General features: G+C 67.2%; 37 protein-coding genes and 2 pseudogenes. 15 read left to right on the top strand and 24 right to left on the bottom strand.

Going from position 1 to position 43,933, the window contains the following annotated elements:
• The first annotated feature begins 393 nt into the window (after positions 1-393).
• The 3 genes from EC839_RS22770 to prpF all read left to right on the top strand — a co-directional run bounded on the left by EC839_RS22770 (position 394) and on the right by prpF (position 6,678).
• The gene (locus EC839_RS22770) at positions 394-4,512 is read left to right on the top strand and encodes a CheR family methyltransferase (RefSeq protein ID WP_007163109.1); all 4,119 of its coding nucleotides are present in this window, start codon (positions 394-396) and stop codon (positions 4,510-4,512) included.
• Positions 4,513-4,621: 109 nt separating this feature from the next.
• Complete coding sequence (gene yghX, locus EC839_RS22765) at positions 4,622-5,512, top strand: YghX family hydrolase (protein ID WP_007163110.1); 891 nt, start codon at positions 4,622-4,624, stop codon at positions 5,510-5,512.
• Positions 5,513-5,532: 20 nt separating this feature from the next.
• The gene (prpF, locus tag EC839_RS22760; protein WP_007163111.1) at positions 5,533-6,678 is read left to right on the top strand and encodes a 2-methylaconitate cis-trans isomerase PrpF; all 1,146 of its coding nucleotides are present in this window, start codon (positions 5,533-5,535) and stop codon (positions 6,676-6,678) included.
• An 805-nt stretch (positions 6,679-7,483) separates the two neighbouring features.
• Here the strand turns inward: prpF and EC839_RS24685 are convergent.
• Positions 7,484-10,825 carry a PAS domain S-box protein gene (locus EC839_RS24685; protein ID WP_007160681.1) on the bottom strand — a complete coding sequence of 1,114 codons (3,342 nt, stop codon included), beginning with the start codon at positions 10,823-10,825 and terminating at the stop codon, positions 7,484-7,486.
• Between the two features lie 244 nt (positions 10,826-11,069).
• Here EC839_RS24685 and EC839_RS22750 point away from each other — a divergent pair, with 244 nt between their 5' ends.
• A complete protein-coding gene (locus tag EC839_RS22750; RefSeq protein WP_007160682.1) occupies positions 11,070-11,453 on the top strand; it encodes a response regulator in 384 nt (127 codons plus the stop codon).
• Here the strand turns inward: EC839_RS22750 and EC839_RS22745 are convergent.
• The 5 genes and pseudogenes from EC839_RS22745 to EC839_RS22725 form a co-directional block, all read right to left on the bottom strand.
• A complete protein-coding gene (locus tag EC839_RS22745) occupies positions 11,450-11,842 on the bottom strand; it encodes a response regulator (RefSeq protein ID WP_007160683.1) in 393 nt (130 codons plus the stop codon). The two genes, EC839_RS22750 and EC839_RS22745, sit on opposite strands and share 4 nt — an antisense overlap.
• Positions 11,843-11,925: 83 nt before the next feature.
• Positions 11,926-12,933, bottom strand: coding sequence for an NAD(P)-dependent alcohol dehydrogenase (locus EC839_RS22740; protein WP_007160684.1), 1,008 nt, complete (start codon positions 12,931-12,933; stop codon positions 11,926-11,928).
• A gap of 106 nt (positions 12,934-13,039) precedes the next feature.
• Positions 13,040-13,423: pseudogene (locus EC839_RS22735) on the bottom strand (DUF4398 domain-containing protein); the annotation flags it as partial.
• A 29-nt stretch (positions 13,424-13,452) separates the two neighbouring features.
• Positions 13,453-13,884 (bottom strand): DUF4398 domain-containing protein, encoded by a 432-nt coding sequence (locus EC839_RS22730; RefSeq protein ID WP_007160686.1) that lies wholly within the window; start codon positions 13,882-13,884, stop codon positions 13,453-13,455.
• Positions 13,885-13,990: 106 nt separating this feature from the next.
• Positions 13,991-15,160, bottom strand: coding sequence for an HPP family protein (locus EC839_RS22725; protein WP_007160687.1), 1,170 nt, complete (start codon positions 15,158-15,160; stop codon positions 13,991-13,993).
• Positions 15,161-15,416: 256 nt separating this feature from the next.
• Between EC839_RS22725 and nhaA the strand changes: the two genes are divergently transcribed.
• Both nhaA and crcB read left to right on the top strand, forming a co-directional pair.
• Positions 15,417-16,586 (top strand): Na+/H+ antiporter NhaA, encoded by a 1,170-nt coding sequence (nhaA, locus tag EC839_RS22720; protein ID WP_007160688.1) that lies wholly within the window; start codon positions 15,417-15,419, stop codon positions 16,584-16,586.
• Between the two features lie 12 nt (positions 16,587-16,598).
• The gene (crcB, locus tag EC839_RS22715; protein ID WP_007160689.1) at positions 16,599-16,976 is read left to right on the top strand and encodes a fluoride efflux transporter CrcB; all 378 of its coding nucleotides are present in this window, start codon (positions 16,599-16,601) and stop codon (positions 16,974-16,976) included.
• Positions 16,977-16,995: 19 nt separating this feature from the next.
• Here the strand turns inward: crcB and EC839_RS22710 are convergent, their stop codons facing one another.
• Both EC839_RS22710 and EC839_RS22705 read right to left on the bottom strand, forming a co-directional pair.
• Positions 16,996-18,039: an acyltransferase gene (locus tag EC839_RS22710; protein WP_007160690.1), complete on the bottom strand. Its 1,044-nt coding sequence runs from the start codon at positions 18,037-18,039 to the stop codon at positions 16,996-16,998.
• A gap of 351 nt (positions 18,040-18,390) precedes the next feature.
• On the bottom strand, positions 18,391-18,912 hold the full coding sequence (locus tag EC839_RS22705; RefSeq protein WP_007160691.1) for a hypothetical protein: 522 nt from the start codon (positions 18,910-18,912) through the stop codon (positions 18,391-18,393).
• 232 nt (positions 18,913-19,144) lie between these two features.
• On the opposite strand from EC839_RS22705, the gene EC839_RS22700 reads away from it, so the two are divergent.
• Positions 19,145-20,581 (top strand): dihydrolipoyl dehydrogenase, encoded by a 1,437-nt coding sequence (locus tag EC839_RS22700; RefSeq protein WP_007160692.1) that lies wholly within the window; start codon positions 19,145-19,147, stop codon positions 20,579-20,581.
• A 235-nt stretch (positions 20,582-20,816) separates the two neighbouring features.
• On the opposite strand, the gene EC839_RS25130 is transcribed toward EC839_RS22700, so the two are convergent.
• The 3 genes and pseudogenes from EC839_RS25130 to EC839_RS22690 form a co-directional block, all read right to left on the bottom strand.
• Entirely contained in the window at positions 20,817-21,545 is a 729-nt protein-coding gene (locus tag EC839_RS25130) for a methyl-accepting chemotaxis protein (RefSeq protein ID WP_372237694.1), read from the bottom strand.
• Positions 21,546-21,671: 126 nt separating this feature from the next.
• Positions 21,672-22,679: pseudogene (locus tag EC839_RS25125) on the bottom strand (cache domain-containing protein); the annotation flags it as partial.
• 235 nt (positions 22,680-22,914) lie between these two features.
• Complete coding sequence (locus tag EC839_RS22690) at positions 22,915-24,327, bottom strand: sugar porter family MFS transporter (protein ID WP_007160694.1); 1,413 nt, start codon at positions 24,325-24,327, stop codon at positions 22,915-22,917.
• 373 nt (positions 24,328-24,700) lie between these two features.
• Here EC839_RS22690 and pip point away from each other — a divergent pair, with 373 nt between their 5' ends.
• Positions 24,701-25,681 carry a prolyl aminopeptidase gene (gene pip, locus EC839_RS22685; protein ID WP_007160695.1) on the top strand — a complete coding sequence of 327 codons (981 nt, stop codon included), beginning with the start codon at positions 24,701-24,703 and terminating at the stop codon, positions 25,679-25,681.
• A gap of 4 nt (positions 25,682-25,685) precedes the next feature.
• Here pip and EC839_RS22680 read toward each other — a convergent pair whose 3' ends face one another.
• On the bottom strand, positions 25,686-26,579 hold the full coding sequence (locus EC839_RS22680) for a LysR family transcriptional regulator (protein WP_007160696.1): 894 nt from the start codon (positions 26,577-26,579) through the stop codon (positions 25,686-25,688).
• Positions 26,580-26,675: 96 nt separating this feature from the next.
• On the opposite strand from EC839_RS22680, the gene EC839_RS22675 reads away from it, so the two are divergent.
• The 4 genes from EC839_RS22675 (at position 26,676) to EC839_RS22660 (ending at position 30,044) form a co-directional block, all read left to right on the top strand.
• Positions 26,676-27,845 (top strand): MFS transporter, encoded by a 1,170-nt coding sequence (locus tag EC839_RS22675; protein ID WP_007160697.1) that lies wholly within the window; start codon positions 26,676-26,678, stop codon positions 27,843-27,845.
• Between the two features lie 108 nt (positions 27,846-27,953).
• On the top strand, positions 27,954-28,454 hold the full coding sequence (locus EC839_RS22670) for a GNAT family N-acetyltransferase (RefSeq protein WP_007160698.1): 501 nt from the start codon (positions 27,954-27,956) through the stop codon (positions 28,452-28,454).
• 102 nt (positions 28,455-28,556) lie between these two features.
• Positions 28,557-28,808 (top strand): hypothetical protein, encoded by a 252-nt coding sequence (locus tag EC839_RS22665; RefSeq protein ID WP_007160699.1) that lies wholly within the window; start codon positions 28,557-28,559, stop codon positions 28,806-28,808.
• Between the two features lie 75 nt (positions 28,809-28,883).
• Entirely contained in the window at positions 28,884-30,044 is a 1,161-nt protein-coding gene (locus EC839_RS22660; RefSeq protein ID WP_007160700.1) for a sensor histidine kinase, read from the top strand.
• Between the two features lie 168 nt (positions 30,045-30,212).
• On the opposite strand, the gene EC839_RS22655 is transcribed toward EC839_RS22660, so the two are convergent.
• From EC839_RS22655 to EC839_RS22625, 7 genes are all read right to left on the bottom strand, one after another.
• Entirely contained in the window at positions 30,213-31,028 is an 816-nt protein-coding gene (locus EC839_RS22655) for an SDR family oxidoreductase (protein ID WP_007160701.1), read from the bottom strand.
• A 69-nt stretch (positions 31,029-31,097) separates the two neighbouring features.
• Positions 31,098-31,580 (bottom strand): hypothetical protein, encoded by a 483-nt coding sequence (locus EC839_RS22650; protein ID WP_007160702.1) that lies wholly within the window; start codon positions 31,578-31,580, stop codon positions 31,098-31,100.
• Between the two features lie 113 nt (positions 31,581-31,693).
• The gene (locus tag EC839_RS22645; RefSeq protein WP_007160703.1) at positions 31,694-32,815 is read right to left on the bottom strand and encodes a PPE repeat-containing protein; all 1,122 of its coding nucleotides are present in this window, start codon (positions 32,813-32,815) and stop codon (positions 31,694-31,696) included.
• A 258-nt stretch (positions 32,816-33,073) separates the two neighbouring features.
• Positions 33,074-34,510 (bottom strand): NAD(P)(+) transhydrogenase (Re/Si-specific) subunit beta, encoded by a 1,437-nt coding sequence (locus EC839_RS22640; protein WP_007160704.1) that lies wholly within the window; start codon positions 34,508-34,510, stop codon positions 33,074-33,076.
• Position 34,511: 1 nt separating this feature from the next.
• Positions 34,512-34,826, bottom strand: a complete 315-nt coding sequence (locus EC839_RS22635; protein WP_007160705.1) for an NAD(P) transhydrogenase subunit alpha — start codon at positions 34,824-34,826, stop codon at positions 34,512-34,514.
• Between the two features lie 35 nt (positions 34,827-34,861).
• Complete coding sequence (locus EC839_RS22630) at positions 34,862-35,980, bottom strand: Re/Si-specific NAD(P)(+) transhydrogenase subunit alpha (RefSeq protein WP_007160706.1); 1,119 nt, start codon at positions 35,978-35,980, stop codon at positions 34,862-34,864.
• A gap of 124 nt (positions 35,981-36,104) precedes the next feature.
• Positions 36,105-36,977, bottom strand: a complete 873-nt coding sequence (locus EC839_RS22625) for an alpha/beta fold hydrolase (RefSeq protein ID WP_007160707.1) — start codon at positions 36,975-36,977, stop codon at positions 36,105-36,107.
• Positions 36,978-37,050: 73 nt separating this feature from the next.
• Between EC839_RS22625 and EC839_RS22620 the strand changes: the two genes are divergently transcribed.
• Positions 37,051-37,614, top strand: coding sequence for a TetR/AcrR family transcriptional regulator (locus tag EC839_RS22620; protein WP_007160708.1), 564 nt, complete (start codon positions 37,051-37,053; stop codon positions 37,612-37,614).
• Between the two features lie 60 nt (positions 37,615-37,674).
• Entirely contained in the window at positions 37,675-37,812 is a 138-nt protein-coding gene (locus tag EC839_RS24270) for a hypothetical protein (RefSeq protein ID WP_007160709.1), read from the top strand.
• Between the two features lie 221 nt (positions 37,813-38,033).
• On the opposite strand, the gene EC839_RS22615 is transcribed toward EC839_RS24270, so the two are convergent.
• From EC839_RS22615 to EC839_RS22595, 5 genes are all read right to left on the bottom strand, one after another.
• The gene (locus tag EC839_RS22615; RefSeq protein ID WP_007160710.1) at positions 38,034-38,810 is read right to left on the bottom strand and encodes an SDR family oxidoreductase; all 777 of its coding nucleotides are present in this window, start codon (positions 38,808-38,810) and stop codon (positions 38,034-38,036) included.
• Entirely contained in the window at positions 38,807-39,667 is an 861-nt protein-coding gene (locus tag EC839_RS22610; RefSeq protein WP_007160711.1) for an amidohydrolase, read from the bottom strand. The genes EC839_RS22615 and EC839_RS22610 overlap by 4 nt, the downstream gene beginning before the upstream one ends.
• On the bottom strand, positions 39,664-40,956 hold the full coding sequence (locus tag EC839_RS22605; protein WP_132833166.1) for an L-fuconate dehydratase: 1,293 nt from the start codon (positions 40,954-40,956) through the stop codon (positions 39,664-39,666). The genes EC839_RS22610 and EC839_RS22605 overlap by 4 nt, the downstream gene beginning before the upstream one ends.
• A 102-nt stretch (positions 40,957-41,058) precedes the next feature.
• Complete coding sequence (locus EC839_RS22600; RefSeq protein ID WP_007160713.1) at positions 41,059-41,907, bottom strand: ureidoglycolate lyase; 849 nt, start codon at positions 41,905-41,907, stop codon at positions 41,059-41,061.
• Positions 41,908-41,950: 43 nt separating this feature from the next.
• Positions 41,951-42,691, bottom strand: a complete 741-nt coding sequence (locus EC839_RS22595) for an SDR family oxidoreductase (protein ID WP_007160714.1) — start codon at positions 42,689-42,691, stop codon at positions 41,951-41,953.
• 152 nt (positions 42,692-42,843) lie between these two features.
• On the opposite strand from EC839_RS22595, the gene EC839_RS22590 reads away from it, so the two are divergent.
• On the top strand, positions 42,844-43,608 hold the full coding sequence (locus tag EC839_RS22590) for a FadR/GntR family transcriptional regulator (protein ID WP_007160715.1): 765 nt from the start codon (positions 42,844-42,846) through the stop codon (positions 43,606-43,608).
• Positions 43,609-43,933 lie beyond the last annotated feature (325 nt).

The following is a 43,933-nucleotide window of genomic DNA, read 5'->3' as shown; positions in this document are numbered from 1 at the left end:
AGGCTTAAGGGTGGACGCGGCTTGCCATCCTCCCCCGATGATCAGTCGGGGACTATGACCTCCTGAGGAGGCTGTAGTCGAGATACAAGGGTGGATGACGGCGCAGCCTCATCCACGCGTATTTTCCGGTGTAGCCAATGGCCGAGCGTGGGACACCCTCACCCCGACCCTTTCCCGCGTTTCGCTCGCACTTGCCCGACGCTCGTCAGTCCCATTCAGGCGGTACACCTCGATCTACGCCTTCTTGCGGCAGGATGAGGGCCGCCCCTTTGGCGTGCGCTCGTTATACTCGGCCGGCGGCAGGCCTTTTCCGGGTGAAAGGGAGGAGGGGCTGGCTGGATCGGTGCAGGTGCGGCGATCACGATTTCTTGCGGATTTTCTGACGGCGGATAGATGAGCAACCAGGCAGATGTGGCCAAACCCAACAGTTCCAAGCACCTGACCCCCAGTGATCTGCCGTTTCCGGTGGTAGGGATCGGGGCTTCCGCCGGGGGGATCCAGGCCCTGCTGCGCTTCTTCGAAGCCCTGCCGGCCGACTGCGGCATGGCCTTCGTGGTAGTGATGCACCTGTCGCGGGAACACCAGAGCAACCTTGACCAGATTCTGCAGCGCGCCACCCGCCTGCCGGTGCAGCAAGTCACCCAGCCGGTGCCCATCCAGGCCAAGCAGGTCTATGTGATTCCGCCAGGCCATGACCTGACCATGAACGATGGCTATCTGCGCCTCAGCCCATCGGAACGCCCCCAGGGCGATCATGTGGCGGTGGATCTGTTCTTTCGCACCCTGGCCGATGTGCACCGGACCCATGCCGTGGCCATCGTCCTCTCGGGCAATGGCGCCGATGGTGCCGTGGGCCTGGGGCGGATCAAGGAGCAGGGCGGGGTGACCCTGGCCCAGGCGCCGGAAGATGCCGAATTCGATTCCATGCCCAGCAGCGCCATCGCCGCGGGCGCCGTGGATTTCATCCTGCCCGTGGTGGAGATGCCGCAGAAGCTGCTGGAACTGGCCACCACCATCAGCAGCCTGAGCCAGAGCGAATTGCGCCAGCTGGACTATGAGTCCCGGGTGCCCGGGCCGTCCAGCAAGGCCATGCAGCTGGCGCTGCGCGACATCCTCACCCTGCTGCGCACCCGCACCGGACACAATTTCAAGCAGTACAAGACCGCCACGGTGCTGCGCCGGGTGGAGCGGCGCATGCAGGTCAACGCCATCGCCGACATGCCGGCCTATGCCGGCTTTCTCCATGAGCATCCGGAAGAGACGCCGGCGCTGCTCAAGGACATGCTCATCGGCGTGACCAACTTCTTTCGCGATCGCGAGGCCTTCGAGGCCCTGGAACGCGATGTCATTCCGGAGTTGTTCGAGCACCTGCCGGTCAACGAAGACGACCAGGAACTGCGCGTCTGGAGCGCCGCCTGTTCCAGTGGCGAGGAAGCCTATTCGCTGGCCATGCTGCTGATCGAACAGGCCGAGTTGCGCCAGTCCGGCGCCCGGCTGCAGGTGTTCGCCACCGATCTCGACGAGCACGCCCTGGCGGTGGCCCGGCATGGCGTCTATCCGGGCTCCATCGTCACCGACGTCGCCCCCGCGCGCCTGCGCCAGCACCTGCTCAAGGAGCAGAATCAGTACCGGGTGAAAAAGGAGCTGCGCGAAAAGGTGCTGTTCGCCCAGCACAACCTGCTCAGCGATCCGCCGTTTTCCCGCCTGGATCTCATCAGCTGCCGCAACCTGCTGATCTATCTGGATCGCGAGGTGCAGGCCGAGATCCTGCACACCTTCCATTTCGCCCTCAAGCCGGGTGGCTACCTGTTCCTCGGCAGCTCCGAGTCGGCCGACGTGCAGAGCAGCCTGTTCGCCACGGTGGACAAGAAGAACCGCATCTACCGCGCCAAGCACACCACCAGCGTGGTGCGGCCCACGCCGCTGCTCAACCTCAATCCGGGCATGCACAGCGTGCGCCTGCCGCCGCATCAGGTCGGCCGGCGCAAGAAGGTCTCCTTCGCCGAGGTGCATCAGCGGGTGCTGGAGCAGTACGCGCCGCCGAGCATCATCGTCGACCGCGAATCCAATATCGTGCACATGTCCGAGCGGGCCGGGCGCTTTCTGCGCTACGTCGGCGGCGAGCCCAGCTACAGCCTGCCAGCGCTGGTGCTGGAGGAACTGCGCCTGGAGCTGCGTACGGCGCTGTTCCAGGCGTTGCAGAGCAACAAGAGCGTTGAGGCGCGTCGCGTGCATATCCAGCGCGACGACCGCAGCTACTACATCAACATGGTGGTGCGCCCCTTCCGCGACAGCGACACCAGTACCGACTACATGCTGGTGCTCTTCGACGAAGTCGAAGACGTCATGAGCACCGACGCCGGCGGCGATCACACCGAGGCCAAGGACAGCGTGCTCACCCAGCTGGAGGCCGAGCTGCAGCGCACCAAGGAGCAGCTGCAGCTGACCATCGAGCAGTCCGAGACCTCCACCGAGGAGCTCAAGGCGTCCAACGAGGAGCTGCAGGCGATCAACGAGGAATTGCGGTCGGCCACCGAGGAACTGGAGACCAGCAAGGAAGAACTGCAATCGATCAACGAGGAACTGATCACCGTCAACTACGAGCTCAAGTCCAAGATCGAGGAAACCGGCAAGATCAACGACGATCTGCAGAACCTCATCACCTCCACCGACATCGCCACGGTGTTCGTCGATCGCGGCATGCGCATCAAGAGATTCACCCCGCGCGCAGTGAGCATCTTCAACATGATCGTCAGCGATACCGGGCGTTCGCTGCTCGACATCACCCATCGGCTGGACTACCCCGAGCTGGCCGTCGACGCCAACCAGGTATTCGAATCGCTCCGGCTGATCGAGCGCGAGGTGCGCAGCCAGGACGAGCGCTGGTACCTGGCGCGACTGCTGCCCTATCGCACCGCCGAGGATCGCATCGAGGGTGCGGTGCTGACCTTCATCGACATCACCGACCGGCGCCTGGCCCAGGATCGCGCCCGCGCCGGCGAGGAAAACATGCGCCTGGTGGCGCAGAACATCCAGGACTACGCCATCGTCACCCTGGATGCCGCCGGCATCATCAACAGCTGGAACGGCGGGGCCACCCGGCTGTTCGGCTACAGCGAGCGCGAGGCCCTGGGCCAGCCAATGGGCCTGATCTTCACCCCGGAAGACGTCGCCGCCCAGGTACCGGACGCCGAGATGCGCCAGGCCCGGGAAGCGGGCGTCGCCCACGACGAACGCTGGCTGAGACGCAAGGACGGCAGCCGGTTGTACTGCACCGGGGTGCTCAGCCGTATGAGCAACGCCTCTGGCGGTGAGGGCTATGCCAAGATCGCCCGGGATGCCACCGCCGATCACGTACGCGCCAGTGAAACGGCCAACCATCTGGCCCAGAGTCAGGCGTTGGGCAAGCTCAAGGACGAGTTCTTCGCGGTGATGTCCCATGAACTCAAGCACCCGCTCAATCTCATCCAGCTCAACAGCGAGCTGCTGACCCGTTCGCCGGTGCTGCGCGAGGTACCCCTGGCGCGCCGTGCCACCGAGGCCATTCAGCGCGCGGTGCGCAGCCAGGCGCAGATCATCGACGACCTGCTCGACCTGTCGCGCATCCGTACTGGCAAGCTCAAGCTGGAGCGCCGGAGTCTGGACCTGGCCCAGCAGCTGCGCGAGATCGCCGACGTGATTTGTCCGCTGGCAGGCGAGGTGGAGGTGAGTTGCACCCGGCTGCCGGAGACGCCGTTGCATGTCCAGGCGGATGCCACCCGCATTGGCCAGATCGTCTGGAATCTGCTCAACAACGCCATCAAGTTCACCCCGGCCGGCGGCCAGGTGGAGATCAGCCTGGGGGTGGACGGCGACGAGGCGCGGCTGGATGTCACCGATACCGGGCAGGGCATAGCAGCGGATTTCCTGCCGCGGGTGTTCGACATGTTCGGCCAGGCGGAAATGAAATACACCGCTCGCGCCCAGCATGGCCTGGGCATCGGCCTGGCACTGGTCAAGCAGCTGGTGGAGGCCCATGGCGGGCGCATCGAAGCCCATTCCGAGGGCCTTGGCCTGGGCGCGCGCTTCAGCGTCTGGCTGCCGCTGTGCCAGGACGACGAACGCCAGCTGGACGAGGCGCAGGCGGAAGGCCATTCCGTTGTCGGGCTGCGGGTGCTGCTGGTGGACGATTCCCCCGATATCGTCGAGACCCTGCAACTGCTGCTCGAAGAGGAGGGCATCCTGGTCACCGCCGCGACCGACTCCCAGAGCGGCCTGGCGCTGGCCCAGGCGCAGGATTTCGACGTCATCCTCTCCGACATCGGCATGCCGGAAATGGACGGCCACAAATTCCTGCGTCAGATACGGGCGGGCGATCGCAATGTCGGCACGCCGGCGGTGGCGCTGTCCGGCTACGGCACCCCGCTGGACATCGACAAGGCGCGGGCGGCAGGTTTCGCCCGGCATCTGAACAAGCCGGTCAGTTTCGAGGCGCTGATCGCCATCCTGCAGGAGCTGCAGGCGTCCGGTTGAGGGCGCGCGGACGGTAGCTTAGTCAGACGATTCGCGGCACACTCGGGAGCCATCGGGGCGCCCGCCCAACCGGGCCGGCGGCCCCGTTTCCCGCCAGAGGAGCGCCGCGATGACTCGTCTCACCGCCAAGGATTTCTCGCCCGAACTGCTCGAGCTCTACGACTTCTATGTGCACGGTCGCATCAGCCGCCGCGACTTCCTCGACCGCGCCGGCGCCTGCGCCGCGGTGCTGGGGCTGTCGGCCACCGGGGTGCTGGCGGCCCTGACCCCCAACTATGCCCTGGCCACCCAGGTCGAGTTCACCGATCCGGACATCGTCGCCGAATACGTCTACTACCCCTCGCCCAAGGGCCATGGCCGCGTCCGTGGCTATCTGGTGCGCCCGGCCAAGGCCAGCGGCAAGGTGCCGGCGGTGGTGGTGGTCCACGAGAATCGCGGCCTCAATCCCTATATCGAAGACGTCGCCCGGCGCCTGGCCAAGGCCGGCTACCTGGCCCTGGCGCCGGATGGCCTGACCGCCATGGGCGGCTATCCCGGCAACGACGACAAGGGTCGCGAACTGCAGCAGCAGGTCGATCCGGAAAAGCTGATGAACGATTTCTTCGCCGCCGTGGAAACCCTGATGGGCCACGAATTCAGCACCGGCAAGGTCGGCATCACCGGCTTCTGCTATGGCGGCGGGGTGGCCAACGCGGCCGCCGTGGCCTACCCGGAACTGGCTGCCGCCGTGCCCTTCTATGGACGTCAGCCGCGCGCCGAGGAGGTGGCTGCGATCAAGGCGCCGCTGCTGATCCACTACGCCGAGAACGATCCGCGCATCAACGAGGGCGCCGCCGCCTACGAAGCGGCGCTCCAGGCGGCCGGCAAGACCTATGAGGTGCATCGCTATGCCGGCACCAACCATGGCTTCCACAACGATTCCACCCCGCGCTACGACGAAGCCGCCGCGCGCCTGGCCTGGGACCGCACCCTGGGCTGGTTCGGCCGCTATCTCGCCTAGGCACCTGACGGAGACCTCTAATGCCGCAACTGCGTATCCCCGCCGTCTACATGCGTGGCGGTTCCAGCAAGGGCGTGTTCTTTCATGCCCGCGACCTGCCGCCGGCCGGTCCGGCGCGCGATGCGCTGCTGCTGCGGGTGATCGGCAGCCCCGATCCCTACGGCAAGCAGATCGACGGCCTGGGCGGGGCCACCTCCAGCACCAGCAAGGTGGTGGTGATCGCGCCGTCCTGCCGCCCGGACTGTGACGTCGACTATCTGTTCGGCGCCCCGGCCATCGAGGTACCGGTGATCGACTGGTCGGGCAACTGCGGAAATCTCAGCGCTGCCGTCGGCCCCTTCGCCATCAGCGAGGGCCTGGTCCAGGCGCCGCGCGACGGTCTGGCCAGGGTGCGCATCTGGCAGGCCAATCTGGGCAAGCGCATCCTCGCCCACGTTCCCGTGGCCAATGGCGAGGTGCAGGAGGAGGGCGATTTTCGCTTCGACGGCGTGGCCTTTCCGGCCGCCGAGGTGGTGCTCGACTTTCTCGATCCGGCGGGCAGCGACGGCAGTGTGCTGCCCACCGGGCGGGCGGTCGACGAACTGGACGTCCCGGGACTGGGCCGGCTGCCGGTGACCCTGCTCAATGCCGGCAATCCCACCGTCTTCGTGCGCGCCGAGACCCTGGGCCTGAGCGGCACCGAAACCCAGGCGCAGGTCAACGGCGATGGGCCGCTGCTGGCGCGCCTGGAGGCCCTGCGCGCGGCGGGCGCGGTGGCCATGGGGCTGGCCGCGACCGTCGCCCAGGCCACGGCGGAGCGGCCACATACGCCCAAGCTGTGCCTGATCGCTCCACCCCAGACCTACCGGGTGGCGGGTGGCAAGCAGGTCCAGGCCGAGGAGCTCGACGTCATCGCGCGGATGATCTCCATGGGCAAGCTGCACCACGCTATCCCCGGTACCGGCGCGGTCGCCGTGGCGGTGGCCGCGGCGCTGCCGGGGACCCTGGTCCATACCCTGACCGGCGACCTGGACGGCCGCCAGGTCCGCATAGGCCATACCGCCGGCACTGTGGCGGTTGGCGCCCGGGCGCGCGAGGTCGGCGGCGTCTGGCAGGTGGAAAAGGCCAGCATGAGCCGCAGCGCCCGGCGCCTGATGGAAGGCTGGGTACGGGTACCGGCAGAGTAGGTTGGGTTGAGCGCAGCGAAGCCCAACGGAGGGATACCTCCGCGCTGGAGCGCCCTCACCCCAGCCCTCTCCCAGAGGGAGAGGGGGCGGTCAAGCCTGGCGCGACCGCTTCCCGTAGGAGCGGCCCATGGCCGCGATCCAGCCGATGTCCTGGCGTAGCGTGGAAAACCGCGCAGCGTTTCCACTGGGCAAGCCCCGGCTCCATTCGTGGATAAGGCTGCGCCGTTATCCACCCTACGGCCGAGATCGACCGCGTAGGTTGGGTTGAGCGCAGCGAAGCCCAACGGAGGGATACCTCTGCGCTGGAGCGCCCTCACCCCAACCCTCTCCCAGGGGGAGAGGGGGTGGTCGAGCCTGGCGCGACCGCTTCCCGTAGGAGCGGCCATAGTCGCGATCCAGCCGATGTCCTGGCGTAGCGTGGAAAACCGCGCAGCGTTTTCTACTGGGCGAACCTTCCCGCCATCCGTGGATAAGGCTGCGCCGTTATCCACCCTACGGCCGAGATCGACCGCGTAGGTTGGGTTGAGCGCAGCGAAGCCCAACGGAGGGGATACCTCTGCGCTGGAGCGCCCTCACCCCAGCCCTCTCCCAGGGGGAGAGGGGGTGGTCAAGCCTGGCGCGACCGCTTCCCGTAGGAGCGGCCCATGGCCGCGATCCAGCCGATGTCCTGGCGCAGCGTTTTCCACTGGAACCTTCAGATCGAGCGTGGATAAGGTTAAAGCCGCTATCAACCCACGCCTCCCAACCGCCCCCTCTCCCTCCGGGAGAGGGCTGGGGTGAGGGGGGATCCACTCGGACGCTGACCTCAGGTCCCTTCGATCAAATCGCGGATGCGCACCGCCAGGGCGTCCATGGCGAAGGGCTTGGTCATCACATGCATGCCGGGCTCCAGGTGGCCATTGCCGACCACGGCGTTCTCGGCGTAGCCGGTGATGAACAGCACCTTGAGGCCCGGGCGGCGCTGGCGGGCGGCGTCGGCCATCTGGCGGCCGTTCATGCCGCCGGGCAGGCCGACGTCGCTGATCAGCAGGTCGATGCGCACGTCGGATTCCAGCAGGCGCAAGCCGGAGCTGGCATCCGCCGCTTCCAGGGCGGCGTAGCCCAGTTCCTCCAGCACCTCCACCACCAGCATCCGTACCGTGGGTTCGTCATCCACCACCAGCACCGTCTCGCCGTGACCCTGGCGCGGCAGGCTCGGCTGGCTGGCGGCGAGGTCGACGCCGGTGGCCGCTTCGCGATGGCGTGGCAGGAAGAGGGTGACGCTGGTGCCCTGATCGACCTGGGAATGGATGCGCGCCTGGCCGCCGGACTGGCGCACGAAACCGTAGATCATCGACAGGCCCAGCCCTGTGCCCACCCCGATCGGCTTGGTGGTGAAGAAGGGATCGAAGGCCTTGGCGATCACCTCGGGCGGCATGCCGCAGCCGTTGTCGGTCACCGAGAGGGCGATGTATTCGCCCGCTTCCAGGTCGCGGACCCGGGCCATGCGCGCATCCAGCGCCCGGTTGGCGGTCTCGATGAAGATGCGACCGCCCTCGGGCATGGCGTCGCGGGCATTGATGCAGAGGTTGAGCAGGGCGTTTTCCAGTTGCGGCGGATCGACCAGGGTCGACCACAGCTCGCTGCTGGCCACCACCTCGATCTGGATGGCCGGACCCACCGTGCGACGGATCAGGTCTTCCATGCCGGCCACCAGGCGATTGACGTCGGTGGGCTTGGGATCCAGCGTCTGCCGGCGGGAAAAGGCCAGCAGCCGGTGGGTCAGGGCGGCGGCGCGGATGGCGGCGCCCTGGGCGGCGGTGGTGTAGCGCTCGAGATTGTTCAGCCGGCCCTGGCCGATGCGCACCGTGAGCAGATCCAGACTGCCGACGATGCCGGCGAGCAGGTTGTTGAAATCATGGGCCAAGCCGCCGGTGAGCTGGCCGACCGCTTCCATCTTCTGCGACTGGCGCAACTGCTCTTCCAGCAGCGCCTGGGTCTCCGCGGCGTCCCTTTCCCGGGTGATGTCGCGCCCGGCGCCGGTGAGGCGATCCTGTTCGGTGTCCATCGACAGCGTCCAGGACAGCCAGCGCCAGCTGCCGTCCGCCGCCAGGACGCGATTTTCCACCCGCGCCGGCAGGCCGCTGCGGCGCAGTTCGTCCAGTGCCACCAGCACACCTGGCAGATCGTCGGGATGGATGAGTTCCCGGTAGGGGCGGCTGAGCAACTCGGCTTCGGAATAGCCCAGGCCGCGCGACCAGGACGGACTCACCCGCAGGAGCTGCCCGTTAAAATCGGCGGTCAGCAGCAGATCCTCGCTGAGCGCCCAGAGCCGGTCACGCTCGGCGGTGCGCGCCTGGACCTCCTGGCTGAGGCTGAGATTCTGCGCCTGGATCAGCGTCTGGGCGTCGCGCTGGGCGGTGACGTCCTGGGCGAAGACATAGAAGCCGTCCACCGCCCCGCGCGCATCGCGCCGCGGACGATAGTGGATGTCGGCGATGCGTCGGCGGCCGTCCGGCCAGGCCCAGGGCAGGTCCAGCCGCGCCGGGGTGCCGTCCAGGGCGGCCTGGATGGCCGGACGCCGGGCCGCGAACAGCTCCGGCGCGAAGACCTCGGCCATGCTGCGACCCAGGATGCTTTCCGGGGCGTCCTTGAACCACTTGGGCGCCTCGATGTTGGCGAAGCGATAGATCAGCTCGCGATCGACGAAGGCGATCAGGCAGGGCAGGGTGTCGGCCACCAGCCGCAGATTGAGTTCGCTGTCGCGCAGGGCCCGCTCCGCGGTCAGCCGCGCCGTCGCCGAGCGGGTGCGACCGGCGACCTCGCGGATGAATTGCAATTCGGCCGGCGTCCAGCACCGCGCTTGGCTGGCGCTGACGTAGAGCAAGGCGACGAAGTGACCGTGTTCGAACAGCGGGACGCTGACGAAGGCGCGGGTGTCCAGCCGTTGCAGAGCGGCGAGGTTCTGGCAGGTGCGATCATCCTCGCGCACATCCTCGACGACCACGGTCTCGCCGCGCCTGAAGTCTTCGATATAGCGGCCGTAGTCGCGGAAATTCAGGGTGCCCCTCAGGCTGCCGGCGCCCGGGAGGGTCCAGTCGCGCTCCACGGTGATGGTCTCGGCCTCGGCGTCCACCAGACCATAGCCCACCCGCTGGGCATCCAGGAGGGTGCCCAGGGTGGCGCAGGCGAGTTCGGTGACAGCCTCGATGTCGTTCAGCTGGCTGAAGCCTTCACCCAGCTCTGCCAGGGCGCGGCGATAGCGCTCTTCTTCGCGAGTGGCCTGGGCGGCCTGCTCGCGTTCGGTGACATCCAGGAACAGCACCAGGAAGCTCTCCGCGCCGGCCTTGTGCGCATGACCTTCGTACCAGCGCCCGTTGGCCTGGAATTGCCGCACGTAGCTGAACGACTGGCCGGTATCCACCACCCGGGTGAAATCCTCCACCCAGAGGTCTTCGAGTTCGGGAAACAGGGTGCGGGCGGTCTGGCCGATCGCCTGCTCCGCGCTCAGGCCGAAGTGCGTGCACGAGGCTCGGTTGACCTGGTCATAGCGCCAGTCGCAGCCGCGGCCTTGCTCATCGCGCAGAATGGTGCCGAGGATGAAGCCCTCGTCCAGTTGCTCGAACAGACCGCGCCAATAGCGCTCGCTTTCCGCCAGTTTCTGCTGCACCTCGCCCACGTGGCGCTGGCTATCACGCAGGGCCTGGCCGGCCAGATGCTGGGGCGTACGGTCGCGCAGGATCTTGACGAAGCCGGTATGGCGGCCGGCGTCGTCGTGCAGCGGATGCATCTCGCCGCTGGCCCAGAAGCGGGTGCCGTCGCGTCGCAGGTGCCAGCGTTCGTCTTCGGCGCGACCGTCCTGCAGCGCCAGCCGCATTTCCAGCGCGGCCCGGCCGATCTGGTTGTCTTCGGGGGTGAAGAAGCGCTCGACCGGCGCGCCGCGAATCTCTGCGGCGGTCCAGCCCAGCAGGCGTTCGGCGCCGCTGTTCCAGTCGGTGATCACCCCGTCCGGATCGAGCACGATCATGGCGAAATCGATGGCACCATCAAAGATCGCCAGACGCCGCTGGGCGTCCTGGGGCGGCAGCGCGGTGCACTGGTCGAGCGCGGCGCGGAGGCGACGGACTTCGGCCTGGAGTTCAGCGTGGGAGAGAGCGGATTCAGCCATGGGGTCGTTCGAACGCGTGAGCAGCGGAAGCGGACGGCGGTGACGTCCGGCGAGAGCCTTAGAGTAAGAGAGTCGGGCGATGGCTAGCGATCTGCCAGCACCTTTTTCCGACAGACAGGGAATTAAGTAGCCGTTACGGCATCAGACAAGTGCCGGCACCCGGCTGCCAGCCGCCCATCCGAGCCTTGTGATCCAATTCGAGAAATTTCGGTCTATTTAGTCGTACTAATGAAGTAGCGTTGCCATGACCGATGTAGTTTCTTCCGCTGCTGTTACCACCGTGCTGGTCGTCGAAGACGATCCGGTGCTGAGATCGCTGGCGACGGAGGTGTTCGAGATGGAAGGTTATGCCGTCCAGTCCTTCGATACCGCCGACGCCGCCTGGGGTTGGCTCGAGTCCGATCCCTTACCGCCCGATCTCCTGTTCACCGACGTGCGCATGCCGGGTCGGCTGGACGGACTCGCCCTGGCCAAACAGGTGCGTCAGCGCTTTCCACAATTGCCGATCCTGGTGTCCTCCGGCTATACCGGCCAGCAGTACGCCGAGCGCGAGGAGCGGGCGCTGTTCCTGCCCAAGCCCTGGACCATCGACCAGTTGCTCAAGGCCTGCGGCCAGCTGGGTGTCTAGCCCGCCGCCTGGCGCGCCCGTGCCAGGCGTACCGCCGAATCCACCTCGTCCAGCGTCCAGGGCTTCTGCAGGAAGATCACCTGCTCGGGCAGCGCCGTGGTGATCTCGTAGCCGTAGCCCGAGGTGATCACCATGGGCAGCGCGGGCCAGCGCTGCAGCAGCATCTCCGCCAGTTCGCCGCCACGCAGCTGGCCGGGCATCAGGTGGTCGGTGATCACCAGCCCAGGGCTTTGCTGCTGCTGGAGCAGATGCACCAGAGCATCGTCGGCGTTGTCGAAGCGAACACAGGTCCAGCCCAGTCGCTCTTCGAGGTGATTGCTCAGCAGTTCGGCGAGCAGCCCGTTGTCTTCGATGACGACGAGATAGGGGAGGGGATCAGGCGAGGTCATCGGGACTTCCGGAACGCGATGAGACGATTCCGGAAGTCTAGCAGAGGCCTGCTGGGCTCAGTCTGGCTTTCGTCTGACTATTATCAGAACTCCAGGACGATCTTGCCGAAATGGCTGCCGTCCTTCTGGAAGGCGAAGGCCGTGGCGATCTCGTTCAGCGGGTAGCTGCGATCGATGACCGGCTTAATCCCGGTGCTTTCCAGGGCGCGAATCATCTCCTGCTGATGGCGACGACTGCCGACGATCAAACCCTGCAGTCGCTGGTGACGGCGCATCAGGTTGGCGGTGGGGACCTGGCCCTCGACGCCGGTGAGCACCCCGATCAGCGCCAGGTGCCCATGGATGCGCGCGGCCTGGATGGATTGCGCCAGGGTCGCCGGACCGCCCACCTCCACCACGATGTCGACGCCACGGCCGCCGGTGATGGCCTGTACCTTGGCGCCCCATTCCGGCTCTTCACGGTAGTTGATCAGGTGATCGGCGCCCAGGGCATAGGCGCGCTGCAGCTTTTCGTCCGAGGACGAGGTGGCGATCACCGTAGCGCCCATGGCCTTGGCCATCTGCAGGGCGAAGATGGAGACGCCGCCGGTCCCCATGACCAGCACGCTGTCACCGGCCTTGAGGCCACCGTCCACCACCAGGGCGCGCCAGGCGGTCAGCCCGGCGGTGGTCAGGGTCGCCGCCTCGGCATGGCTGTAGCCCTTGGGCGCGCGGGTGAAGGCGGTAGCCGGGCGTACTACCACCTCGCAGGCGAAGCCGTCGACGCCATCGCCGGGCGTGGTGGAAAAGTCATCGATGGGCGGCTCGCCGTCCAGCCAGTGGGGAAAGAAGGTCGAGACCACGTGATCGCCCACGGCGAATTCGCTGACCCCCGCGCCCACCGCCTCGACCACCCCGGCGCCATCGGACATGGGAATGCGCCCATCGGCGGTCGGCATCTTGCCCAGCACCACGCCCAGGTCATGGAAATTCAGCGAGCTGGCCTTGATCCGCACCCGGATCTCGCCAGCCCCCGGCTGCCCGGGATCGGGCAGTTCGCAGGGCTCCAGCTGGTCCAGACCACCGGGTTTGCGTAGGCGTATGGCGTGCATGAGAAATCCTCCGGACTGTGGCGAGCAGGACGCTCGCGGGTCAGTAGAGGACCACGGCAGGGGGCGCAGGATTCCCGCCAGGGGACCTGCGCCCTGGACCTTACTTGATCGCCTTCTGCAGTTGCTGCAGCTGCTGGGTGCGGGTGTTGAGGCGGGCCTCGCCGCGTTCGGCGTCGACCTTCTTTAGCTCGGCTTCGGCCATGCGCAGCTTGATGGTCTGCATGGCGGTCTGGATGCGTTGCTGGGTCAGGTAGGCCAGCTGGTCGACGGTGCGCTCGTTCTCACCGTCCTTGTAGGCCTTGTCGGCCTTGGCCAGCCAGGTGCCGGCGTCCTTGGTTTCCAGCGCCGCCAGCTGGGTGGCCTGGGGCTGGGATTCGAGGGCGGCGTAGTCGTTGCGCGCCTTTTCCAGGTTGGGGTTGGGCGGGGTGGCGCAGGCGGCCAGGGTGAGGGTCAGCGCCGACATCAGCGGGAGCAGAAAACGTTTACGCATGGTTTCGTCCTTCAAGAGAGCGGGCAGCCTTACTGCTGCACCTTTTTCTGTAGATTCTGTTGCAGCTGGAGGTTGATCTGACCTTCCTCACGGATCTGCTGGATGCTGTTCTGGGCATCCTGCAGCGCCGCCTGGGCCTTGGCGGCCTGGGTCTTGCGGGTCGCCAGACGGGCATCCCACTCGGCCTGCTCGGCCAGGCGCTTGGCCTCGTCGTATTTCTCGTTGGACAGGGCCGCCTGGGCCTGGGTCCACTTGTCCTGGGCCGACTTGGTCTCGATGGGGGCGAACCGGTTGCCGCCGCCGCTCACGGCTTCGTTGACGGCGGACTGGGTCACGGCCATCTGCGCGGTCGGCGGGTTGCCGGCGCAGCCCGCGAGCAGCAGACCGCCGCCCAAGACCAGGCTGGCGAGCAGCGCACGAGGCGCGGAGAACGAAGAGGCACGAGCGGGACCGGTTTTCATCCGAACATTCCTGGCAGGTCGCCCGGAATGGGCGACAGTGCCTTTGAGACGACGAAAACGCGGCGAGGTTCGCTGCAGAACCCCAGCCGAGGGCGGCTCGCTGCGGTCAGGCCCGTACCGCCTGGTACAGCGCGCGGATCAGATCCGACTGGGTGATGATGCCCACCAGGCGGCGCGAGCCGTCGATGATGGGGATGTGGCGGTGGCCGTTCTCGGAAAACACCGGCACCAGATCGATCAGCAGGCGGTCGGCGCTGGCCACCCGCACGGTGCGGGTCATGATGTGGCCGACGCTGTTTTCCTCCTGGCGCGTGCGCGGTCGGACCAGCGATCTCAGGCGCCAGCCGAGGCCTTCGTGGACGTCCAGATCGATCTGCCGCATGAAGTCGGCGACGGTGACGATACCCAGCAGATGGCCCTGGCGATCCACCACCGGCAGCGCCTTGATGCGCCGGGCGCGCATCAGCGCCCAGGCTTGCTGCAGCGGCATCTCGGCGCGGGCCGTCACCGGTTCGTGACTCATGACGTCGGCGCAGCGCAACTCGCCCATCTTGCGCTGGTAAGCGCGCGCCTCCACCTGTTCGAGCAATTCGGCGAGGTCGTCGCGGCTGATGTCCAGCACCTGGTTGTAGCGCGCCAGCACGGCGTCCAGGTCGGCGCGCTGCAGACGCGTCTCGCTGCTCGGCTCGGCCGGGCGCGGCACATGGGGCCAGGGGCGGCGGGTCAGGTTGTTGTAGAGCAGGCCGGCACTCACCAGCAACAGCGAATCCAGCGCCACCGGACTCCAGGCATAGCTGAAGTCCTGCGCGCCGATCAGCACCATCAGCAGCGCCGAGGCGCCACCCGGTGGGTGCAGGCAGCGCAGGGTGAACATGACGGCGATGGCCAGGGCGACCGCCATGGCGGCGGCCAGGTTGGCTTCGGGAATCCACAGGGCGCAGGCGATGCCGATCAGCGCCGACAGGGTATTGCCGCCCACCACCGACCAGGGCTGCGCCAAGGGGCTGGCGGGCAGGGCGAACACCAGCACGGCGCTGGCGCCCAGCGGTGCCACCAGGGCCAGCGCCAGGGCGCCGTGCTGGTGAACCGGCTGGCCTTCCAGCCACCAGGCGGCGAGCAGGGCCGCGAGCAGGATGCCGAGGCCGGCACCGACGCTGGCACGCAGGCGCTCCCGCCCGTCGATGGCCAGAGGCGCGGGCCAGAAGGCGCGCAGGCCCTGGACCAGGCGGGCGGAGCGGGAAGGCGAGGGCGACGGCGTAAGGGGTTCCTGGGACATGGGAAAGCAGCGGCTGGGCAGAACGAGGGCGCTGATGGTCCCCCGAGTGACGGCGCCTGGCAAGGCCGGAAAAGGCCCTGCACCTGTGGGCTGGCGGCCAGCCCAGAGCCTAGAGCGGGCGCGGCCGGCTGAGGATTTTCTGCTGCGACGGACCGAGCGGCCGTAGTAACATCGGGGGCTGGGTGTCGCCGCATTCACGCGGTAGGACAGGTTGAACTGAGCGCAGGTCGGGCCGCCGCGCGGAGTGCTGCTGCCCATGCCAACCCCAGTTTCCCCGGCCAAGGCCCTGGCCTATCTCAATCGCTTCGTCGCGGCCGAAGCGGCCAGCGGTGTCGTGCTGATGATCGCCGCGGCCATCGCCATCATCGTCGCCAACTCGCCGCTGGCCGAGGGCTACTTCGCCAGTCTGCACTGGTATGTGGGTGGTCTGTCCCTCGGTCACTGGATCAACGACGGCCTGATGGCCGTCTTCTTCCTGCTGGTGGGGCTGGAGATCAAGCGCGAGATGGCGGTCGGCCAACTCGCCAGCTGGGGCGATCGTGCCCTGCCGGGCCTTGCGGCCCTGGGCGGCATGCTGGTGCCGGCGCTGCTCTATGTCCTGGTCAATCGCCACGATTCCCAGACCCTCTCGGGCTGGGCGATTCCCGCGGCCACCGACATCGCCTTCGCCCTCGGCGTGCTGTCGCTGCTGGGTTCGCGGGTGCCGCCGTCGCTCAAGGTGTTTCTCTCGGCGCTGGCGATCCTCGATGACCTGGGCGCCGTGCTGATCATCGCGCTGTTCTATACCAGCGAGCTCTCCACCACCATGCTGCTGGCCGCGGCCGGCCTGGTGGCGGTGCTGTTCGTGCTCAATCGCCTCAAGGTCACCGCCCTGCTGCCCTATCTGCTGGTGGGGGCGCTGCTGTGGTTCTGCATGCTGCGTTCGGGCATCCATGCGACCCTGGCCGGGGTGATCCTGGCGCTGTTCATTCCCTTGGGCGATACCGAGGCCGACGACGCCTCGCCACTGCTCAAGCTGGAGTCCGCGCTGCATCCCTGGGTGGCCTTCCTGATCGTGCCCGTGTTCGGCTTCGCCAATGCGGGGGTCTCCTTGGCCGGCATGACGCCCGGCAATCTGCTGGATCCGGTCCCCCTGGGCGTGGCCCTGGGGCTGTTTCTCGGTAAGCAGCTGGGCATCTCGCTGATGGCGGTGCTGGCCATCCGCAGCGGTCTGGCGCGGCTGCCCGAGGGCGCCAGCTGGCTGCAGCTCTATGGCGTGGCGCTGCTCTGTGGCATTGGCTTTACCATGAGTCTGTTCATCGGCGCCCTGGCCTTTCCGGGTGCGCCCTTCCTGGTCGACGAGGTCAAGATCGGCGTGCTGCTGGGGTCGTTGCTGTCAGCCCTAGCCGGCGTTGCCGTCCTGCTCCTGGCCGCCCGTCGTCGTTAACGAGGACCTGTGATGCCCTATGCGCTGTTTGCGGTGATGTTTGGTGGTGCCGTGGGCAGCGCCTGCCGCTGGTGGGTCGGCCTGCGCCTCAATGCGCTGTTTCCACTGCTGCCCATGGGCACGCTGCTGGTCAACCTGGTCGGCGGCTTCGTGATCGGCCTCGCCCTGGGCTTCTTCTCCCGCTATCCAGGGGTGGACCCCCAGTGGAAGCTGCTGCTGGTGACCGGCTTCTGCGGCGGCTTCACCACCTTCTCGACCTTTTCCGCCGAGGTGGTGAACCTGCTGCAGAGCGGTCGCCTGGGCTGGGCGGCGCTTACCGTCACCGTCCATGTACTGGGCTCGCTGCTGCTGACCCTGGCCGGTTTCGCCCTGGCCGGTCGCCTCGGCTGAGACGACCGGCTGCCCCGGTTCAGGCCGGTGCGGTCGGTGCCTGGCGCCGCGGCTTGAGTCTCAGCGCCGGCGCCTCGATCAGGTGCCAGGAGAGCACCGCGAAGCCCAGGGTCAGGACATAGCTAACCAACAGGAAGCCGGGCAGCGAGAAGCTGTCGGGAAACCAGTGCATGAGCAGTTGCTGGACCGGGAAGTTGAACAGGTAGAGGCCGTAGGAATAGTCGCCGAAGCGGCCGAACCCGTGTAGCACCGGTACCTGCACCTGGGCCAGGTAGATGATCACATAGGCCAGCGAAACCAGGTGGATCACCGGCAGGACATGCCAGACGATGGCCGCCAGCGATAGCAGGCAGAGCGCCAGGGCGATATCCAGGCGCCAGGGTATGCGCGGTCCCGCGAGCTGCAGCAGGGCGCCGGCGAAAAAGAACATGCCCAGGCTGAACACCTTGTGCAGCACGAAGCTGGCGATGCCCATCTGCGGCAGCAGCAGGAAGTTGCCCAGTACCAGCACCACCAGGGTGGCCATGACCACCGAGCGGGTCAGCAGCCCCAGCACCCCGATGATCAGCAGCGACAGGTACATGAACACCTCGTAGGGCAGGGTCCAGTAGCTGCCGTTCACCGTGTCAGGAAAGGGATTGCCGTTGAAGACGCCGGGCAGCTCGAAGCGCGTCATCAAGAGGATATTCTTGAAGAAGCCCAGGGTCTGGCGATCGCTGAAGTAGGCGCTCGTTTCCCGGCTGGTGGCCAGCCAGCCCACCACCAGCACCGAGAACAGCACCGAGACGATCAGCGCGGGAAAGATCCGCAGGGCGCGCTTGAGCAGAAAGTCCAGGGGATTGCGACTGCGCTGGAAGGACGCCGTGATCAGGAAGCCGCTGATCACGAAGAACACATAGACGGCGATGTTGGCCGCGTCGGTGAAGCCGGTGAAGTTGAGGATCGGCTCGGCGCCGATATGTCCCGAGAGCCAGAAGCCGTGGCCGATCACCACGGTGGAAGCCGCGGCGAATCTCAGGAAATCGAAGTTGTTGCGTCCCTGGGGGACGTGGGCGGTAGTCATGTCTGCTCCTCGCAGCCGTGGCCCATGCCGCGGCCACCGCCCGGGAGCGGATTCCCGCTGGGCGGCGACGCGAACGGCATCGGCAGAGACGCCCGTCATAAGACGCGCGCAGGCAAAGGCCGCTGCCGGCTGGGCCGGCAACGAAAGGGCGACAGCCGACGCGATCAGCAAGATCGGCCGGCCGGCGAGGGCAGGGGCGCTATGGGGGGCTGAGCGGGACGAACGCGGGCGTCATGCGCCAGGACTCCGGGAAAGCGATACCGCGAAGGGCGACGGAGGCAACGAGGCGCGCGCAGGCGAATGGGGTCTGGGGCCTCCCGGCCGCCCCTTTCGCTGTGCGCGCTCCGTGCATCAGGCGCTGGCCTGCAGCGGCTGGTCGTGCGCTTCTTGCGGCTGCTCCAGAGGGAAGGGTTCCTGGGCGAAATAGAGGGTGGCGCTCTGGCGGGCGTGATCGCCGAATTCGTGCGGATGCCGCATGACGATCCGTTCGAAGGCGCCCGGCTCCAGGCCGTCTTCATAGAAGCCGTTGTGGCACTGCAGGATGCCCGAGGCGCAGACGCTGCGCTCGACGGCGGCGATCAAACCACCGGCCCTGAGGCTCTTGACGATGTTGTGCGGCAATCGCTGCCGGCGACGCAGACTGGCGGCGGTATCGCTGAGGGTATCGAGGATCTCGGTCTCGGCGGGTGTGAGCTTGCGTACGTCCAGCTTGGACTTCTGCACCAGGTAGCGACGGGAGAGCAGGCGGGCCTGATCGTTGAGGGCCTTGAGCACCGCGCCGCTGAGTTCACCCCGGGTGAACAGGCCGGTTTCCAGAGCGATCAGGTAGGACCAATCGTTGATGAGCGGAATCTTGCTGATGTCACGTTCCATGTGAATGCCTGCGTCCATTTAAGTTGGCTAATTGAGGATAGGACACCCCAATGGTTCCAGTTCGCCAGTATAAGGTGACGAGTGGCATGGAATTTGACGGTCCTGACAAGAATTGTCGGTTTTTTGTCGAAGTGGGTCACGCCTTGGGGATGCAACCTCAACGCTGCGCTTGGGGTCCCTTGCTAGAGCCCTGGCGCGAGTCGGGTAACCCTTCGCAACGTCAGGTGATGAGATGAGTGACCCTGCAGCCGCTACGACCCCCGCCGATCTCGACTGCGATGTCGCCGTGATCGGGGCCGGAACCGCGGGCCTTGCCGCCGAACGCGCCGCCCGGCGCCAGGGCGCGCGCACCCTGCTGATCGACGACCGCTGGGCTGGCACCACCTGTGCCTCCGTGGGCTGCATGCCCTCCAAGCTGCTCATCGTCGCCGGGGAGGCTCATCACGCCGTCCGCCGCGCCGGCACCTTTGGCATCGCGGTGGGCAGTGTCAGCGTCGATGGCGCGGCGGTCATGGCGCGGGTGCGGCGTGAGCGCGATCATTTCGTCGCCGCCACCAAGGAGGGTTTCGCCAAGTTGCCCGAGGGCGTGGCCCAGCAGGCGACGGCGCGTTTCGTGGCGCCGGATCGCTTGCAACTCAGCAATGGTAAGACGATCAGCGCCCGCAGCGTGATCATCGCCACCGGCTCCTACCCCCTGGTACCCGAACCCTTCGACGCCCTGGGCGAGCGGGCGCTGACCAATGAGACGATCTTCGAACTGCCCGATCTGCCGCGCTCCCTGGCCGTGATCGGCACCGGCCCGGTGGGCCTGGAACTGGCCCAGGCCATGGCCCGCCTCGGCGTGGCCGTCACCCTGTTCGGCCAGGACGATGGCCTGGGCGCGCTGGAGGACCTGGAGGTCAAGGCCGAGTTGCGCAAGATCCTGGAGCAGGACCTGACCCTGTACCTGAACGTTGAGGTGGATGCCCGGCGGGAGGGCGAAGGCGTGCGACTGTCCTGGTCCGGTGCGGCAAGCGGCGAGGGCGACTTCGATTATGTGCTGGTGGCCGCCGGGCGACCGCCGCGGCTGAAGGGCCTGGGGCTGGAGACCACCGGCCTCGAGCTGGACGACCATGGCACCCCGGTCTACGACCCCGAGACGATGCAGTGTGGCGCCTCGTCGATCTTTATCGCCGGCGATGCCGACCATGACCGGCCGATCCTCCACGAGGCCTCCGACGAGGGCGCCATCGCCGGGCACAATGCTGCCTGCTATCCCGAGGTGCGGCCCACGCCGAGGTCGCCGCTGTTTTCGCTGATCTTCACCGATCCGCCGGTGGCGGTGCTGGGCAGTCCGCCTGACAAGGGCACTCTGATCGGCACCTCTTCCTACCACGACCAGGGCCGCGCCCGGGTCGAGGCGCGCAACCAGGGCATCGCCCGCTTCTATGCCGAACCGGATACCGGCAAGCTGACCGGCGCGGCCATGGTCGGACCGGGCATGGACCATATTGGCCATCTGCTGGTGCTGGCGCTGATCCACGGCGAGACCGCCAGCTCGCTGCTGGACATGCCGTTCTATCACCCCACTCTCGAAGAAGGCCTCAAGAGCGGCCTGCGCGAGATCTGCCAGGCGGCCCACAGCAGCCTGCGTGGCGATCGGGACCAGGGCTCGCCGTCGGGGGCTTGAGGGGGGGCGATCCGGCAGTGGAAAAGGCTGCACCGTTTTCCACGCTACGGTTTTGCTCTAGGCACCCTCACCCCAGCCCTCTCCCAGGGGGAGAGGGGGCGGTTCGGCGTATCGAGAGGTTCAACGTTCGTAGGGTGGATAAGGGCGCAGCCTTATCCACGGGTCCCCGAACGCCCGCCAATAAAAAAGCCCCACGGGGATCACCCGCGGGGCTTCTGCTACCACCCGACGGCCATCAGGCCTTGAAGCGCCGTACTAGGCCATCCAGTTCGCCCGACAGCTGCGACAGGCGCGAGGAGTCGCGGGTGGTGGACTGGGCCAGGCCTTCCACCTGCTGGGCATCGTCGTGGATCTGGGCGATATGGCGGTTGATGTCTTCAGCCACCTGGTGCTGTTCCTCGGCCGCCGCGGCGATCTGCAGGGCCTGGTCGCGGATCTCGTCCACCGACTGGCGGATGCCTTCGAAACTGCCTCGCGCCTCGCTGATGGAGGCCACGCTGGTCTGCGACAGCTCCAGGCTGGTCTCGATCTGACGGGTGACCTCCTGGGTCTTGCGCGCCAGGTTGCCGAGCAGGCCGTCGATCTCGCCGGTGGAGTCGGCGGTGCGCTTGGCCAGGGCCCGTACCTCGTCGGCCACCACCGCGAAGCCACGCCCCTGTTCACCGGCGCGCGCCGCTTCGATGGCGGCGTTGAGCGCCAGCAGGTTGGTCTGTTCGGCGATACCGCGGATGGTGTCGAGGATGGTGTTGATGTTGTGGCTGTCCTGCTCCAGCACCGCCATGGCCTGGGCCGACTGGGCCAGGCTGCCGCTCAGGCGGTTGACGTTGCCGGTGGCCTTTTCGATCTGGCCGTAGCCTTCCTGCACCTTGTGATGACCGGCATCGGCGGAAGCGGCGGCCTGGCTGCAGGAGCGCGCCACTTCGTTGGAGGTGGCGACCATCTCATTGAAGGCGGTGGAGACCATTTCCACGGCCCCGCGCTGCCGGCCGGCCACCTCGTTCATGCTGACCGCGGCCTGGGTGGTGGTCTGCGATGCCTGCTGCAGGTCGTTGGACGCCTGGCCGATGCGCTGCACCAGCTGGCGGATGCTGGCGAGGAACTGGTTGAACCAGCCGGCCAGGGTGGCGGTTTCGTCCTTGCCTTGTACGTTCAGGCTCTTGGTCAGGTCGCCTTCACCCTGGGCGATGGATTCCAGACCGGCGGAGACGCCACGGATCGGTCGCACGATCATGCCGGCAAAGGCGGCGCCGAGCACGGCGAACAGCAGCGCCAGCACGGCGGTGATGCCTGCGATCTGCCAGGTAAGGGTGGTGGCCTTGCCCATGACTTCGCTGCGTTCGATCAGGCCGATGAATTTCCAGCCCAGGTCCTTGGCCTGGTAGACGTTGACCATGTAGTCGGTGCCATTGAGCGTGACCTCGCCAAGGCCGCTCTGGATGCCGTTGAGGGCCTGGTAGGCGTCACCCAGCTCCTTGAGCTGCTTGAAGTTGTGCTTGGGGTCGCGCGGGTCGACCAGCACGTTGCCATTCTCTTCCACCAGCATCAGGTAGCCGCTCTGGCCCAGGGTGATGCTCTTGACCAGATCGGTGAGCTGCTTGAGCGAGATGTCCAGGCCCACTACTCCGTGTACCTTGCCGCTGGCGTCTTCCATGGTCCGTACCACGCCCATCAGGGAGACATCGTCCTGGGCCCAGTAGTAGGCCGGAGTGCGCACCACCTTGCCCGGATTGTTCATGGCGGTCTGGTACCAGGGCCGCACGCGCGGATCGTAGTTGGCCAGCTTGGCGTCGTCCGGCCAGCTGGCGTAGCTGCCATCGGTCAGACCGATCGACAGGTAGGCGGTAGTGGGGTGGGTCTTGGCGAAGCGGGTGAAGTAAGTCACCGCCTGTTGGCCGGCTTCTGTCTGCGGCTGCTGGGCGGCATCCGCGCCCTGGTAGTTCTTCAGGCCTTCCAGTGTCAGGAGCGCCGGCTCCTTGGCCAGGAAGTCGACGTTCTGCTGGATGCCAGTAAAGAACTGCTGGATATTGCGATCAATCTGCCGAATTTCGCGCCCGCTGCCATCGAGAAAATCGACGGTGGCCTGGCTGCGCGCATTCATGATGACCACGCCTGCCACCAGGATCACCGGGAGGCAGGCGGTTACTGCGAAAAGCGACGTGAGTTTCTGTTTGATGTTCATCGAAAGCCCCGCTCGCGCCCCGGCGCGAAGAGTGACGGCGACATGCCTTCACTCTGCATCGGCCTGGAAAAGTCCGACTTGATACGGGATGAGAAATTATTCCATCTGGTCCGTAGCAAGCCGGAAAATCGCCGATCGGTCGGCTAACGACCCGCTATAGCTCTTTTTTCAGCTGGCGTTCGATTTCTTCCAGAGACTTGCCGCGGGTTTCCGGCAGGCAGAAATAGACGAACAACAACGAGCCCAGGTTTATGGCAGCGAATACATAGAAGGTGTAGTTGCCGATGGCTTCCAGGGCCACCGGAAAGCTGAAGGCCACGGTGGCGTTGCACAGCCACTGCACGGCCACCGCCACCCCGGTCAGCAGGCCGCGGACCTGATTGGGAAACAGCTCGGACATCAGCAGCCAGTACACCGGGGCGATGCACATCTGCATGAACAGCAGGAACACCAGGATGCAGGCCAGCGCCAGGTAGCTCTGGGTAAGGTCCTGCGGCAGCCACAGCAGCACGCTGCCCAGCGCCAGTTGGGCCAGCACCACGATCACCAGGCCGCTCAGCAGCAGGGTGCGGCGCCCGGCGCGGCCGATGGCCCAGATGCCGAGCAGGGTGGCGATCACCGAGACCACGCCGTTGCCGATGGTGGCGGTGAGGGCCGCACTGGTGCCCATGCCGGTGCTCTTGAGGATGATCGGCGTGTAGTACATGAAGGCGTTGACCCCGGTGAACTGGGCGACGAAGCCCAGGCCCGTGCCCAGCAGGAGCAACTTGACCACCCAGCCCTGGGCGAGCAGCTCGCGCAGCGGCGGGCGGTGCCTGGCCTGCTCCTCGCTCTCGCGCATCTCCTCGACCTCGCGCTGCACCTCCTCGGAAGTGTCGCGCAGGCGTTCCAGCACGGCCTCGGCTTCTTCGATACGGCCCTTGGCCGCCAGCCAGCGCGGCGAAGTGGGCAAGAGAAAGGTACCGGCGAACAGCAGGATGCCCGGCACCATGGCGATGGCCAGCATGTAGCGCCAGATGCCGTTGTCGTGCACCAGCCAGGCAAGCAGGGCGCTGAGCACATAGGCCAGCAGCTGGCCGCTGACGATCATCAGTTCGTTGCGACTCACCAGGCGCCCGCGGCGCTTGGGGCCGGCGATCTCGGCGATGAACACCGGCACCGTGGCCGAACCGCCGCCCACCGCCAGGCCGAGCACGAAGCGCGCGACCACCATCAGTTCCACCGAGGGCGCCACCGCGGTGCCCAGGGCGCCCACGACGAAGAGGATCGACAGCAGGCGCAGGGTGGTGCGGCGGCCATAACGGTCGGCGAGATAACCCGCCGCCAGCGAGCCGAAGGCGGCGCCGACGATCAGGGCGGCGGTGACCAGCCCCTCGGTGTATGCATTGAGGCCCAGGCCGCCCTGGTCGGGTGGCAGGGTCATGAAGGGCAGGGCGCCGGCGATGATGCCGGTGTCGTAGCCGAAGGCCAGGGCGCCCATGGTGGCGACCAGCACGGTAATGAAGATCAGCCGGCGGGCCGAAGCCTTCTGGTCGGAATCGAGGGCGGGGGAAGCGGAAGCGGACATGGTAGAGCGAGATCCTGGCAAGACACGAAAGAAGCCGGCAGAGGGCGCCCTCTGGTCAGCGAAGCGAACGATTGCAGCGTTTCGAGTCAGCGAAGGGGCGCCACGAAAGCAGGCGTGGGGGGATTAGGGCAGGGATGCTCGGCGGAGTTCCCCAAGGTTCGCGGCGGTCCCTTCCCGACCAACGGGCAGCGGCCGGTTACGCTGCGCACCCAGTTACCTCTAAAGAACCCGGCGTGAGCCCCGCAAGCCTACCGGTGATGTTCGTGCTGCCTGGAGCGGGTGCGGCTTGCAGCCGCTTCCGGGCTCCGCTTCGGCTGGAACTCGGGCGTCTGGCGTTGGCTCAGCTACCTCGAAGCCCGCCTGAGAAATGACCATGGATGCCCCCTGCGCCGTCACCTACCAGCTCTTTCCGGAAATCGAGCAGCCCAACCGCAGCGGTCGGCTGCGGGTGAGCGCGTTGCACGAACTCTACTGGGAGGAATGCGGCAATCCCCAGGGCGTGCCGGTGGTCTACCTGCACGGCGGACCGGGCGAGGGGGCCGAGCCCAGTAAGAGGCGCTTCTGGGATCCGGACCACTACCGCATCGTGCTGTTCGATCAGCGCGGCGCGCTGAGATCCACCCCCCTGGCCGAGACCCGCGACAACACCACCCAGCACCTCATCGATGACCTCGAACGGTTGCGCGAGCACCTGGGTATCGAGCGCTGGCTGCTCACCGCCGGCTCCTGGGGCACCACCCTGGCGCTGGCCTATGGCGAGGCCCACCCCGAGCGCTGCCTGGGTTTCCTGCTGCGCGGCATCTTTCTCGGCACCGCCGACGAGGTGCACTGGTACCTGCACGGCATGCGCCGCTTCTTCCCCCGTGCCTACGAGGATTTCGTCAGCTGGATTCCAGAAGAGCGGCGCGATGCTGTCCTGGACGCCTACCTCGAACGTCTGCTCGGCGCAGACCCGCAGGCGCGCCTGGACGCCGCCCGGGCCTGGGTGCGCTACTCGGCCAGCTGCTCCCTGCTGCGTCACGATCCGGAAGGCGTGGAGGCGCAGGCCGCCGACGAGCAGACCACCCTGGGTATGGCCGTGCTCGACGCCTGGTACTTCAAGCATCAGCTCTTTCTCGAAGAAGACCAGTTGATCCAGGGCTTGGCGCGCATCCGCCAATTGCCCTGCTGCCTGGTCCAGGGCGGCCACGACATGATCGCCACGCCGAACTCCGCCTACCGGCTGCACAAGGCCTGGTCCGGTTCGGTGCTCAAGATCGTCAACGACGCCGGGCACGCGCCTACGGAGCCGGGTACCACCAGTGCCCTGATCGAAGCCACGGAGCGTTTCAAGCGGGACGGGCGCTTCGCCTGAGGCGTCAGTTGCCCAGCCGCTCCACCAGAAAATCCACGAACACCCGTACCCGCGCCGGCATGGTCGAGCCGCCGACGAAGACCGCGTGGATGGGTTCCAGATCGCCCGGATTCCAGGCCTCCAGCAACGGCACCAGGGCGCCGCTGCGCAGGTCGTCGGCCACGCTGAATTCCCCGATACGGGCGATACCGGCGCCTTCGCGGGCCAGCAGCGCCAAGGCCTCGCCGCTGTTGCACTCGATGTTGCCGCTGATCTTCAGGGCGAAGGCGTGGCCATCACGCACGAAGGGCCAGTCGGGCAGGGCGCGGCGGAAGTTGAATCTCAGGCAGTTGTGCTCGAGCAGATCTTCCGGCACCTGGGGCGTGCCGTGGCGGGCGAGATAGGCCGGCGAGGCCACCACCACCTGCCCGGTGACGCCGATGGGGCGGGCGCTCAGGGGGCTGTCGGCCAGCTGGCCGAAGCGGATCGCCACGTCGGCCTGGCCGGCGAGGATGTCCACCACCTCGTCGCCCAGCGCCAGGTCCACGACGATGTCCGGATAGCGGGCGCTGAAGGCCGCCACCAGCGGCACCATGGTCATGCGGCCATGGCCGAGGGCGGCGCTGACGCGCAGGCGCCCGCGCGGTACGCCCTGGTCGGCGATGGCGTCTTCCACCTCGGCCAGGTCCGCCAGGATCCGTCGCGCCGCGCGCAGATAGGCCTCGCCCTCGGCCGTGAGGGTGATGGCCCGGGTCGTGCGCAACAGCAGTCGCGTGCCGAGGCGCTGCTCGGTACGGGCGATGGAGCGACTCACCGCCGAAGGCGTCAGGCGCAGGGCTCTGGCGGCGGCGGACAGGCTGCCGGCCTCCACCACCTGGGCGAACACCGCCATCTCTCCCGAGCGACCATTCAGATCCACTTGTGACTCCAGGGCAAAGGTGCATGCCAGAACCGCCGTCTACCGGCGCTTGAGCGGGGAGCTTAGCATTCGCCGCATAGATAAGGAGACTTTCCCATGCGTATCAATCCACCCCTGCTGGCCCTGGCCACCGGTGCCTTCGGCATCGGCGTCACCGAATTCGCGCCCATGGGCATGCTGCCGGGCATCGCCGCCGATCTTGGCGTGTCCATTCCGGCGGCGGGCCTGCTGATCAGCGCCTATGCCCTGGGCGTGCTGATCGGCGCGCCCCTGATGACCCTGACCACCGGCCGCATTCCGCGCCGTCATCTGCTGATCGGCCTGATGGCCATCTTCACCCTCGGTAACCTGATGTCGGCGCTGGCGACCGACTACACCAGCCTGCTGATCGCCCGGGTGGTGACCTCGCTCAACCATGGCGCCTTCTTTGGCGTCGGCGCCCTGGTGGCGGCCAGCGTAGTCGCCCCGGACAAGCGCGCCGGGGCGGTCGCCGCCATGTTCATGGGGCTGACCCTGGCGACCATCGGCGGGGTGCCTCTGGCCACCTGGTTCGGTGAACTGCTCGGCTGGCGCCAGGCCTTCTGGGGCATTGCCGGTCTCGGCCTGCTGACCATGGCCGCGCTCTGGTTCGCCCTGCCCAACGTGGCCCTGCCGCCGAGCGACGGGGTACTGGCCGAGATCCGTGTGCTGGGTCGTCCGCCGGTGCTGGCCGCCCTGGGGCTGACCGTGGTCGGTTCCGGTGCCATGTTCACCGTCTTCACCTATATCGCGCCGATCCTCGCCCGCGAGACCCATGGCTCCACGGCCTTCATCACCGCCATGCTGGTGCTGTTCGGCGTCGGCCTGACCCTGGGCAATCTCTGGGGCGGCAAGGCGGCGGACAAATCCATTGACCGCACCCTGATCGCCTCCCTGGGCGTGCTCATCGTGGTGCTGCTGGCCTTTAGTGTGCTGATGCGCTGGCCGCTGGCGGCCGCCGTGGCCATCCTCGTCTGGGGCATCGCCAGCTTCGCCCTGGTGCCGCCGCTGCAGATGCGCGTGATGGAAGCCGCCAAGGACGCCCCCAACCTGGCCTCGGCGGTCAACATCGGCGCCTTCAACCTGGGCAATGCCCTCGGCGCGGCCCTGGGCGGCGCGGTGATCGACGCCGGTCTGGGCTATCCGACGATCTCCCTGGCCGGCGCCGGCATGGCCGCCCTGGGCCTGCTGATGACCCTGGCGCTGGCCTGGCGCGGTCGGGCAGCCGGGGCCGTGGTAGCCGGGTAGCCACGACACCTGCGGCGATCCGCTTTCCGCGGGCGTCGCAATCAGACTGGCACCACCCCCGCTGCTCTGGTCACAATCGGGTCTGACCTTTCCCAGGGAGTCTTGGCGATGGACCGGACCTGCACCACCTTCTACCTCGAAATGACGGCCTCGACCGAGTTGCGCGAGAAGCCGCCACGGCCCGACCTGCAGATCGTCGAGTGCGAGGTGCCGCAACCCGAATTCAATCGCTTTCTCTATGCCCTGGTCGGCCAGGCCTGGGACTGGACCGATCTGAACGGCTGGAGCGACGCCCAGTGGCGCGAACAGGTGGAGCAGGAAGGCCATCGCACCTGGGTCGCCTATCACCGGGGCGCCATCGCCGGGTACTACGAGCTGTACCGCCCGGATGGCCGCAACGTCGAGATCCGCTACTTCGGCCTGGCCGCCGCCTTCATGGGCCTCGGCTTCGGCGGTCCGCTGCTTAGCCATGCACTCCGTTCCGCCTGGGATTGGACGGGCACCGAGCGCGTCTGGGTGCACACCTGCACCCTGGATCACCCGGCGGCACTGGCCAACTACCAGGCGCGCGGGCTGCGGATCTATCGCGAGGAAGACACGCCGCTCTGAGGCGCTGCGCCAGGCGTTCAGTGCGTCATCCTCGACGCACTGAACGCCTGATCGTTGTTTCCAGTCCGACTATTCAGAAACGACCTCCTGTGGATAGACGGCATGCAAGCACTGAAAAGCCAGCTGGCGGCGCTGGACCCGCCCATCAAGCACGAGATTCAGTCCCAGGGTGACAACCTGCTGATCACCCTCATCGATCCCGCCCGGCCGGCGCGGGTGTCGCGCACCCTCAACCAGACCCTGGTGCGCAACACGGCGCTGCTCTACGAAGTGATTCGCGACGCCATCAACGAGTTGCGCGCCATCGGCAGCCTGCCGGCCATCACGGCGGACGAGATCTATCCGGACGACTAGCGACGCTGGGCGGCCCAGGTCAGCACCGACTGAAGCCGTTGCCCAGTGCCTTGCCCATGCCAGAAGGAAAGCCCCATGAATGACCATCAGCGGGTCCAGGCCCAGACCCAGCGGCAGAAGCTGCTGGCCGACTTTGGCGACTTCGCCCTGCGCTGCGAGGATCTGGACGAGATCCTCATGCGCGCCTGCCACCTGGTGGGCGATGCCCTCGGCACCGAGCTGTCCAAGGTACTGGAGATCGAGCGCGGCGAGCACCAGGCGCTGGTGCGGGCGGGCGTCGGTTGGAATCCGGGCGTGGTGGGCCAGGCCAAGGTGTCCCTCGGCGAGCGCTCCTCCGAAGCCTATTCGATCAAGGTCAGCCGCCCGGTCATCACCCCGGACATCCATAAGGAAGACCGCTTCGACCTGCCCGACTTCCTGCGTGAGCACGGTGTCCAGGCGCTGGTGAACGTGCCGATCTTCCTGCCCGGTGGACGGCCCTATGGCCTGCTGCAGGTCGATGCCCGCGAGCCGCGGGACTTCGGCGAAGAAGACGTGGAATTCCTGCGCACCTACGCCACCATCCTCGGCCCGGTGATCGACCGCCTGCTCAAGACCAGCGATCTCAATGACGCCCTGCAGGCCAACACCCGGCTGATGCAGGAAATGCAGCACCGCATCAAGAACCACATCGCCATCATCGCCGGGCTGGTCTGGCTGAGATCTCGCGCGGCACAGTCCGATGAGGCACGCCAGGAGCTGCAGGGCATCGGCGCGCGCATCGACGCCCTCCGCCTGGTTCACGAACAGCTCTATGCGGCCGACACCGCCCAGCAGCTGCGCCTGCGGCCCTTCGTGATGCAGCTACTGGAGAATCTCTGCCACCTGCACCAGGAGCACTCCGGCCAGGTGCGCCTGCAGATCGGCATCGCCGACGTCGACCTGGACCCGGACACCGCCGTGCCCCTGGGCATGATCCTGACCGAATTCGCCTCCAATAGCCTCAAGTACGCCTTCGATGGCGAGGGCGGACTGCTGGCCGTGGACATCGACATCGCCGAGGAAGACACCTGGCGCGTGCGCATCCAGGACGACGGCAAGGGCCTGCCGCTGCAGACCACCGCCCGCAAACCCGGCTCCGGCACCGGCATGAAGCTCATCGAGGGCCTCGCCGGCCAGATCGGCGCCCACGCCCAATGGTCCCGCGCCGGCGAGCGCGGGACCGAGTTGCGGCTGAGCTTCAAGGTGAAGGGCTAGGTTCTGTACGAAAAGTCGCCGAGCGAAGGTCTGGCGAGGCCTGGGCGGCCCCGCGAAAAAGGTTGAGGAAGCGGACCGGGCTCGCGAACGAGTTTACGAGTGGTACATGAGCATTCCGAAGCCTTTTCAACGAAGTATCACCGAGCGTAGGCATTTTTCGCGCAGAACCTAAGGCGAATCGACCACCGCAGGCGTCACCGCCGAACCGGCCAGCAGGCCGCCATCCAGATTCAGCTCGCTGCCAGTCATGTAGGCGGCTTCGTCGGACGCCAGCAGCAGCGCCACGGCCGCCACCTCCTCGGGGTGGCCAAAGCGCCGCAATGGCGTGTCCCGCACCAGCGCCGCCATGCGCGCCGCGCGATCCGGACCGTCGCCCAGCACGGGCTCCCACATCGGTGTGAGGATGGCGGCGGGGTGGATCGAATTGCAGCGGATGGCGAGGCCCTGTTCCGCGCAATAGAGTGCCACCGTCTTGCTGTGATTGCGCACCGCTGCCTTGGACGAGGCATAGGCCGCCGCGCCAGGGATACCCACTAATCCGGAGCGCGACGAGATATTGATGATGGACCCGGCCCCGGCCGGACGCATGGCGCGGATGCCATGCTTGCAGCCGAGAAAGACGCCATCGAGGTTGGTGCGATGCACCGCGTGCCAGTCTTCGAGCCGGGCGTGTTCCGGATCGTGGGCGACCACGCCCTGCTCGAAGCCGGTGATCCCGGCGTTGTTCACCAGCACACCCAGCCGACCGCGCTCCGCGAGGATCTGCCCGGTCACCCGTTGCCAGTCGGCTTCCAGGCGCACATCCAGGGGCAGGTAGCAGGCGCAGGCGCCCAGCTCGGCCGCGACGGCGCGCCCGAGCTGGGCGTTGAGGTCGGTGACATAGACGAAGGCACCTTCCGCCGCGAAGGCCCGGGCGATGGCGGCGCCTATGCCTTGGGCGGCTCCGGTGACCAGGGCGGTCTTGCCCATGAGTTTGGCTGCCATGTGAATACGCCCTCCAGATCGTGACAGGCATCCGAGGGTAGTCCGGGCGGTCGGGTCACGGGGCCAGCATCACGCCCGGGCGCTCACACCACCGGTACTTTCGCCGGCCTTCTTCAGGGCTTCGGTATAGGCGGCATAGGCCGTCGTCAGGGCTTCGCTGGCGGCGGCGACATTGGCCTGGGCGGCTTCGCGCGCAGCCTGGCTGGCTTCCTGCTCGGCCTTGGTGTCGCCCTTGCTCCGGGCCTCCACTGCGCGCAACTGCTTCTGCGCCAGCTCCAGTTGCCGCTTGGCCATGTCGATGGCCTTCTGCAGGGTATCCAGGGTCTTGTTGCCGGTGCTGCCCTTCTCGCTGGCAGGGGCAGCGTCGGCTTCGGCCTGGTCCTTGATCTGGTTCAGCGGATTGGGCTTGCCGATGCCCTTGGGCTTCTTGGATTGCTCGACCTTGGCCGCCTCTTCCTCGGCGGTGGGCTTAGCCGTCGCGCCACCCAGCCTGAGCGTGGGTGCGCGCAAGATGCCGTGGCCGATGCCATTCACCGACAGTGTGCTGGACATCGCGGACTCCTTGAAAGGTACATCTCAAGGATAGCGGCCGCGTGAGGCAAAGATTGAGCGAGAGGGACGGTGGCCCCTTCAGCCGCTGCTGGAGGGGCCCCGCTGATGCCTGACTACTGGCTGATAACGGCGTGGATGGAAAAGCCGCTCTGGGTCAGGTTAATGGCATTGCCCGTGGTGTTCTGGGTCAGGTCGGCGGTGTGCTGGCTGCCGCTCTGGGCGACGCTGATGCTGGAGGCATTGCCGGTCACGTAGGCCGTCACCCCGAGGTTGTCGCCCTGCTGATCGACCTTCAACTGGCCGTCGCTGCCCAGGTAATAGGCAGAGATGCCATTGCCGTCGCCGTTGGACGCCAGATCCAGCTGATTACCCTCGCCGGAGACGGTGGCAGAGGCGCCATTGCTGTTTCCGGTCTGCGCCAGGGTCACCTGGCTGCCCATGCCATAGACATTCACGTCCGCGCGGTTGAGATCGCCGCGCTGGGCGATGTCGACGGTACTGGGTCGCGAATAGCTGCTGGAGTGCCGGACCCGGGCATCGTTGCCGTTGCCCTCCTGCACCACCTTGGAATTCACCCGCTCGCCGCCTTGCTTGAAGCCGATGTAGTTGTCGTTGCCGCGTTGCTCGGCGATCGTGGTCGAGTCCTCGCCGTTCTGACTCACCCAGGCCTCATTGCGCAGGCCGACGCTGGTCACCTGCAGGTCCTGGCGGTCACCGTGCTGAGCCAGGTCCAGCTTGCCGTTGAGTCCATCCTGGCGGACCGTCAGGGTGTTCTGGCCCGCGGCGTAGCTGCTCTGCTCGATGTCGATGCGGTGGTAGCCACCGTCCTGATGGACAGAGGTTTCCTGCCGCAAGCCGCTCTGGCGCACCACCGTCGCGTTGCCGCTGCCCGGTCCCTGATCGACCTGCACCCGGTCATAGCCGCCATCGCGCTGCTCGATATCCACCAGGCGCTGCGATCCCCACACCTGATTGACCTCGACCGCGCTCCTGGCATTGGTCTGCACCACCCGCACGCGGTCGTCGGCAGCGTTCTGCTGGGTGACCTGGGCATTGAGAAAGCTGCCGCTCTGCTGGATATCCGCCTGGTTGCGCGCCGACAGCTCGCTGCCTTGGTTCAGGTTCACCACATTGAAGCCGCCGTTCTGCTGAACGTTGGCCGTATTCGACTCGGCCCAGGTGGCACCGGTGTTGGCCAGCAGCAACGCGACCATGAGGGAGCGGGAGGTTGGCATGGGGACGGTCCTTGTGAGGGGCGGGAGGGCCCGGAGCGTGGGCGTTCGATGGGAGGTAGGGGATAGGTGAGGCGCTGAGGAATAATCTGATTAGTAAGGCTGAAGGCGCAATCGGTCGAAGGAGCGATGCTGATCCTTGCGTGAACAACCTTGCGTTGAGTGCGTAAGCCTGGAGGCTTCGAGAGAGAAACGTATGTCTTATGGGGTGCCAACGAACGGCCCCTCGCGACCACTCAAGCGGTCGCGAGGGGCTACGACTTAATCCACCGCCTTGACCATCTCCTCGATGACCTTCTTGGCGTCGCCAAAGACCATCAGGGTCTTGTCCAGGTAGAAGAGTTCGTTATCGAGACCCGCGTAGCCGCTGGCCATGGATCTCTTGTTGACGATGATCGTCTTGGCCTTGAAGGCTTCGAGGATGGGCATGCCGGCGATGGGCGACTTGGGGTCGTTCTTGGCCGCCGGGTTGACCACGTCGTTGGCGCCGAGCACCAGCACCACGTCGGCCTGGCCGAATTCGGAGTTGATGTTGTCCATCTCGAACACCTGGTCGTAGGGCACCTCGGCTTCGGCCAGGAGCACGTTCATATGGCCAGGCATGCGGCCGGCCACCGGGTGGATGGCGTATTTCACCGTCACCCCGTTATGCACCAGCTTTTCGGTCAGCTCCTTGAGGGCGTGCTGGGCGCGGGCCACGGCCAGGCCGTAGCCGGGGACGATGATGACGCTGTCGGCGTTGCCGAGCAGGAAGGCGGCGTCGTCCGCCGAGCCGGATTTGACCGGGCGCTGCTCGCCGCTGCCGCCGCTGGCCGCGGCTTCCGTCGCGCCGCCGAAGCCGCCGAGGATGACGTTGAAGAAGGAGCGGTTCATCGCCTTGCACATGATGTAGGAGAGGATGGCGCCGCTCGACCCCACCAGCGACCCGGCGATGATCAGCATGGAGTTGTTCAGCGAGAAGCCGATGCCGGCGGCGGCCCAGCCGGAGTAGCTGTTGAGCATGGAGACCACCACCGGCATGTCGGCGCCGCCGATGGGGATGATGATCAGCACGCCGATGACGAAGGCCAGGGCCACCAGCACGGCGAAGGCGCCGAGGTTGCCGCTGAAGGTGAACATCAGGCCCAGGGCGAGGATGGCGAGGCCGATCACCAGGTTGAGGATGTGCTGGCCGGCGAACTGTACCGGGGCGCCCTGGAACAGGCGGAACTTGTATTTGCCGGAGAGCTTGCCGAAGGCGATCACCGAGCCGGAAAAGGTGATGGCGCCGATGGCCGCACCCAGGAACAGCTCCAGTCGGTTGCCGCTGGGGATCGGCTGGCCATAGACGGCGACGATGCCCAGGGATTGCGGCTCGACCACGGCGGCGATGGCGATGAACACCGCGGCCAGGCCGATCATGCTGTGCATGAAGGCCACCAGCTCGGGCATCTTGGTCATTTCCACGCGCTTGGCCATGTAGGCACCGGCGCTGCCGCCCACCAGCAGGCCGACGATGACGTAGCCAATGCCCTGCACCGCCAGTTCGCTGCCGAGCTTGTGGATCAGCGCCAGGGTGGTGAGCACGGCGAGGGTCATGCCGGCCATGCCGAAGGCGTTGCCGCGACGCGAGGTGGTGGGGTGGGAGAGACCCTTGAGCGCCTGGATGAAACACACCGAGGCGACGAGGTAGAGCAGGGTGATGAGGTTCATGCTCATGTCAGGGCTTCTCCGCCGGGGCCTTGGGGGCCTTCTTCTTGAACATCTCCAGCATGCGGCGGGTGACCAGGAAGCCGCCGAAGACGTTGACCGCCGCCAGGGCCACGGCCAGGGTGCCCATGAGCTTGCCCAGCGGGGTGACGGTGAGGGCGGCGGCGAGCATGGCGCCCACGATGACGATGGCGGAGATGGCGTTGGTCACCGCCATCAGCGGGGTGTGCAGCGCGGGGGTGACGTTCCAGACCACGTGGTAGCCGACATAGATGGCCAGCACGAAGATGATCAGGTTGTAGATGCCGTCGGAAATCAGATCCATGGGGGCAGTCCTTTAGAGAGAGGGCCGGGCAGGCGTCAGGCGTTCTTGCGGCGCAATTCGCCGCCGTGGCACATCAGGCAGGCGGCGACGATGTCGTCGTCCAGGGCGAGGTGGAAGGCCCCGTCCTTGAGCACCAGCTTGAGAAAGTCCAGCAGGTTGCGGGCATAGAGCGCCGAGGCGTCCGCCGGGACGCGGGCGGCCAGGTTGCCGTAGCCCACCAGGGTGACGCCGTGCTTGACCACCACCCGGTCCAGCTCGGTGAGCGGGCAGTTGCCGCCCTGGCTCGCGGCCAGGTCGATGACCACCGAGCCCGGCTTCATCTCGGCCACGGTGGCCTCGTGCAGGAGGGTGGGAGCGCGGCGGCCGGGGATCAGCGCGGTGGTGATGACGATGTCGGCCTGCTTGGCGCGTTCGTGCACGGCCCGGGCCTGGCGCTCCATCCAGGAGGCCGGCATGGGCCGCGCATAGCCGCCGACGCCTTCGGCGCACTGGCGCTCCTCCTCGGTCTCGAAGGGCACGTCGACGAACTTGGCGCCGAGGGATTCGATCTGCTCCTTCACCGCCGGACGCACGTCCGAGGCCTCGATCACCGCGCCGAGGCGCTTGGCGGTGGCGATGGCCTGCAGCCCGGCCACCCCGGCGCCGAGGATCAGCACCCGCGCGGCCTTTACCGTGCCGGCAGCGGTCATCAGCATGGGCATGAAGCGCGGATAGTGGTCGGCCGCCAGCATCACCGCCTTGTAGCCGGCGATGTTGGCCTGGGAGGAGAGCACGTCCAGGCTCTGGGCGCGAGAGGTGCGCGGCGCCGCCTCCAGGGCGAAGGCGGTGAGGCCCTGGGCATTGAGCTGCTCCAGGGAATCCTGGGCGAAGGGATTGAGCATGCCGATAAGCACGGCGCCAGGTTTCATCAGCGCCAACTCGCTGGGCGAGGGCGCCGCCACCTTGAGCACCAGGTCGGCGCCCAGGGCCGCCGCGGCATCGCCCAGCTGGGCACCTATGGCGGCATAGGCCGCGTCGGGCAGGCTGGCGCCGTCACCGGCGCCCTGCTGCACCACCACCCGGTGGCCCTGGCCGATCAGTTTCTTGAGGGTCTCGGGGGTCGCGGCCACGCGCGTCTCCCCCGCACCGGTTTCCTTAGGGACGCCGATCAGCACGGGTGTTACTCCTTGTTATTCGTGCCGCCACAATGGGACCTGGGGCAGCGGGATGACTGTCCGGAAACGACGGAGAGCTTTTGGAAAAGCGACAGACGCGCCGAGCAGGCGGTCGGTTTGCAACCTAGTTCAGCCCAGGTGCCCGGGGCAGGGTGGTGAACCAGTCCAGGGCGCGGTCCCACAGCGGCTGGGCGTTGGCGCGGAAATAACCCATGTGCCCGATGGCGCCGCCGTGCTGGCGGGGGTCGAGGTCTTCGCGCTGGAGATCGACGTTGCGATAGGCCTGCATGAAGGCATCGCGCGATTGCGGGGTGGCCCAGAGGTCGTCCAGGGCGTTGGCCGCGACGATGGGGGTGCGCACCGCGGCGTAGCCGGCTTCGATGCCACGCATGGCGGGGTCGTCGAAGAAGTAGTGGGGATAGCTGCACCAGTGGCGCCACTGGCGATAGACGTCGCGGGGCAGGTCTTCGCCCAGGCCCAGGGCGCTCCAGGGGCAGTAGCCCTTCCACCAGGTCAGCACCGGCAGGACCAGTTTCCACATGGTCAGCACCTTGAGTCCTTCCAGCGGCGGCATGTAGCCGTACCAGCCGGCGCTGGTGCCGAACACATAGAAGCCGGCCACCTTGGCATGGTTGGGCAGGAGGCCGAAGGCATGGCCGCCATAGGAGTGGCCGACCAGGTAGAGGGGGACGTCGCCCTGGGCCATGCTGTCCACCGCGGCGGCGAGGTCCTGGCGCGCCCAGTCCAGCAGGTCCATGCGAAAGCCCTTGAGCGAAGCCGGTGCCGAGCGACCGACGCCGCGATAGTCCAGGGTCAGGGTCTCGAAGCCACGGGCCGCGGCGTGCTGGGCGAAACGCCGATAGAAGCCCTGGGGCACGGCGGTGGCGCCGGCGACGATCAGCCGTCCCTGCAGCGGCCCCTGGGCGGGATAGCGACTGGTGCTGAGGCGATAACTGTCCGCGGTGATCAATTCCTCGACGAGGGCGTCGCTGGGCATGGGGTGGTCCCTATGACAGTTGTTATAATGCCCCGACGGTAGATTATGACAGCTGTCATAGCAAGGAGAATGGATGACCGAACAGTCGACGGTGCGGGAACGGGTAGTGGTAGCCGCTTCGGCCATGCTGGCGCAACACGGCCTCAATGCCACCAGCATCCGCGAGACCATCAAGCGCGCCGAGGCGCCGCTGGGGTCCACCTATCATCACTTCCCCGGCGGCAAGCACCAGCTGGTGGTGGAGGCGGTGGAGCTGGCCGGCGCCCAGGTCAGTCGCGATCTGGAGCGCCAGCTGCAGACCGGGGCGCTGGCGGGAATCCAGGGCTTTTTGCGGCTCTGGCGCGACATCCTGCTGGACTCGGACTTTCGCGTCGGCTGCCCGGTGATGGCGGTGGCGGTGGAAGAGCCGGTGGACGAGATCGCCCAGCGCGAGCTGGACGCGGCGGCGGGCATCTATCGCCGCTGGGAGGCCCGGCTGCAGGTGGCGCTGGTCGAGCATGGCCATTCGGAGCAAGCGGCCACGGGGCTGGCGACGCTGCTGGTGGCGGCGGTGCAGGGCGTGATCCCGCTGTGCCGGGCCCAGCGCAGCATCGAACCCTTCGACCGGGTGGCCGAACGTCTGGTGGCGCTGGTCTAGCGGGAACGCCAGCGGGGGCGGTGGACTCCACCAAGGGTGCCTCTATGATCGGAGTACCCCATGAATCCCGAACCCGCGGAAGACAAGCAGACCCCCCACGACTACGACGAATACGGCGATGTGCCGGATTCGGCGAATACCACCACCACCGAAGAGCGCGAGGATCTGGACGACAGTCCGTTGAGTCCGAAGCGCTAGCGGATTGGGTGCCTGGGCGCGTGGACAAGGCTGCGCCGTTGTCCACCCTACGAGAGCTCGCTCTCGCCAACCTACGGCGGATGGGTAGGATGGAAAACCGCGCAGCGTTTTCCACGTACGGATGATCTTATCGCTAACGCCGATACCGCCCCCTCTCCCGCCGGGAGAGGGCTGGGGTGAGAGCGCCTTCCCGCGCCTTCCTGCTCCTCCGCCTCATTCCCTCACGTCAACGCCCGATCCAGATGCAGATAGCCGCCATCTACGCTCAGCCATTGCCCGGTGGTATGGCTGGAGCGTGGCGAGAGCAGGAAGGCCACGGTGTCGGCGATCTCCTCCGGGGTGGTCATGCGGCGGCCGAGGGGGATGCGCGCGGTGATGGCGGCGAGTTTGGCGGCCGGGTCGGGAAAGCCCTGCAGCCAGCGTTCGTAGAGCGGGGTCATGACCTCGGCGGGGATCACCGCGTTGACGCGGATGCCGTCGTCCAGCAGCGAGGCGGCCCACTCGCGGGTCAGGGCCAGCACGCCGCCCTTGGCCGCGGTGTAGCCGCTGGTGTCGCCCTGGCCGGAGAGGGCGGTCTTGGAGGCGATGTTGACGATGGCACCGGTGCTGGCGCGCAATGCCGGCAGGCAGAGGTGCGCCAGGTGATAGTAATGCACCAGGTTGCGTTCCAGGGAGGCGACGAAGGCAGCGCGACCGGCGCTGAGACTGACGCCATCGTTGACTCCGGCGTTGTTGACCAGTCCATCGATGCGCCCATAGGCGTCCTGCACGGCAGCCACGGTCCGCTTGCAGGCGGCTTCGTCGCACAGCTCCACGGTGAAGGCCCGCGCCCTGGGTTGCCGTTCGGCCAGTTGCGCGGCGAAGCTGGCCTCCGGCGGTTCGCGGGCGAGGATCACCGGGAGGGCGCCCTCAGCGGCCAGGGCCAGGGAGATGGCAGCGCCGATGCCGGAGCCGCCGCCGGTGACCAGAAATACCTTGTCAGTCAGGTGCAGATTCATGCCACCGCCTCCCGTGGCTGGGTGCCCAGGCCATAGAGGCGGGCCGCGTTGCCGCCAAAGACCGCGGCGCGTTCACTGCTCGTGAGCTCCAGCAGCGCCTGCTCGGCCAGGTCGACCACCTCGGCGTAGCTCGCGGCCAGGGTGCAGACCGGCCAGTCGGAGCCGAACAGCAGGCGCTCCGGCCCGAAGGCCTCCAGGGCGATACGGGCATAGGGCAGCAACTGCTCCGCCTGCCAGCCCTGCCAGTCGGCCTCGGTGACCAGCCCGGACAGCTTGCAATGCACATGGGGCAGCCGCGCCAGGGGCGCCAGCAGCCGGGCATAGTCGGCGGGCGCGACCCGGCCCGGCGGCTTGCCCAGGTGGTCCAGCACCAGCACGCCATGGTCATGACGGGCGGCGAAGGCGGTGGCGGCGGGCAGGGTCTCGGCATGGATCAGCAGCTCATAGAGATAGCCGTGCCGCTGCAGGGTGGCGACGCCCCGGTTGGCGGCGGCATCGGCCAGCCAGGCGCCGGGATCGGCCTCGTCCTGCACCGGATGGCGAAAGCCGCGCAGGTGGCGACTGCCCTGGCGGTGTTCCAGGCGCGCCACCAGGTCGGCGGCGCGCAAATCGGTCCAGCCGACCACCGCCTGCACCCAGGGCGTCCGGGCGGCGAGGTCGAGCAGAAAGTCCGTCTCCTCTTCCAGGGTGCGCGCCTGCACGGCGATGCAGCCGTCGAAGCCGGCGCGCTGCAGGTGCGGCTCCAGGTCGGCCGGCAGATGGTCGCGTTGCAGCCCGGGCATGCGCCCGTCGATCCAGGCGAATTCGGCCGGCCGGTAGCGCCAGAAGTGCTGGTGAGCATCCAGGCGCGGGCTCATGACGGCTGCCCTCCGGCATGGCGATAGCGCGCCCGGGAAGCGGCCTTGATGGCGATGGAGAACCCCGGCGCCTGGGGTGCCAGGTAGGCGGCGCCGCGCACCCGGCAGGGGTCTTCGAAGTGTTCGTGGAGGTGGTCGACGTATTCCACCACCCGGCCCTCATGGGTGCCGGCGACGCAGAGGTAGTCGATCATTGCCAGGTGCTGCACGTATTCGCAGAGGCCCACGCCGCCGGCATGGGGGCAGACCGGCAGGTCGTACTTGGCGGCCATCAGCTGCACCGCCAGCACCTCGTTGAGGCCGCCCAGGCGGCAGGCGTCGAGCTGCACCACGTCCAGGCCGCCGCGCATGATAAATTGCTTGAAGAGGATGCGGTTCTGGCACATCTCGCCGGTGGCCACCTTGACCGGCGTCACCGCCTCGCGGATGGCGCGATGGCCCTCCACGTCGTCGGGGCTGGTGGGTTCCTCGATGAACCAGGGCTGGGCGAAGGCCAGCTCGCGCACCCAGTCGATGGCCTCGCCGACTTCCCACACCTGGTTGGCGTCGATCATCAAATGGCGCTCGGGGCCGATCACCTCGCGGGCGATGCGCACCCGGCGGATGTCGTCGGCGAGATCGCGACCGACCTTGAGCTTGATGTGGGAGAAGCCGGCGTCGATGGCCTCCTGGCAGAGGCGGCGCAGCTTGTCGTCGGGATAGCCGAGCCAGCCGGCCGAGGTGGTGTAGCAGGGATAGCCCTCGGCTTCGAGGCGCTGCAGGCGCTCGGCCTTGCCCTCGGCGCGCTGGCGCAGCAGGGCCAGGGCTTCCTCGGGAGTGATGCAGTCGGTGAGATAGCGGAAGTCGATACAGCGCACCAGCTCCTCGGGGCTCATCTCCGCCACCAGGCGCCAGACCGGCTTACCCACGGCGCGCGCCCAGAGGTCCCAGGCGGCGTTGACCACCGCGCCGGTGGCGAGGTGGATGGCGCCCTTGTCCGGGCCAATCCAGCGCAGCTGGCTGTCGCCGGTAATGTGGCGCCAGAAACGGCCCGGGTCTTCCTGGATCCACTCCAGGGTCAGGCCTTGCACCCGCGGCTCTAGGGCGCGCAGGGCGGCGCAGCAGATCTCGTTGCCGCGGCCGATGGTGAAGGTGAGGCCGTGACCCTCCAGCCCCGGCTGGTCGGTCTGCAGGATGACGTACGCGGCGGAGTAGTCCGGATCCGGATTCATGGCATCGGAGCCATCCAGCGCCTGGCTGGTGGGAAAGCGGATGTCTTCGATCTGCAGGCCGGTAATTGTTGTTGGCATGGCGCTGTCCTCGAGGGGTTTCGCGGGCTGAGCGAACCCGGCCCGTGCCCGCTCGATGAAAAGCGGGCACGGAGGTTTGCTAGGTTTGGGGGGTGGCTTGCCCTAGTCGGCGGCGACGGTGCGCTGGTGCTGCTCGCCCAGGCCCCGGATGCCCAGGCGCATTTCCTGCCCGGGCTTGAGGTACACCGACTGCGGCTTGACGCCCATGCCCACGCCCGGCGGCGTGCCGGTGGAGATGACGTCGCCCGGTTGCAGGCTCATGCAGCGGCTGAGGTAGGCGATGATCTGCGCCACCGTGAAGATCATGGTGCGGGTGTTGCCGTTCTGGTAGCGGTGGCCGTCCACCTCCAGCCAGAGGTCGAGGTTCTGCGGATCGGCCACCTCGTCGGCGGTCACCAGCCAGGGGCCGAGCGGGCCGAAGGTGTCGAAGCCCTTGCCCTTGTCCCAGGTGCCGCCGCGTTCGAGTTGCCACTCGCGCTCGGAGACGTCGTTGACCACGCAATAGCCAGCCACATGGTCCAAGGCGTTGGCTTCGTCGATGTAGCGCCCGGCCTTGCCGATCACCACGCCCAGCTCCACTTCCCAGTCGGTCTTGGTCGAGTCGCGGGGGATCTGCACGGCGTCGTTGGGCCCGCAGATGGCGCTGGTCCACTTGTTGAACACCACCGGCTCCTTGGGCACGTCCAGACCGGATTCGGCGGCGTGGTCGGCGTAGTTGAGGCCGATGCAGATGAACTTGCCGACCCGGCCCACGCAGGGGCCCAGGCGCGGGGTGCCGTCCACCAGTGGCAGGCTGTCCGGGTCCAGCTGACGCAGCCGGGCCAGGGATTCGGCGCCGAGCGCCTCGCCAGCGAGATCGGCCACCTGGCCGGAGAGATCGCGAAGCCGGCCCTGGGCATCCAGCAGACCGGGTTTTTCCTGGCCCTGGGGGCCGTAGCGCAAGAGTTTCATCGGAGCTCCTATGAGGGGAAAAGGGTGCGGACGAAAAACGGCGTCAGACGCTCCAGCCACCATCGATCACCTGGGCGGTCCCAGTGACGAAGGCGGCGGCGTCGGAGGCAAGATACAGGGCGAGGGCGGCGATCTCCTCCGGCCGACCCACGCGGCCCATCGGCTGGCGGGCGGCGAAGGCGGCCTGCACCTCGGCTTCGCTGCGGCCTTCGCGGGCGGCCTGGTCGGCGATGCGCTGGTGCAGCGAGGGGGAATCCACGGTGCCGGGGCAGATGGCGTTGCAGCGGATGCCCTGGCCGACATAGTCGGCGGCCACCGACTTGGTCAGGCCGATCACCGCCGCCTTGCTGGCGCCATAGGCGCAGCGATTGGCCACGCCCTTGAGGCTGGAGGCGATCGAGGCCATGTTGATGATGCAGCCGCCGCCCTGGGCCAGCATGCCGGGCAGCACGGCGCGGATCATGCGGTACATGGCGGTGGCGTTGAGTTCGAAGGAGAAGCGCCAGGCGTCTTCGTCGCAATCGAGAATGCTGCCGGCGTGGACGTAGCCGGCGCAATTGAACAGGACGTCCAGGCTGCCCAGGTCGGCGACCAAGGCGGTAACCGCCGCCGCATCGGTGACGTCGAGCACCCGGGTACGCAGCCCTTCGAGGCTGTCCAGGGCGGCGGCATTGATGTCGGTGGCGATGACCTCGGCACCGGCGCGGTGGAAGGCGAGGGCGGTGGCCCGGCCGATCCCCTGGCCGGCGGCGGTGACCAGGACGCGTTTGCCTGCATGACTCATGCGGGAGACCTCTTGGCTGATTATTGTTGTGAGTCGCCTGACCGCCAGCGGTCAATGGTCAGGCCATTGGTCCTATTGTTTAGACCCTGCTAGGCTCTCAGGCAAGGATTTTTTCGCGGCAGACTGCGCGACCTGCATGAGACGAGACCGCCATGCCCCTTCAGGTGATTGAAAAACCACGGCTTTACCGGCAGATCGCCGACCAGCTGCGCGCCCTCATCGACGGCGGCGAATATCCGCCGGGCAGTTGCCTGCCCGCCGAGCGCGAATTGGCCAAGCAGCTGGGGGTGAGTCGCGCCTCGGTGCGCGAGGCGCTGATCGCCCTGGAGGTGATCGGCCTGGTGGACGTGCGCGTCGGCGATGGCGTGCGGGTCTGCGCGCCCAGCGCCCCGCCGCCGCCGGACACCCCGGTGCTGGAGCTGGCCGGGCGCGGCCAGTGGGCGGAGATGGATCCGGAGTTGAGCCTGGCGCTGGATCTGGACGCCGAGATCCCGCCCTTCGCCCTGCTGCAGGCGCGCCGCCTAGTGGAACCGGAGGCTGCCGCCCTGGCCGCAATGCATGCCAGCGCCAGCGAACTGGCCGGCATCCGCGCGGCCTATGGGCGCAACGTCGAGGACAATCGCCTGGGGTCGACCACCCATCCCGGCGACCGGCTGTTCCATATCCGCATCGCCCAGGCCAGCGGCAATCCGGCCTATGCGCTGCTGCTGCGCCATCTGCTCGGCCATCGCTACGGCAGCATGTTCCAGCTGCTGCAGCGCCGCTACACCCCCGAAGACATGCCCGACCGCTCCCAGCAGGAGCACCTGGCCATCCTCGAAGCCCTGGAAGCCCACGACCCCGACGCCGCCCGCCAGGCCATGGCTGCGCACCTCGATGCCGTGACCCGCATCTTCGCGCGGCCGGCGGTGGAGTGAGGAGCTGCCCCCTCTCCCTTTGGGATAGGGTTGGGGTGAGGGTGGTGGGTGCCCATTAGGCTTCGCTGCGCTCAGCGCCAACCTACGGGTGTGTGGTACTTCGTGGACAAGGCTGCGCCGTTGTCCACCCTACGCAGGGCGCTGACTCCGCGCGGAACCGCCCCCTCTCCCTCAGGGAGAGGGTCGGGGTGAGGGTGGTGGGTGCCTATTAGGCTTCGCTGCGCTCAGCGTGTAGTGGTCTACTGATTCCGGACACCCATTTAGGGCGAGAATGCTCGCCATAGAGAGGTGTCTGATGACCAAGCAACGTCGTTCCTTTACGCCC

It is taken from the genome of Pseudomonas sp. JUb52, from assembly GCF_004341115.1.
Classification (GTDB): Bacteria; Pseudomonadota; Gammaproteobacteria; order Pseudomonadales; family Pseudomonadaceae; genus Chryseomonas; species Chryseomonas oryzihabitans.
Note: the sequence above shows the minus strand (reverse complement) of the source record. Positions and strands in the feature narration are given on the sequence as shown.

What these genes read in the sequence shown, in the direction of transcription:
- EC839_RS22770 (WP_007163109.1), top strand. Translation starts at nt 394, where the DNA reads ATGAGCAACCAGGCAGATGTGGCCAAACCCAACAGTTCCAAGCACCTG.
- yghX (WP_007163110.1), top strand. Translation starts at nt 4,622, where the DNA reads ATGACTCGTCTCACCGCCAAGGATTTCTCGCCCGAACTGCTCGAGCTC.
- prpF (WP_007163111.1), top strand. Translation starts at nt 5,533, where the DNA reads ATGCCGCAACTGCGTATCCCCGCCGTCTACATGCGTGGCGGTTCCAGC.
- EC839_RS24685 (WP_007160681.1), bottom strand. Translation starts at nt 10,825, where the DNA reads ATGGCTGAATCCGCTCTCTCCCACGCTGAACTCCAGGCCGAAGTCCGT.
- EC839_RS22750 (WP_007160682.1), top strand. Translation starts at nt 11,070, where the DNA reads ATGACCGATGTAGTTTCTTCCGCTGCTGTTACCACCGTGCTGGTCGTC.
- EC839_RS22745 (WP_007160683.1), bottom strand. Translation starts at nt 11,842, where the DNA reads ATGACCTCGCCTGATCCCCTCCCCTATCTCGTCGTCATCGAAGACAAC.
- EC839_RS22740 (WP_007160684.1), bottom strand. Translation starts at nt 12,933, where the DNA reads ATGCACGCCATACGCCTACGCAAACCCGGTGGTCTGGACCAGCTGGAG.
- EC839_RS22730 (WP_007160686.1), bottom strand. Translation starts at nt 13,884, where the DNA reads ATGAAAACCGGTCCCGCTCGTGCCTCTTCGTTCTCCGCGCCTCGTGCG.
- EC839_RS22725 (WP_007160687.1), bottom strand. Translation starts at nt 15,160, where the DNA reads ATGTCCCAGGAACCCCTTACGCCGTCGCCCTCGCCTTCCCGCTCCGCC.
- nhaA (WP_007160688.1), top strand. Translation starts at nt 15,417, where the DNA reads ATGCCAACCCCAGTTTCCCCGGCCAAGGCCCTGGCCTATCTCAATCGC.
- crcB (WP_007160689.1), top strand. Translation starts at nt 16,599, where the DNA reads ATGCCCTATGCGCTGTTTGCGGTGATGTTTGGTGGTGCCGTGGGCAGC.
- EC839_RS22710 (WP_007160690.1), bottom strand. Translation starts at nt 18,039, where the DNA reads ATGACTACCGCCCACGTCCCCCAGGGACGCAACAACTTCGATTTCCTG.
- EC839_RS22705 (WP_007160691.1), bottom strand. Translation starts at nt 18,912, where the DNA reads ATGGAACGTGACATCAGCAAGATTCCGCTCATCAACGATTGGTCCTAC.
- EC839_RS22700 (WP_007160692.1), top strand. Translation starts at nt 19,145, where the DNA reads ATGAGTGACCCTGCAGCCGCTACGACCCCCGCCGATCTCGACTGCGAT.
- EC839_RS25130 (WP_372237694.1), bottom strand. Translation starts at nt 21,545, where the DNA reads ATGGTCTCCACCGCCTTCAATGAGATGGTCGCCACCTCCAACGAAGTG.
- EC839_RS22690 (WP_007160694.1), bottom strand. Translation starts at nt 24,327, where the DNA reads ATGTCCGCTTCCGCTTCCCCCGCCCTCGATTCCGACCAGAAGGCTTCG.
- pip (WP_007160695.1), top strand. Translation starts at nt 24,701, where the DNA reads ATGGATGCCCCCTGCGCCGTCACCTACCAGCTCTTTCCGGAAATCGAG.
- EC839_RS22675 (WP_007160697.1), top strand. Translation starts at nt 26,676, where the DNA reads ATGCGTATCAATCCACCCCTGCTGGCCCTGGCCACCGGTGCCTTCGGC.
- EC839_RS22670 (WP_007160698.1), top strand. Translation starts at nt 27,954, where the DNA reads ATGGACCGGACCTGCACCACCTTCTACCTCGAAATGACGGCCTCGACC.
- EC839_RS22665 (WP_007160699.1), top strand. Translation starts at nt 28,557, where the DNA reads ATGCAAGCACTGAAAAGCCAGCTGGCGGCGCTGGACCCGCCCATCAAG.
- EC839_RS22660 (WP_007160700.1), top strand. Translation starts at nt 28,884, where the DNA reads ATGAATGACCATCAGCGGGTCCAGGCCCAGACCCAGCGGCAGAAGCTG.
- EC839_RS22655 (WP_007160701.1), bottom strand. Translation starts at nt 31,028, where the DNA reads ATGGCAGCCAAACTCATGGGCAAGACCGCCCTGGTCACCGGAGCCGCC.
- EC839_RS22650 (WP_007160702.1), bottom strand. Translation starts at nt 31,580, where the DNA reads ATGTCCAGCACACTGTCGGTGAATGGCATCGGCCACGGCATCTTGCGC.
- EC839_RS22645 (WP_007160703.1), bottom strand. Translation starts at nt 32,815, where the DNA reads ATGCCAACCTCCCGCTCCCTCATGGTCGCGTTGCTGCTGGCCAACACC.
- EC839_RS22640 (WP_007160704.1), bottom strand. Translation starts at nt 34,510, where the DNA reads ATGAGCATGAACCTCATCACCCTGCTCTACCTCGTCGCCTCGGTGTGT.
- EC839_RS22635 (WP_007160705.1), bottom strand. Translation starts at nt 34,826, where the DNA reads ATGGATCTGATTTCCGACGGCATCTACAACCTGATCATCTTCGTGCTG.
- EC839_RS22625 (WP_007160707.1), bottom strand. Translation starts at nt 36,977, where the DNA reads ATGCCCAGCGACGCCCTCGTCGAGGAATTGATCACCGCGGACAGTTAT.
- EC839_RS22620 (WP_007160708.1), top strand. Translation starts at nt 37,051, where the DNA reads ATGACCGAACAGTCGACGGTGCGGGAACGGGTAGTGGTAGCCGCTTCG.
- EC839_RS24270 (WP_007160709.1), top strand. Translation starts at nt 37,675, where the DNA reads ATGAATCCCGAACCCGCGGAAGACAAGCAGACCCCCCACGACTACGAC.
- EC839_RS22615 (WP_007160710.1), bottom strand. Translation starts at nt 38,810, where the DNA reads ATGAATCTGCACCTGACTGACAAGGTATTTCTGGTCACCGGCGGCGGC.
- EC839_RS22610 (WP_007160711.1), bottom strand. Translation starts at nt 39,667, where the DNA reads ATGAGCCCGCGCCTGGATGCTCACCAGCACTTCTGGCGCTACCGGCCG.
- EC839_RS22605 (WP_132833166.1), bottom strand. Translation starts at nt 40,956, where the DNA reads ATGCCAACAACAATTACCGGCCTGCAGATCGAAGACATCCGCTTTCCC.
- EC839_RS22600 (WP_007160713.1), bottom strand. Translation starts at nt 41,907, where the DNA reads ATGAAACTCTTGCGCTACGGCCCCCAGGGCCAGGAAAAACCCGGTCTG.
- EC839_RS22595 (WP_007160714.1), bottom strand. Translation starts at nt 42,691, where the DNA reads ATGAGTCATGCAGGCAAACGCGTCCTGGTCACCGCCGCCGGCCAGGGG.
- EC839_RS22590 (WP_007160715.1), top strand. Translation starts at nt 42,844, where the DNA reads ATGCCCCTTCAGGTGATTGAAAAACCACGGCTTTACCGGCAGATCGCC.